The 57,531-nt window shown below is 48.8% G+C and carries 55 protein-coding genes, 3 tRNA genes and 1 pseudogene (1 of these 59 only partly in view); 22 read left to right on the forward strand and 37 right to left on the reverse strand.

The features are described from left to right. The 6 genes and pseudogenes from LIZ87_RS15540 to LIZ87_RS15565 form a co-directional block, all read right to left on the reverse strand. Nucleotides 1–378: pseudogene (locus tag LIZ87_RS15540) on the reverse strand (hypothetical protein); the annotation flags it as partial. Next, the gene (locus LIZ87_RS15545) at nt 365–550 is read right to left on the reverse strand and encodes a hypothetical protein (protein ID WP_227148298.1); all 186 of its coding nucleotides are present in this window, start codon (nt 548–550) and stop codon (nt 365–367) included. The pseudogene LIZ87_RS15540 and the gene LIZ87_RS15545, both read right to left, overlap by 14 nt. A gap of 14 nt (nt 551–564) precedes the next feature. Beyond that, on the reverse strand, nt 565–753 hold the full coding sequence (locus LIZ87_RS15550; protein WP_227148300.1) for a hypothetical protein: 189 nt from the start codon (nt 751–753) through the stop codon (nt 565–567). Nucleotides 754–772: 19 nt separating this feature from the next. After that, entirely contained in the window at nt 773–952 is a 180-nt protein-coding gene (locus LIZ87_RS15555) for a hypothetical protein (protein ID WP_178313253.1), read from the reverse strand. Between the two features lie 49 nt (nt 953–1,001). Beyond that, nucleotides 1,002–1,592, reverse strand: coding sequence for an antA/AntB antirepressor family protein (locus LIZ87_RS15560; RefSeq protein WP_227148302.1), 591 nt, complete (start codon nt 1,590–1,592; stop codon nt 1,002–1,004). Further along, the gene (locus LIZ87_RS15565) at nt 1,585–1,839 is read right to left on the reverse strand and encodes a DUF739 family protein (RefSeq protein ID WP_227148304.1); all 255 of its coding nucleotides are present in this window, start codon (nt 1,837–1,839) and stop codon (nt 1,585–1,587) included. Before LIZ87_RS15565 ends, LIZ87_RS15560 begins: the two co-directional genes overlap by 8 nt. 164 nt (nt 1,840–2,003) lie before the next feature. Here LIZ87_RS15565 and LIZ87_RS15570 point away from each other — a divergent pair, with 164 nt between their 5' ends. From LIZ87_RS15570 to LIZ87_RS15595, 6 genes are all read left to right on the forward strand, one after another. Further along, a complete protein-coding gene (locus LIZ87_RS15570; protein WP_227148306.1) occupies nt 2,004–2,870 on the forward strand; it encodes a hypothetical protein in 867 nt (288 codons plus the stop codon). 14 nt (nt 2,871–2,884) lie between these two features. Continuing rightward, a complete protein-coding gene (locus LIZ87_RS15575) occupies nt 2,885–3,340 on the forward strand; it encodes an ImmA/IrrE family metallo-endopeptidase (protein ID WP_227148308.1) in 456 nt (151 codons plus the stop codon). 58 nt (nt 3,341–3,398) lie between these two features. Next, nucleotides 3,399–3,980 (forward strand): DUF4352 domain-containing protein, encoded by a 582-nt coding sequence (locus LIZ87_RS15580; RefSeq protein ID WP_227148310.1) that lies wholly within the window; start codon nt 3,399–3,401, stop codon nt 3,978–3,980. A 167-nt stretch (nt 3,981–4,147) separates the two neighbouring features. Next, a complete protein-coding gene (locus LIZ87_RS15585) occupies nt 4,148–5,275 on the forward strand; it encodes a tyrosine-type recombinase/integrase (protein WP_227148312.1) in 1,128 nt (375 codons plus the stop codon). A 50-nt stretch (nt 5,276–5,325) separates the two neighbouring features. Next, nucleotides 5,326–6,732 (forward strand): sensor histidine kinase, encoded by a 1,407-nt coding sequence (locus LIZ87_RS15590; RefSeq protein ID WP_178313244.1) that lies wholly within the window; start codon nt 5,326–5,328, stop codon nt 6,730–6,732. Nucleotides 6,733–6,793: 61 nt separating this feature from the next. Further along, nucleotides 6,794–7,855, forward strand: coding sequence for a hypothetical protein (locus tag LIZ87_RS15595; protein ID WP_227148314.1), 1,062 nt, complete (start codon nt 6,794–6,796; stop codon nt 7,853–7,855). 84 nt (nt 7,856–7,939) lie between these two features. Here LIZ87_RS15595 and LIZ87_RS15600 read toward each other — a convergent pair whose 3' ends face one another. The 15 genes from LIZ87_RS15600 to LIZ87_RS15670 form a co-directional block, all read right to left on the reverse strand. Beyond that, a complete protein-coding gene (locus LIZ87_RS15600) occupies nt 7,940–8,884 on the reverse strand; it encodes an ROK family glucokinase (protein ID WP_178313242.1) in 945 nt (314 codons plus the stop codon). A gap of 55 nt (nt 8,885–8,939) precedes the next feature. Next, nucleotides 8,940–10,229 (reverse strand): DUF5711 family protein, encoded by a 1,290-nt coding sequence (locus LIZ87_RS15605; RefSeq protein WP_178313241.1) that lies wholly within the window; start codon nt 10,227–10,229, stop codon nt 8,940–8,942. A gap of 137 nt (nt 10,230–10,366) precedes the next feature. Further along, nucleotides 10,367–11,695, reverse strand: coding sequence for a LysM peptidoglycan-binding domain-containing protein (locus LIZ87_RS15610; protein ID WP_227148315.1), 1,329 nt, complete (start codon nt 11,693–11,695; stop codon nt 10,367–10,369). A gap of 276 nt (nt 11,696–11,971) precedes the next feature. Beyond that, complete coding sequence (gene yyaC, locus LIZ87_RS15615; protein WP_178313254.1) at nt 11,972–12,571, reverse strand: spore protease YyaC; 600 nt, start codon at nt 12,569–12,571, stop codon at nt 11,972–11,974. A gap of 171 nt (nt 12,572–12,742) precedes the next feature. Then, nucleotides 12,743–13,018, reverse strand: coding sequence for an HPr family phosphocarrier protein (locus tag LIZ87_RS15620; RefSeq protein WP_178313239.1), 276 nt, complete (start codon nt 13,016–13,018; stop codon nt 12,743–12,745). 24 nt (nt 13,019–13,042) lie between these two features. After that, entirely contained in the window at nt 13,043–14,494 is a 1,452-nt protein-coding gene (locus LIZ87_RS15625; RefSeq protein WP_178313238.1) for a four-carbon acid sugar kinase family protein, read from the reverse strand. Further along, a complete protein-coding gene (locus LIZ87_RS15630) occupies nt 14,454–16,307 on the reverse strand; it encodes a sigma-54-dependent transcriptional regulator (protein WP_178313237.1) in 1,854 nt (617 codons plus the stop codon). The genes LIZ87_RS15625 and LIZ87_RS15630 overlap by 41 nt, the downstream gene beginning before the upstream one ends. 45 nt (nt 16,308–16,352) lie before the next feature. Beyond that, a complete protein-coding gene (locus tag LIZ87_RS15635) occupies nt 16,353–16,832 on the reverse strand; it encodes a PTS sugar transporter subunit IIA (protein WP_178313236.1) in 480 nt (159 codons plus the stop codon). A gap of 8 nt (nt 16,833–16,840) precedes the next feature. Next, nucleotides 16,841–17,515 (reverse strand): class II aldolase/adducin family protein, encoded by a 675-nt coding sequence (locus tag LIZ87_RS15640; protein WP_227148316.1) that lies wholly within the window; start codon nt 17,513–17,515, stop codon nt 16,841–16,843. 7 nt (nt 17,516–17,522) lie between these two features. Further along, the gene (locus LIZ87_RS15645; protein WP_227148317.1) at nt 17,523–18,878 is read right to left on the reverse strand and encodes a PTS galactitol transporter subunit IIC; all 1,356 of its coding nucleotides are present in this window, start codon (nt 18,876–18,878) and stop codon (nt 17,523–17,525) included. A gap of 17 nt (nt 18,879–18,895) precedes the next feature. Further along, nucleotides 18,896–19,177, reverse strand: coding sequence for a PTS sugar transporter subunit IIB (locus LIZ87_RS15650; protein ID WP_227148318.1), 282 nt, complete (start codon nt 19,175–19,177; stop codon nt 18,896–18,898). 171 nt (nt 19,178–19,348) lie between these two features. Beyond that, a complete protein-coding gene (locus tag LIZ87_RS15655) occupies nt 19,349–20,272 on the reverse strand; it encodes a sugar phosphate nucleotidyltransferase (protein WP_227148319.1) in 924 nt (307 codons plus the stop codon). A 119-nt stretch (nt 20,273–20,391) separates the two neighbouring features. Beyond that, complete coding sequence (locus tag LIZ87_RS15660) at nt 20,392–21,669, reverse strand: M20 family metallopeptidase (protein WP_330664643.1); 1,278 nt, start codon at nt 21,667–21,669, stop codon at nt 20,392–20,394. Between the two features lie 64 nt (nt 21,670–21,733). Next, nucleotides 21,734–22,777, reverse strand: a complete 1,044-nt coding sequence (locus tag LIZ87_RS15665; RefSeq protein WP_178317114.1) for a ribonucleotide-diphosphate reductase subunit beta — start codon at nt 22,775–22,777, stop codon at nt 21,734–21,736. A 97-nt stretch (nt 22,778–22,874) separates the two neighbouring features. Continuing rightward, nucleotides 22,875–25,130, reverse strand: a complete 2,256-nt coding sequence (locus tag LIZ87_RS15670; protein WP_178317113.1) for a ribonucleoside-diphosphate reductase subunit alpha — start codon at nt 25,128–25,130, stop codon at nt 22,875–22,877. A gap of 394 nt (nt 25,131–25,524) precedes the next feature. Between LIZ87_RS15670 and LIZ87_RS15675 the strand changes: the two genes are divergently transcribed. The 5 genes from LIZ87_RS15675 to LIZ87_RS15695 all read left to right on the forward strand — a co-directional run bounded on the left by LIZ87_RS15675 (nt 25,525) and on the right by LIZ87_RS15695 (nt 28,321). Next, entirely contained in the window at nt 25,525–26,388 is an 864-nt protein-coding gene (locus tag LIZ87_RS15675; protein WP_178315820.1) for a YitT family protein, read from the forward strand. A gap of 195 nt (nt 26,389–26,583) precedes the next feature. Beyond that, nucleotides 26,584–27,969, forward strand: a complete 1,386-nt coding sequence (gene rpoN / locus LIZ87_RS15680; RefSeq protein WP_227148320.1) for an RNA polymerase factor sigma-54 — start codon at nt 26,584–26,586, stop codon at nt 27,967–27,969. 104 nt (nt 27,970–28,073) lie between these two features. Beyond that, nucleotides 28,074–28,146 (forward strand) — tRNA-Phe (locus LIZ87_RS15685). Nucleotides 28,147–28,169: 23 nt separating this feature from the next. Beyond that, nucleotides 28,170–28,240 (forward strand) — tRNA-Gly (locus LIZ87_RS15690). A 9-nt stretch (nt 28,241–28,249) separates the two neighbouring features. Beyond that, nucleotides 28,250–28,321: transfer RNA gene (locus LIZ87_RS15695), tRNA-Gly, on the forward strand. 82 nt (nt 28,322–28,403) lie between these two features. Here the strand turns inward: LIZ87_RS15695 and LIZ87_RS15700 are convergent. The 7 genes from LIZ87_RS15700 to LIZ87_RS15730 form a co-directional block, all read right to left on the reverse strand. Further along, entirely contained in the window at nt 28,404–28,793 is a 390-nt protein-coding gene (locus tag LIZ87_RS15700) for a site-specific integrase (protein WP_178315816.1), read from the reverse strand. Nucleotides 28,794–28,956: 163 nt separating this feature from the next. Beyond that, the gene (locus LIZ87_RS15705) at nt 28,957–29,328 is read right to left on the reverse strand and encodes a prenylated flavin chaperone LpdD (RefSeq protein WP_227148322.1); all 372 of its coding nucleotides are present in this window, start codon (nt 29,326–29,328) and stop codon (nt 28,957–28,959) included. Between the two features lie 2 nt (nt 29,329–29,330). Then, nucleotides 29,331–29,903, reverse strand: coding sequence for a UbiX family flavin prenyltransferase (locus LIZ87_RS15710; RefSeq protein ID WP_227148324.1), 573 nt, complete (start codon nt 29,901–29,903; stop codon nt 29,331–29,333). After that, entirely contained in the window at nt 29,900–31,378 is a 1,479-nt protein-coding gene (locus tag LIZ87_RS15715) for a UbiD family decarboxylase (RefSeq protein WP_227148326.1), read from the reverse strand. The genes LIZ87_RS15710 and LIZ87_RS15715 overlap by 4 nt, the downstream gene beginning before the upstream one ends. Before the next feature lie 100 nt (nt 31,379–31,478). Next, on the reverse strand, nt 31,479–32,936 hold the full coding sequence (locus tag LIZ87_RS15720; RefSeq protein ID WP_227148328.1) for an FAD-dependent oxidoreductase: 1,458 nt from the start codon (nt 32,934–32,936) through the stop codon (nt 31,479–31,481). Between the two features lie 37 nt (nt 32,937–32,973). After that, nucleotides 32,974–34,866 carry a TRAP transporter permease gene (locus tag LIZ87_RS15725; protein ID WP_227148330.1) on the reverse strand — a complete coding sequence of 631 codons (1,893 nt, stop codon included), beginning with the start codon at nt 34,864–34,866 and terminating at the stop codon, nt 32,974–32,976. A 26-nt stretch (nt 34,867–34,892) separates the two neighbouring features. Then, on the reverse strand, nt 34,893–36,005 hold the full coding sequence (locus LIZ87_RS15730) for a TAXI family TRAP transporter solute-binding subunit (protein WP_227148332.1): 1,113 nt from the start codon (nt 36,003–36,005) through the stop codon (nt 34,893–34,895). Nucleotides 36,006–36,399: 394 nt separating this feature from the next. Between LIZ87_RS15730 and LIZ87_RS15735 the strand changes: the two genes are divergently transcribed. Both LIZ87_RS15735 and LIZ87_RS15740 read left to right on the forward strand, forming a co-directional pair. Next, nucleotides 36,400–38,124: a UGSC family (seleno)protein gene (locus LIZ87_RS15735; RefSeq protein ID WP_227148334.1), complete on the forward strand. Its 1,725-nt coding sequence runs from the start codon at nt 36,400–36,402 to the stop codon at nt 38,122–38,124. 5 nt (nt 38,125–38,129) lie between these two features. Next, the gene (locus LIZ87_RS15740) at nt 38,130–39,596 is read left to right on the forward strand and encodes an FAD-dependent oxidoreductase (RefSeq protein WP_227148336.1); all 1,467 of its coding nucleotides are present in this window, start codon (nt 38,130–38,132) and stop codon (nt 39,594–39,596) included. A gap of 63 nt (nt 39,597–39,659) precedes the next feature. On the opposite strand, the gene LIZ87_RS15745 is transcribed toward LIZ87_RS15740, so the two are convergent. Then, nucleotides 39,660–40,550, reverse strand: a complete 891-nt coding sequence (locus tag LIZ87_RS15745; protein WP_227148338.1) for a LysR family transcriptional regulator — start codon at nt 40,548–40,550, stop codon at nt 39,660–39,662. A gap of 302 nt (nt 40,551–40,852) precedes the next feature. Between LIZ87_RS15745 and LIZ87_RS15750 the strand changes: the two genes are divergently transcribed. Continuing rightward, nucleotides 40,853–41,722: a LysR family transcriptional regulator gene (locus LIZ87_RS15750; RefSeq protein WP_227148360.1), complete on the forward strand. Its 870-nt coding sequence runs from the start codon at nt 40,853–40,855 to the stop codon at nt 41,720–41,722. 7 nt (nt 41,723–41,729) lie between these two features. Here the strand turns inward: LIZ87_RS15750 and LIZ87_RS15755 are convergent, their stop codons facing one another. The 4 genes from LIZ87_RS15755 to LIZ87_RS15770 all read right to left on the reverse strand — a co-directional run bounded on the left by LIZ87_RS15755 (nt 41,730) and on the right by LIZ87_RS15770 (nt 46,600). Continuing rightward, nucleotides 41,730–42,452, reverse strand: a complete 723-nt coding sequence (locus LIZ87_RS15755; RefSeq protein WP_178316411.1) for an N-acetylmuramoyl-L-alanine amidase — start codon at nt 42,450–42,452, stop codon at nt 41,730–41,732. 81 nt (nt 42,453–42,533) lie between these two features. After that, nucleotides 42,534–44,003 (reverse strand): metallophosphoesterase, encoded by a 1,470-nt coding sequence (locus LIZ87_RS15760; protein WP_227148340.1) that lies wholly within the window; start codon nt 44,001–44,003, stop codon nt 42,534–42,536. 23 nt (nt 44,004–44,026) lie between these two features. Continuing rightward, a complete protein-coding gene (locus LIZ87_RS15765; protein ID WP_227148342.1) occupies nt 44,027–45,712 on the reverse strand; it encodes a glycosyl hydrolase family 18 protein in 1,686 nt (561 codons plus the stop codon). Nucleotides 45,713–45,856: 144 nt separating this feature from the next. Further along, nucleotides 45,857–46,600 carry an adaptor protein MecA gene (locus LIZ87_RS15770; RefSeq protein ID WP_227148344.1) on the reverse strand — a complete coding sequence of 248 codons (744 nt, stop codon included), beginning with the start codon at nt 46,598–46,600 and terminating at the stop codon, nt 45,857–45,859. Nucleotides 46,601–46,943: 343 nt separating this feature from the next. Between LIZ87_RS15770 and LIZ87_RS15775 the strand changes: the two genes are divergently transcribed. The 3 genes from LIZ87_RS15775 (at nt 46,944) to LIZ87_RS15785 (ending at nt 49,267) form a co-directional block, all read left to right on the forward strand. After that, on the forward strand, nt 46,944–48,326 hold the full coding sequence (locus tag LIZ87_RS15775) for a serine/threonine protein kinase (RefSeq protein WP_227148362.1): 1,383 nt from the start codon (nt 46,944–46,946) through the stop codon (nt 48,324–48,326). 2 nt (nt 48,327–48,328) lie between these two features. Beyond that, nucleotides 48,329–48,907 carry a hypothetical protein gene (locus LIZ87_RS15780; RefSeq protein ID WP_227148346.1) on the forward strand — a complete coding sequence of 193 codons (579 nt, stop codon included), beginning with the start codon at nt 48,329–48,331 and terminating at the stop codon, nt 48,905–48,907. An 87-nt stretch (nt 48,908–48,994) separates the two neighbouring features. Beyond that, nucleotides 48,995–49,267, forward strand: coding sequence for a hypothetical protein (locus LIZ87_RS15785; RefSeq protein WP_178316407.1), 273 nt, complete (start codon nt 48,995–48,997; stop codon nt 49,265–49,267). Nucleotides 49,268–49,467: 200 nt separating this feature from the next. On the opposite strand, the gene LIZ87_RS15790 is transcribed toward LIZ87_RS15785, so the two are convergent. Further along, the gene (locus LIZ87_RS15790; protein WP_178316406.1) at nt 49,468–49,668 is read right to left on the reverse strand and encodes a DUF1858 domain-containing protein; all 201 of its coding nucleotides are present in this window, start codon (nt 49,666–49,668) and stop codon (nt 49,468–49,470) included. A 432-nt stretch (nt 49,669–50,100) separates the two neighbouring features. On the opposite strand from LIZ87_RS15790, the gene pflB reads away from it, so the two are divergent. The 5 genes from pflB to LIZ87_RS15815 all read left to right on the forward strand — a co-directional run bounded on the left by pflB (nt 50,101) and on the right by LIZ87_RS15815 (nt 54,586). Beyond that, nucleotides 50,101–52,209 carry a formate C-acetyltransferase gene (gene pflB / locus LIZ87_RS15795; protein ID WP_178316405.1) on the forward strand — a complete coding sequence of 703 codons (2,109 nt, stop codon included), beginning with the start codon at nt 50,101–50,103 and terminating at the stop codon, nt 52,207–52,209. A 75-nt stretch (nt 52,210–52,284) separates the two neighbouring features. Then, nucleotides 52,285–52,530, forward strand: coding sequence for an autonomous glycyl radical cofactor GrcA3 (gene grcA3, locus LIZ87_RS15800; protein ID WP_178316404.1), 246 nt, complete (start codon nt 52,285–52,287; stop codon nt 52,528–52,530). 96 nt (nt 52,531–52,626) lie between these two features. Next, nucleotides 52,627–53,379, forward strand: a complete 753-nt coding sequence (gene pflA / locus LIZ87_RS15805; RefSeq protein ID WP_178316403.1) for a pyruvate formate-lyase-activating protein — start codon at nt 52,627–52,629, stop codon at nt 53,377–53,379. Between the two features lie 106 nt (nt 53,380–53,485). Beyond that, nucleotides 53,486–53,653, forward strand: a complete 168-nt coding sequence (locus LIZ87_RS15810) for a DUF362 domain-containing protein (RefSeq protein WP_178316402.1) — start codon at nt 53,486–53,488, stop codon at nt 53,651–53,653. 216 nt (nt 53,654–53,869) lie between these two features. After that, the gene (locus LIZ87_RS15815; RefSeq protein WP_178316401.1) at nt 53,870–54,586 is read left to right on the forward strand and encodes a gamma-glutamyl-gamma-aminobutyrate hydrolase family protein; all 717 of its coding nucleotides are present in this window, start codon (nt 53,870–53,872) and stop codon (nt 54,584–54,586) included. Nucleotides 54,587–54,655: 69 nt separating this feature from the next. Here the strand turns inward: LIZ87_RS15815 and LIZ87_RS15820 are convergent, their stop codons facing one another. The 3 genes in view from LIZ87_RS15820 to LIZ87_RS15830 are tightly spaced (at most 27 nt apart) and all read right to left on the reverse strand, a layout consistent with a single transcriptional unit that may run on beyond the window. Continuing rightward, a complete protein-coding gene (locus LIZ87_RS15820) occupies nt 54,656–55,804 on the reverse strand; it encodes a M24 family metallopeptidase (RefSeq protein WP_178316400.1) in 1,149 nt (382 codons plus the stop codon). A 17-nt stretch (nt 55,805–55,821) separates the two neighbouring features. Continuing rightward, nucleotides 55,822–57,012, reverse strand: coding sequence for a M20 metallopeptidase family protein (locus tag LIZ87_RS15825; RefSeq protein ID WP_178316399.1), 1,191 nt, complete (start codon nt 57,010–57,012; stop codon nt 55,822–55,824). 27 nt (nt 57,013–57,039) lie between these two features. Then, nucleotides 57,040–57,531: the 3' portion of a YfcC family protein gene (locus tag LIZ87_RS15830; protein WP_178316398.1), read on the reverse strand. The gene runs 951 nt beyond the window's last position; 492 of the gene's 1,443 nt are visible here — the last part of the coding sequence; its start codon lies off the right edge, out of view — the gene reads right to left on this strand; the stop codon is at nt 57,040–57,042.

The following is a 57,531-nucleotide window of genomic DNA, read 5'->3' on the forward strand; positions in this document are numbered from 1 at the left end:
ACAGACCCTGGCGTCCCCGCAGACCCTGGCGTTCCCGTAGACCCTGGCGTTCCCGCAGACCTCAGCGTCCCCACAGACCCTGGCGTTCCCGTAGACCTCAGCGTCCCCACAGACCCAGGCGTCCCCACAGACCCAGGCGTCCCCACAGACCCTGGCGTCCCCGCAGACCCTGGCGTTCCCGTAGACCCTGGCGTTCCCGTAGACCCTGGCGTCCCCGTAGACCCAGGCGTTCCCGCCATGGTCAAGATTCTCTTCTTTTTCTACGTATCCGCCTAGCTCACCAGCTTTAACATTGCCGAAAGAGATAAGAGCCTTAATGCGGAATAATGTTTTTCCGAAAAACGTAATAGTCTCTGCTGTTAATTCAAATTTCGTCACCTTGATTTCCTCCTGTTTTTTGTGATACAATATCCATGGTGTTATTTTTCATCTGACCGATCGGAGTTCGTACCTCCCTCGGTCTTTTTCTTGCTTTTCCATTTCCCCATCCATAGGGATTGATCCCTAATACGGATGCAGCCCGGTTCGTTCCATTCTTTCGTCTGCTCATGGGCCTCACCTCCTCTACCTCATAATGTACCCGCTCCAGGTCAGTACCAAAAGCAGCGTGGATGCCGCAGACATTGCCATGCATACCAGGGCAAGGCTCCAGGACATCCTGCAGGACAGCCGGGCCTCCTTTAAGCGACCTTTGAGCTGCCGGTTTTTCTCTTCCAGCTCTTCGTAGCTGGGATCGGTTATTACTTCTATCATTGGGGTGTGCCTCCTTTTCTTACCCTTTGTCTGTTTCTGCTAATTTCAATAAATACGCATCCCACTTGTCCTGGTCTACCTGCCACTCCCGCCCTACCCTATAAGCCGGAGATCCTTTACGCCGGAACAATTTAATGATCGTGTCATAGCTCTTATTGTGCCGCGCCATGCATTTCTTGATAGTCAGAAGTTCTGCCACGCTCTCTCACCTCCCTTCATCCTCCATAACTTCCCATTAACACCTCGCATTATCCCTTCATAAAGTCTGATAACTGTAACTGGATATATTCAGGAACCTTCACGAAATCTGCCGGAAGTTGTATGCCAAACTGCTCACATTCCATCTTGAATGCCTCTGCAATCTTATAGGCTGGTGATCCCTGTTTGTACATGATCCGCTCTGTCACTCGCCCCAGCTCCGCAACGCTGGAAGCGATCTGAGGATTAAGAGGGCAAGGAAGCTTTTCAATCAACTTCTTTGTCCCGTTCTCTACCCCAACAAAGTAGTTCCTGGCTGCTTCTCCCTTCTGGTTCTTTTGCATCATGGAAAGCTTTTTTGCAAAGCTGGCGGTAAGCTTGGCGTCCTGCCTTTCCTTTTCGCCAGTCAGCGACTCGTACTTGAGTACGAATGGGAAATAATCCACATTTTCTTCCGCAAACTCATTTTCAAGAATGTTCTTACGGTACCACTTGGAATAATTGCTAGGATTCAACTCCAGAAAATCATAGAGTTTTGTTGCTGTGGTTCTCCCCTCGTTATCAATACCCAGTGCAATCTCAATAGGGGTTAATTTTGATGTGTCTGTTTTGCCAAACACTTCGTTGAAAATATCATTCATTTTGTGTGTCCTCCTTATTTAGTTCAATATTTTGAACTTTTGATTTAAAAAAAAATGATGGAATATCTTTGTCAGATAGTTTAAGCAAAGCAACCGCTTTGCAAATATCAGGCTGCTTCCATGCTCTAAGACCATTCATTTTTAGAGAGAGCGTTCTTTCTGACCACCCCATTGCAACCGCAAAGCAGGCTTGTGTACCAAAAATTTCCACAATTCTTCCTCGCAGTCTACTATAATCAAATGCCATGTAGATTACCTCCTTTCTAGTTAAATATTTTGAACTATACATATAATAGCACCTCTATTTTGAGCTGTCAATACAAAAGTTTGATATTTTTAACTTTTTCAGTTTTTTATATTGAACTTTTGTTTAATTTATGCTATAGTAGAAAACAGAAAGGCGGATTATTTATGAAAAAGGAAAACACTGCTATTCGATTAAAAAAAATAATGGACGAAAGAGGCATCCGACAAGTTGACATACTGAACTTAGCTGCTCCGTATTGCGAGAAATACAATGTTAAAATGAATAAGTCAGATCTTAGCCAGTATTGTTCTGGAAAAACGGAACCCAATCAGGATAAATTATTTGTTTTGGGAGCTGCACTTAATGTAAATGAGGCATGGCTTATGGGCTATGATGTCCCCATGGAACGGAACGATTACGAGGACCCAAATATTTTAATTCGTGATGCAGAGTTGGAAGAAATAGATAAAATTTTAAAATCAGCCGGGTATTCTCTTTGCTGCGAAAACTATGATGATGATTTCTTTATAATTAAAAATGCTTACGGACAGACTGTAGCCAGTTTTTATAATTATGAATTGTTAGCTCGTTATAGGTCCCTAAAGAAAAAGCATAAATTAACTGCAAAACTATTAATTTCATCTGAGTCAGCATTTTTCAAGTACCTTGAAAGTTTAGGATATTATATTGGAAAAGACGACCCCGAACATAAGCCTTTCATTCACTACGGTAATGGTGCCATACAGATTGGTTCAGATGAGCTTAACAACATCAGAACTCGTATAGACACATACACAAAAGCAACTCTTGATTCCTTCATTCTAAGGCTTAATGAGGATGGCATAAGACGGGAACGCCTTGAAAAAGAAAAAGTCATAAAACAGTTGCAGGCGTCTCAGTTTGAAAAAGATTGGAACAAAGCCCACCTTATTACCCAAGCTGCTCACGAACGTACTGACATAGAAGTCACTGATGAAATGAGAAAACATGATGACGATCTTATGGATAATGATGACTTCTGGAATAAATAGGAGGCTAGTTTTATTTGAGCTACGAGGATTTACTGAATGAAGCTGACCAAAGCGGCCTCACTGTAAAGGAGGCTTCTTTACAATCCAATGACGGCCGCATAAAGGGGAAACGCATCGCAATACGGCGGGATATCCCCACGGTGAAAAAGGCCGATGTCCTAGCCGAAGAGCTGGGACACTACCGCACAACTGCCGGAGACATCCTGGATCAAAGTTCCGCAAACAATCGCAAGCAGGAACGAACCGCCCGGCTGTGGGCCTATAACAAGCGGATCGGACTTTCCGGCATTATTCAAGGTTTCCGCCAGCACTGCCACAGCCGTTATGAATTGGCTGAGTGTCTTGGGGTATCGGAAGAATTTCTTCAAGAAGCCATTGAGTGCTATAGAGAAAAATATGGCTGCATGGTTGAGCTAGATGGGTATATCATCCTTTTTGAGCCATCGCTGGCTGTCATGGAAAAATTGTAATTAAGGTTAAAATAGCCTATGGCTTTTTAATAATACTAAAAGGAAAGAGGAAAAAAGTATGAGAAAAAAATCGCTAATTATAACAGCTATGATGCTTAGTTGTGCATTAACTGCTTGTGGAGGCTCTGCGCAGGCCAGTGCTCCCGCCGCGGAAGCGACCACAACAACAGCCGAAACAACTATCGAAGAAACTACAGAACCAGAAACAGAAGCCGGAAGTACGGCTATCTCCGTAGGAGAAACTGGACAATTAAAAGACTGGAATATCACAGTTACAAGCATGGAAATGCTCGATTCTGTAGACAACGGATTTGGGAGCTTCAATCCAGATGAGGGGAATAAGTATATGCTTGTTACAGCAACTGTAGAAAACGCCGGAAAAACATCTGATACGTTCCTTCCATCTTTCGGAATGGGCGATGACGTTTCCGTAAAAGTGATTTATGGTGATGGTTATGAATTTAGCATTACTCAACTTTTGGGCTATGACAGAGATCTGATAAATTCCACTATCAATCCCTTATCCTCCAAAGAAGGCGACATGGCTTTTGAGCTTCCTAGCAGTGTTGTTGACTCAACTGAGCCATTGATTATTGAATTTAGGTCTGGAAACGATACTTTAGGATTCACGTTAAGATAACTAAAGCTTTCAACTCTATAAAAGCAAAAAGCCCCTGTGCGCCAACACAAGAGCTTTTCCACATACACCAGCCAGAAGCTGATATACATGCCTAAGAAACAAGCATATTGTATCACAATTCTGGCTTATTTACCATACTCAATTTTATAAGTCAGGAGGAATGCTACATGCCTAAGAAACGGAAAGATGGCCGATATGCGAAGCAGATCAAGGTTGGAATCAAAGATGGAAAGCCGATCCGAAAAACCATCTACGGAGACACTCTGAAGGAACTGGACAAAAACTACCGGGATTTTATGCAGCTTATGGAGAAAGGGATTATTCTGGAGCATCAGGATATCATCTACCGTGAGCTTCACCGGCTATGGATTGATAATGTCAAGAAGGGAACGCTCAAACCTCAAACCATGATGAAGTATTATGAGCGTGAAGCTTTTATTAATTCCTATCTGGGTGATATGAAGCCACGGGACATTAAGAAATCCCATATTGAAAAAATAAGGAGTGACTTAATCGCTGCCAGCCAGCCCACAAAATTCAATTATGCTTTGTCGGATATCCGCGCTGTAATGCGGTACGCTATGGATGACGGTATTATTCTCCGCGATGTAACGGCATCCGTAAAAAGGCTTAAGTATGAACCGCCAAAAAAACGCCCTCTCACATTGGAGGAACGCCGGCTTCTGGAGCAGGCAGACTTGAATCCTGCGGAGCGATGCTTCACAAGCTTATTGCTTTATACTGGGATACGCCGCAATGAGTGCCTGGCTCTTACTACGGATGATATTAACTTCAAAAAAAGGACGATCCGGATCTGCAAAACTGTAGTCCCTACCAACAGGGTTGCCGATATTGTCCAGGAAATGACTAAGACCAGTGCTGGCCATCGGATCGTGCCGATCGCTGCTCCCTTGATGCCTGTTTTGCAGGAATATTGCCGCGATAAGGATGGACCCATCCTGCTCACTCCTGCCGGCTGCTATTACCGCACAAGAACATTTCAGAAATTCTGGAAGGGAATCCTGGATAAAATGGAAGCAGCAAATGATGGGCAGCCCGTGGCCTCTGATATCAAGCCGCATATGTTCCGTCATACTTATGCCAGTGATCTTTACAAAGCAGGCGTAGATATTAAACAGGCTCAATACCTTCTGGGGCACACCGATATTGCAACCACTTTGGATACCTACACGCACTTTGGTTATCTGGATATCAAGATCGAGAAAATGGAGGACTACTATGAAACAGTCAAAAAACAGTCAAGCGAAAAAATTATCCCCTTCAAATCCGCATAAATACAAGGTTTTTGACATTGGCTACAAATTCGAGGTAAAGAGGTGATCCCATGACCCGTTCCCTATATACCAAATTCATCCTGGGATACCTGATCTTCGGCCTGCTGGGCTTTATCATCATTGCCACATTTTCCAGCAAAATGACAAGGGATTACCTGATAAAGGACAGGGCTGAGGCCCTTTATGATGAGGCCAATATCCTTGCCTCCTCCTGCAGCACCATGTACCAGGGGAAACGCCAGGACTCCAAGGAGGTTTCCTCACAGCTCTATGCTCTGGGCCAGTATCTGAGGACGGAGATCTGGGTGGTGGACCGCCAGGGCACCATCACTGTGGATAGCAAGGGCGGAGCCCGTGTCCAGACCGTGGTGGAGCAGTTTGATCCCACGGCCGTGGGGAACCGTTCCTATACCATCGGCAATTATTACGGGCTTTTTCAGGAGGATGTACTCAGCGTATCTGCCCCTATCACCGGCAATTACAACACCTATGGATACATCCTGATCCACCTCCCCTTAAGCCAGATCGCCCACTCCCAGGACAATATCCTGGATATTTTGTACATTACCTCCGCCATCATTTTCCTGCTGTCCCTCATTATCCTGCTCATCTTTACGCAGACCGTATATTTTCCCCTGCGCAAGATCACGGTGGGAGCCAATGAATACGCTGCAGGCAATCTGGACTACCGGATCGATGTGCCCACCCACGATGAGATGGGATATCTCTCCGACACCCTGAACTATATGTCGGATGAGCTGAATAAAATGGAGGAATATCAAAAGAACTTTATCGCAAATGTATCCCATGACTTCCGTTCCCCCCTGACTTCCATCAAGGGCTATCTGGAGGCCATACTGGATGGCACGATTCCTCCGGAAATGTATGAAAAATACTTATCAAGAGTCATTTCCGAGACAGAGCGTCTTCACAAGCTGACAGAGAGCATGCTGACCCTAAACTCCCTGGATGCCAGAGGCTATCTCTCCAGAACAAATTTTGACATTAACCGCGTGATCAAGGATACGGCTGCCTCCTTTGAGGGAACCTGCAATGCGAAAAATATCCGCTTTGACCTGACCTTTTCCGACAATATCCAGATGGTCTACGCTGATATGGGCAAGATCCAGCAGGTCATGTACAACCTGATCGATAATGCCATCAAGTTCAGCCACCCGGATTCCACCATCTATATCCAGGCATCGGGAAGGTATGAAAAAATATTTGTATCCGTAAAGGACACCGGGATCGGCATTCCAAAGGACAGCATCAAGAAAATATGGGAGCGTTTCTATAAGACGGATCTGTCCAGAGGAAAGGACAAAAAGGGTACAGGACTGGGCCTTTCCATTGTAAAGGAGATCATCCAGTCCCATGGAGAAAATATCGATGTCGTGAGCACCCAGGATGTGGGAACAGAATTTATCTTCTCTCTCCCCCGTTCTACTTCCCTTTAATTGTCAAAGATGATATACTATAAAAGACCCACGTAACTTTTCACAGAAAGGACTGATTGATATGATGCGTTTTAAAAAAGCAACTGCTCTTTTTCTTGCAGCCGCCCTGCTGTCCACTGCTATGGCGCCTTTTGCTATGGCTGCCAGCAGAAAGAAGGTTGGAAAGATCTATTTGACCGTTGACACGGATATCCGCGTAGGCAACAGCGGCGGCGTGGTAGATGTAACTGCCACGGGGGATAATGCTGACCTGTACTACATAGATGCTGTGGAAGTCACCAACGAAGAGGTGGACAACTGGCGCAGTTCCTCTGCCCCTGAGGTAGAGATCATTCTGGGTGTCAATGATGAGGAGGAATACTATTTCTCCAACACCTCCTCCTCCAGCTTCAAGCTCACCCTGGACAGCTCCATCAAATCGCGCTTTGACAAGCTGGAATTTGTAAGCGCCAAACGCGATGATGACAATGCCACCTTGATCTTAAAGATCCGCCTGATATTTGACAAGGATAAATACAATGACAGCGCCATTGCCCCCTCCGGACTGGAGTGGAGCAGCAGCCTTCCGGGAACAGGCACCTGGGGAGATGTCCCATCTGCCAAATATTTCCAGATTCAGCTGTTTAAGGGCGGAGAGGCTCTCAGCGATATCCTGTCCTCCTACAATACCTCCTATGACTTTACAAGCCTGATCACAGAGGCCGGCTCCTATACCTTTAAGGTCCGCTCTGTCAAATCCGGCAACAATGTAAAAAGCAACTGGGCCACATCCGGTCGTCTCACGGTAAAGGCGGAGAACATCACTGCCGGAGGCCTTATCCTCTCCTCCAATGAGGGTGCCTCCTCCGATTCCCCAAACGAGGACGGCAGCTGGCAGAAGGCCGCTGACAATGTGAGATGGTGGTGGCGCAATCCTGACGGCAGCTATCCCGTTTCTTCCTGGAAAGCCATAGGCGGCCAGTGGTACTATTTTGACGCGGAGGGCTATATGGCAACAGGCTGGATCGAATTAAACGGCCTTCACTACTATCTGGATCCCGCAACCGGCGCCATGTACGCCAACACCCGCACACCTGATAATTACTGGGTAAATGAAAGCGGCGCCTGGGTTCCTGGCATGTAATACACAGTATAACGGACTTTAAAAATGGGAAGGGATCCTGTAAAAAGGATGCCTTCCCATTTTTTTCATGTCCCTTATAAATGCCTACAGCACCAGCCGCGCCGCTCCGTAGATCCCCGCATCATTGCCCAGAGTGGCAAGAACCAGCTTTGCCTTGTTCTGTGAGATCGGGGTAAAATACTCGTAATGCTTCTGAATGATATCGATCAGGAACTGGCCTGCCTTTGACACGCCGCCTCCGATCACAAAAACCTCAGGATCTACGATCATGGAAGCTGAAGCCAAGGCCAGCCCCAGGTAACGTCCCACTGTCTCCATTACCTCAAGAGCCAGTGCGTCCCCTTCCTTTGCCGCATCCAGTACATCTTTTGCCGTGATGTCATCTCCGAAGCTTCTCATAAGGGACGGCTCAGAGGCTGCCGCCATCCTTCTGCGTGCCTCCCTGGCAATGCCGGTGGCAGAGCCTACCTGTTCCACACAGCCAACGCCGCCGCAGTTGCAGTGCTCCCATTCCTCATCCCGTACATGGACATGACCGATCTCTCCGCCCAGACCATGCTTTCCTGCAATGATCTTCTGGTCAATGATAACGCCTCCGCCTACGCCTGTGCCCAGGGTGATCATGATAAGGTCGCTGTAGCCTCGGCCTCCGCCCTGCCACATTTCTCCCAGAGCAGCTACATTCGCGTCATTTCCGCTTTTTACCGGCATGCCGTCAAGCAGAGCACTTAGCTCCTCCTGGGGATTGACATCGCGCCATCCCAGATTTACACAGACCTCCACGTATCCATTGGGAAGGACAGGTCCGGGAACTCCCATACCTGCGCCTGTAAAATCCGTTTTCAGGTCAAGACCCAGCTCCATCGCCTTCTCGCGGATGGAAGCCGCCACATCAGGAAGGATGTGGATCCCTCCCTCCTCCTGGCGGGTCTTTACCTCCCATTTTTCCAGAAGCTCTCCTGTTGTCTCAAAAAGCCCTATTTTTACCGTTGTTCCTCCAATGTCAACTCCGATGCATTTCATCCCCATTGTATATACTCCCTTTCTTTATTTAATCAGGCCTGCCCTCTGTACCGGCCGCCTGTCACTGAAGCTTGATCTCTGTCAGCATCTGTGGCCCCATGACAAGCAGCGTAGACGGAAAACGGCCGGCAGATACCTTTGATACGGTGAACTCAAAGGTTCCGTTAAATTTCTCCGTTCCCGCCATGTTATAAACTCTGCATGAGCTGTCATTGTACAGCAGCACAAGCTCTTTATCAATGTCAAAGCCTGTATATTGATAATTGAATGTTGTATCAAACACAGGAGTGCCGTCTGTCTTATAAATACGCAGGCAGAAGGGATTTTCCCCCTCCATATTGTCTGTGATCACGCCCACATAGTCATGAGAATAGGCAACGCTGCGCACATCCTCCTCAAACAGCACCTGACTTACGGATTCCGGCGATGTCTCCACCCTGGTGGAGAAGAACTGAAGCCCCTTGTCCGTAAATATCACAGCGTGGCTGTCATCTAAAAAGCGGACCTTTCCCGCCATGGCATCTGCCAGGTCCTGGGGCTGGAAGCCTCCAACCACACGCCTGGGATCATTTTTGCCCAGACCGAAATTGTAAAATACCACCTTATTTTTGATCATCCCCTGGTCCAGGTACATAAATGAGGTGATCATCTGGGTACCGCTGGGAGAGAGGCTCATGTCCAGAGGATACCCGTCTCCGGAAAGTATGGATTTAATGTAGATATCCAGAGAGCTTCCGTCCTTTTTATACAGGTAAATGTAGCTGGCCCTGGAATCCTCCTGGAGAGCTGCTGTCACTCCTTTTGCAGACACTGCCACCTGCAGGATCGGGAGCAGTGTTGTCGCCTGCCCCTGGAGGCCGCCGGTATCGCATATGTATATGCTGTTGCCCTGCTGGTCCCCAATGGCGGCAAACTCGCCGTTGATGGAGACCACCGGGGATTTCATCTCATAGCTTAAAACCCAGATGGCCTTTCCCTGGGCATCCAGATAGGAAGCTCCGTCCTTTGTATATTTTAATACTCCGTCTCCAAAATCCAGATATCCGCAGAAGCTTCCCTCTCCCTTGGCGGCTGCTTCCTGGGCCTCACTTGTCAGGTTCTTCTCCCAGATCGTCTGATAATCCGCAAATGAGTGATACCTGTCATACCGAAGCAGCACCAATACCGCTGCCGCTGCCAGGATGACCAATACCAGAAAGATCGTCAAACGCCGCCGCACCACCCTCCTGTGGGCCCTGTAGACAACCTCCCGGCTGTCTTCTTCCTCCTGGGGCGGACGGTGTTCCGGGACGATCTGGCGCTTCAGCTGCTTCTTTTTATTTTCACGGCTCATAGAACTGATACTGCCCATCTTTCGTTCTCCCAAAAATCCTGTATCGCATATATGGGTATAGTATACAACATTTTCAGGTAAAACGCATTATTTTTTTCTTGCTTCAAGTACGCGCCGGAACAAGCAGGCGGCGGGAATGGTTTTTCAAATATGCGCTAGGGAACAAGAAGCTTCTGGCCTGCATATATGCTGTTCTGATCTGCCAGGGCATTTACGCGGCAGATCTCATCGATGTGGCCCAGATTCTGGTACAGCTTAAAGCAGATGCCATACAGGGTCTCCCCCTCCTCAACCGTATAGACCTGGTAATTGACAGCAGATACTGCCTGGGTCTGCGGCTTTGACGGAGAGGTCTCCGGCGTGCCTGAGACCTCAGGATTCTTCGCGGCTTCCCCAGTATAGGTGCTGCCGCTTTCCGGGCCTTCGCCCTCCCCTGTGCTTTCTCCTGCTTTTGTTTCTGCTCCGCCGCCGGCCGTATTCCCTTCATCCCCTTCTCCATCTCCCGGCATTGTCTCCGGTGCAACCAGAGAAGGCGTTTCACGGTCAGCCTCCTTCCCCGGCGCTGTGGTAGGATACACCTTTCCAGCCGCCTCCTCGATCACATAATCCGGCTCGTCCAGACCGCCTTCTGCTGACTTGAATCCCTTGGGAGCCCCGTCCGCCTCCTGGTTTCCGGCTTTCAAAAGCCCGTCCCTCACACTTCCTTCCGGCAGAACGGATGCGATCACACTCTCCATCTCGTGCATCTTGCGGTAATTATTGAACATGGCAACTCCCCCTGCCAGGACCGTGACTGCCAAAACACTGCACACACCGGAAAGAACGCCCACCGTGCTCCTCTGGCGGCCGGCCTCGTGACGGTGCTCGTCCATTTTCTGGCGAAAATCCTGGATAGCCTTGTCATTTACCCCGGTCTCAGCTCTGGGTGCGTCTTTCCTTGAGATCATATAATCCTGCATCATCTGGTTGCGCTCATAATACACGCTGTAGCCTCTCAGCTTGTAAAAGCCGTCTGATGATGTTATGTAGATCGCTTCCTCCCCCTCCAGGCCGGAGTTCAGATACATAAGCTGGTTCTTTCCGGTAAAATACTGGCTGTGCTGCCGCCAATAATTGAGGGGACTTAAGCTGCATCCGGGACTTCCGCACAAAAACCATCCCTGTACTGTTCGTTTTGGAAACATCTGCTCCACATCCTGGTAGGCCTTCTTCCAGGCGTCCTCTGAAAAGACCACCTTTTCTCCCTCCTGTGCCACAGACTCCATTTCCAGTGCTCCATCTACAAACACAAAGGGCATGTCCTCATGGGTCTCTCTGCTTCCCAAAAGCAGTCCAACACGCAAATCAGACCCCCGGACCGGCTGGAGGCGTTTCAGATATGTATTTACATAATCTTCCAGATATAATTTTAAAACCTTGTCCCGTTCTCCGATCTGCCGTATGTTTTTTGGCAGCTTAGGGAAGGGCTCATATAATTCTCCCATAGAATCACCCCGCTGTTTTTACTTTACAAACCCGCCGCCGGACAGGCGGCATGTGATCAGGTATGCCCAATGCGTCCGCCAGACTTTCATGGTGCGGTGGCGCGTCCGCCTGCCGGGCGCATATAGGTTTACTTTACAAATCCGCCGCCGGATAAGCGGCATAAATTCAGGTATGCCAATGTGCATGCTGCCTGATGGTTCGTAATCCATACTGCGCCTGAATGCCAAATAGCCCAGGCGCAGTATCAGCATAGCAGATCCTGCAGGCGAAAGCTGTCATATTATGGCAGCATTTTCCCAAAATCGTTCGACAAGAAAAATGCTCTCGCAGATACAGTCCGCCATCTTCATCACCATGGAAAGGCGGACGCTCTGGAGCATCACCGGGTCATAGCCTCCGCAGCCCCCCACGATCCCTGTGATGGAAATGTCCCCGATGGCCTCCAGCTCCTTTGCCACTCCAAGCCCAGGCTGCAGGGCTCCCCGGCCCAGGGTGGCAAAGCCCACATGGTCGGGACTTCCCACAGAGGCGTCAATAGCCACCACCACATAGTCCGGATAATGCATGCGGATATACCTGGTGTAAAGCTCCAGGTTCATGGCATGGACCGGACGGTCTAAGGTCCCGATGACGGCCGCCCGCTTCAGCCTGTTAAGGCGCAGCTTATGTCCCACCAGCGGCCCAAAGCTGTCGCCCGTAGACCGGTCTGTTCCAATGCAGAGGAACATCACTCCCTCCTTTCCCTGGCGGGTCATCTCCTCTGTGATCAGCTGGTTAAGATGAAGGGCGAAGCGCTCCGCCTCAAAATCCCCTGAGGTATCGTAGTAGGAGATATCCTCTCTTTTCTGTATATTGAAGGTCTTCCATAATTTCATTGATCTCATAACAAAGTTGTCCACCTAAAGCCTGTGTTTTTCTCCCGCCTTTCAGAGAGCAGGACGCTCCCAGCGGAAGCTGTTTTTATAGTATAGGCTCCGAAAAATGAAATTATGCATAAAAAAGGAGCACACGGATTGACAGCATCCGCGTGCTCTCTCTGGTCCTGCCTACATTTCTTCCCCAAATCCCATATTCACAAACGAAATCATAGCTTCCACTGCCTCTTTTTCATCCTCCCCTTCCGCCTGAATCTCCATCATCTCCCCCTGGGCCAATCCCAGGCTCAGGACCTTTATGATGGATTTCCCGTCCACCCAATTGCCTGCCTCCTTCCGGCAGATCTTAAGGGCAGAATGAAATTTTCCAGCCCGCTTCACAAACTCAGAAGCCGGACGGGCATGAAGCCCCGTCTTATTTTTTATAACTGCATTGCTGCTGTACATAATAGCATTTCCTCCTGTATTCTATTATTTATGTATTCTTCGGCCTATTCCCATCAGGTATTCTATCACATCTGCCAATGCCGTGTCCGGTCCCACATTTCCCGGAAAAATAACATAGGGAAGTCCCGGAAACCTGCTCTCCCCCCCAGCCTTCATAATGGGGATGCCCGGAGCGGCCTGCCCTGCTGCCAGGCCCCTTTTCATCTTCAACGCTTTTTTCATCACATCGCCGGATGTAATTCCTCCCTTTGCAATCACGAAATCAGGGCGGACCTTCAGCATACCTATTACAGATGTCAGCGCAGCCGATATCTCCGTTGCCATTTTTAACTGCATGTCCGGTGTTCCGCCCGGTATGTCGAGACGCTCCCTCCGCGTATAAACTGCCGCCATCCGTCCATCGGCAATGCATTCTGACGCCTGCCTGCACACCCGCTTTGCTTCATCCTCCAGACCGCCGTCTTCTAAAATCCGATGCTGGTTAAACTCAAAAAAATCAATGGGCAGCCCTCTTTTTTTCAGATACTCAAGCTGACGCGTGGTCTTGTTCACATGAGATCCAACAATCAGGATTCCTCCCCGCCCTCTCAGCTCCTCTTTCAGCCAGCTCTCCATGGAGAAGGACGGCCGGAGACCGAAGCACAGCACCTTTAACAGGGAAGCGGCCGTGCGGAACAGAAATTCCTTTCCCTGCAATATGGCGTCTATCAGAGCAACTGCAAAAACAGATACGTCTGTATACTCTGCTGCATTTACGATAATGCGCTGAAACCTCCGGGCTTCCAGCAGCTGTCCTGTCACCTTGTCAAGTTCCATATTCCGCAGGTCTTCCAGGGAAATGGAGATCACATCCTCTGCCTTGCAGCTTCCCCCTGTCTTTTCCTGGCACCATTCCTTTAGATCGGAGGAATGAAAACCAAAACTTTTATCTCCTGCAAATTCTGTCTCTCCCACCGGAATTAGGTTTTCCTCTTCTCTTACGTAATGGATATCTCCTATGGTATAACGGCCGCCCTCCTCAAAAAATGGCATGATGATCTCCCCGTCAAAGCGGAGGCTACTGTTTTTTTCTATGGAATATCTGAGGCATTGGGTTTCCAACGGATAATGTCCCCTTAATGTAGAATCACTGCGGCTGATCACCAGGAAATCCTTCCCTGTCGCCCGGGCAGTTGCTGCAATATCGGCGCCAATCGCCAGATGAGCCTTACTCGTCTCTGCTTCTGTCATGCTTCTTGAATTTGTCGATAAAAAGAACATGGGGGACTCATCCTCAAAGCCCTGACAGATAGCAGCCTTATCCCAGGTTGTATATACAGGCACATTGCTCACTGTCTGTATCCCTGTAGGATCATCATCCAATACAACAATCTTTCTCCCCAGACTGCACAGGCGCTCCTTCAGAAGCTCTTCCATCTCTTTCCTGTCCTCTGCCCTATAGCCAGGTGTCAATACCTGAACGGGACATTTTTCCATCTTCCTCTCCTCCCTTGCACATTTCTAATTTTACCATGAGATCCGCCAGAAAACACAGCTCATCATCGGTGATCTCAATATGATATATTTCATTAAATACAGAGGCATTTTCCCTCAGACGGACAATCAGGTCCCCATATTCCTCCATCAGCTGCTCCTTGTAATCGTGACGTATATACTGTCTCGTCAGAAGCCGTTCCAGCATGTATCCAATATGGGCGGCACATTTTATGACAGCATTCTTTTGTATGCCCTCCAAGCTGCTGCAGCTGCGCTCCATAAAGGTCCGGATGTGTTTTATTGCCTGTTTGGGATTGACCGCCAGAGTCGTCTCCTCTAATAATTTATAGGCCTGTTCAAATTCATCCCCCTTCTTTTCTCCATAAGAGGAAAGAAATGTTTTTAATGCATTGTCCTTCCGGTTTGAGAGCACCTCCGCCATATCAAAATAAGGAAGCTCCCAATCGAGCGTCATATTTCCAATTCCTGCAATGATCGTATATTGGGAAACCAGCTTTTCATACGCCGGCGACTTTCTCACCACATCCTGATACGGAAGAACTGCCGCTTCCATATCGACATCATATTCTGCCAGAAGCTTTTTCACTGCCTCCAGAAAAATCCTACCCGATCCTGCTCCGCTGGAACATATTACCAAAATGATCTGCTTTTTCCCCGGTGCTTCCTCCCTTTTACCGCTGCCCGCCTGCTCTCCCGCATACGTCTGTATGTGCTGCGGCAGACAGGCGGCCTGAATATCCAGAGAAGTTTCCTCCCTTTCCTTCTGAAGAAATGCCTTTGAACAGATCTGGCAGATATCCGATTTCAGCTGGCCGACATTTCCGGGACAAGGATATCGCAGCAGCTTCCTCATAACCTCATCACTGACTGTGATGGAAAGCCCTGTTTTTTTCGACTCCCCGTCAAATAAATAGCGGATCAGCTCCATCCTCTCCTCCTCCCCTCTCTGTCCGATCGAGGGAAGGCTGATCATAACAGAAATCCTGCGCAGGAATGTGGCAAGAAGCGTTTTGGACGGCTCCTCCGTCGTTGCCGCAATAATGAGCACATTACTTTTTCTCGGCTTTTCCGATTCTCCAAGCCTGAAAAACTCCCCCTTATCGATCAGGGTAAACAGCATTTCCTGTCCATTGGGAGGAAGCCTGTGAACCTCGTCCAAAAATAAAATCCCGCCGTTGGCCGCTTCCACAAGCCCCGGCTTTGTATCTCCTGCTCCCGTGAAAGCTCCCTTCACATGGCCGAACAAATGAGCATACAAAAGCTGGGAATTATTGTAATAATCTGCGCAATTAAACGCAATAAATGGAAATTCCTCCTCCCTTTTAGAGCGCATCCATTTGGCATACTGATACATTGTATGGGCGAACAGACTTTTTCCCACCCCGCTTTTTCCGAAAATCAGTGTATGGAGACCGTTTGGGGGATAAATCATTGCAGCCTTTGCCTGGATAATACAGGAGCTTAAGCTCCCCTGCCAGCCGATCAGCCTGCCAAAGGGATCTTCCCCCTGAAGGCTCTTCTCTGCCGTCTCATCCGGCTGCCCTGCCGTCTCTTTCTCTAAAAGCAGTCCTTTCTGAAATGTTATGAACCGGACCGGACGTCCCGGAAGCTTTATCAGCTTTTTCTCCGCTGTCAGACGGTTGAGCATGGTGCTGGCATTATTCCTCACAATATGGAAATATTCCTCAATCTCGGTAGCGGTTACGCCCAGTTCTTCCTGCCTCTCCCCGTTAGCTGACTGTCTCAGCTCCTTTTTCAGAATATACTGATAGATTTCATCGATCTGCTTCAATGTTATCCCCCTGTCCCCTATGAATCCACCGTTCTTTAATGGTAATTATACTTTGCTTTTTAAAAATTTGTCAAAAAAGTCGCACATTTCACTCTTTTCCCCACAGGCTTTTAAGCGTTTCAAACTATCCTCATCTGTAAAAAACGCCATCAGGCTCCTCAATACCTCCACCTCTTTTTCCGTGTGATGCACGGCAATCACAAATACCATGTCCACCATCACGTCTCTCTCCCCGTTTCCCATTTCCTTAAAGGCCACCGGCTGATCCAGGTTCATAAACAAAATCCCCGGCTTCTTCACATGGACCACATCCGTATGCGGAAGGGCTACCCTCACCCCGTTTGTGGGAAGCCCTGTAGGATATTTATATTCCCTCTGGATCAGGGCGTCCTTAAAGCTGTCCTTTACATAGCCCTTCTCAAAGAGATAATCTCCTGCCTTTTCAAGAATTTCCTGCCAGCTTTGCGCTTTTATGTCCGGCAGGATCAGCTCCGAAGAAAACATTTCTTCTAATATCATATCCATGGCTTTGCTCAATACTCCTTTTTCCCTAAAGCAATCATCATCTCATCATACTCCTCCAATGACATATGCTTTACATTTTCTAAACCAACCAGAACCGCCATGCGGTAATAGGTCCTTGCCACATCCTCAACATACAAGGCCTTGATATAGGCATCATGCATATCCCTTCTGGAAGCTGCCAGCATTCCATGCTGTCCCATGATCACTGCCACTCCATGGGTTCCCAGGGTTTCCACCACATTGTCTGCCAGCTGCTGTGATCCCGGTGTCGCATAGGGAGCCAGCGGGCAACGGCAGTCGAAGCGGTTTGCCTCAGGAAGCACCGGCTCCACCGGAAGATTGAGGGCCGCAAATACGCTGCAATAGGGAGCGTGCGTATGGGCAACCGCTACCAGATCCTTTCTGGCCTTATAAATAGCCAAATGAAGATTCTTTTCCGAGGAAGGGACAAAGCCTTCCGGCGCCTCAACCACATTGCCCTCCATATCAATTAAAACGATGTCCTCCGGTTTCAAGGTGCTGCGCACCTTTCCCTTTGGGGTGATCGCCACAAGCCTTCTCTCCTCATCGATCATACTGAAATTACCGCTGGTAGGATAACACAGTCCGCTTTTTTCTGCCTGCAGTGCCTGCTCTAATACCTGACTTTTGATCTCTTCTAACATCACATTCTCCTTATCCATCTAGTTATTATTTCTGCAGCCGCGCCTCTGCCTCATTCTCCCTGCGCATCATTTCCTTAAAGTAGAAATATCCCAGCACGATCAGCACTGCAAAAAGTCCAATGCCTACTGGATGCTTTTGGATCGCTTCGCACACGATCCAGCGGATTACCGATAAATTCATGCCGTACTGAGTCATCATCTGCCCCTCTGCCAGGCCCTCTACACCGCCGATGGAATTAGCCAGCTCCGTAAAAATGGGGGCAAAATAAGAAGATATCCACAAAAACAGAGGCACTGCCGCAATGTTCGTAATTAACATCTTCACGATATCTCCTCTGTAGATAATAAAGGAGGGCACAAAGCAGCTCGTAGCCGTCAGGGAAGCCAGAGGAAGTACAATATTTCCCGGAAGTATCAATGACATACCTACGATCACAGGGATCGTGAGAATAGCCACTACCCACAGCTCCGGATTTCCGGCAATCAGAGGCCAATCCAGGCCCACAACGATTTCCCTTCCTGGAAAATGCTTCCTGATAAACTTATTTGTAGCGTCACTGATCGGCGTCAGGGCCGTCAAAAACAGCTTTGTCACCATTGGGAACAGGGTAAGGGCCGTCGCGGCCTGGATTCCCACCAAAAGCGCCGCAGCAATCGAGTACCCTCCGAAAATGCCGATCCCGGTGCCGATAATCAATCCAATTACATTTGTCTCGCCAAAAAATCCGATCTTAGCTCTTAATGCAGCTGCATCAACCTTTTTTGTTGTGGGAATCAGCTTGTTCAGCAAAAGGCTGAAGGGATAGATGATAACATTGCTTAACAGCATGGGATGGGAAATCGTGACCCCCGGAACACCCGTTATCTCCTGGATCTGACGTTTGATCACATCTCCATTTTTAAGCTCCAGTACCACCTGAACGGAAGCAACAGCAAAGCCTAACACAGGGTTATTGCTTATAACTGTTACAATATAAGCGGTAAAAATCTTATTAACAACCTGCCACATATCCAGATTTAATGTGTTGGTCCAGTTCATCAAAAGCATTACAAAGTTAATGCCAATCTGGATCGGAAACATCAAAAATGCATATTTCCACTGCCATGTAAAGCCCAGCATGGCCGCCCAGCCCATATCAAGGGCCGGAAGCTGAAAACCGCTGTTTTTGACAAAGGCCTGGGCTGCAGTTCCCACGTTGGAGGTCAGGAAATTCATCACCATGGAAATTCCCGTAAATGCCACGCCGATGGTAATGCCCGCAGAAGCCGCACGTCCCGGTTTCATTCTCACGATCATACCTATCACAAAAAATATAATCGGTAAAAATACAGTAGCCCCCATATCCAGGATAGGCTGGATAATCTCAGATATCATTTGCATTTCGTTCCTACCTCCCTTTACAGCAGCTCAATAATCTGTTCCAGTATTTCCTCCGCTCCCACACCGGTCAGAAACGGTATCCCGCTGAAGGTAGGGATATCATATCCTGATGCGACTATAGGTGTAAGAGTGATGTAAATATCGTAGCTGTTGATCAGCGCATCCAGATTTTTAATATCCGCCGAATCTACTCTCGCCTTAGAGCCGTACCCTCTGTCTGCCAGCATGCCGCTGAGCTTATTTGCCACCATGCCGGAGGTTGCTATCCCGCTGGCACACGCCACTATAATTGATTTCATTGTAATTCCCCTTTCATTTTTTCTTAAATAAGCTTCTCCCTGCGCAGTCGGTTTTCTTATTTTTATACTCTATTAAAGAGCAAATTTCATGCCAATTTTGTGCATAAAAAAATGTGCGCAGACCGGCAAAATCTACGCACACTCTTTTATGCACAAACTATCAATGATATATCAGCCGAACAGCTTTTCCTTATACACCCCTGCATCCACCAGACCGCGGATGGCATCCACCACAGCCTGCTTATCCTCCTTATATGTAACGCCAAACCATTTATCCGGTGTGTCGAGGACGCGCACTTTTGCCTTTCCCGACTGTACCAGATTATCGATGATCTGCGGCAGAAGGTACTCTGCCTTGATATCCCCCGGCTTGATGCCGTCCAGGAACTTCGGAAAGCCTGCCTCCAGCTCATCTAAGAAGCTGGCAGGCAGCCCCCACATGTTCATGGATACATGCTGGTTCGGGTCTACGGCCACAGGATTGCCCTTGTCATCCGCTGCCTTTAAGCCCTCCTTTGTCATACGGATATCATAGGTCTCTGTCACGGTCTTTAAAATGCCGCCTTCCTCTACCTGACACACACCGCGGGTAACAGCCCCGTTCTCGCTCAAGGTATTGGCAAGCACAAAGCCGCCCATGCAGATATCATAAATATCAGAGGACTCATCCATCTCATTTACCATGTAATCATGGATACGGCAAAAGCCCTCCTTTCCGTAATAATCATCTGCATTGATCACAAGGAAGGGGCAGTCCACCATTCCCTTGATGGTCAGCACGGCCTGGCCTGTTCCCCAGGGCTTCGTGCGTCCTGGTGTCACCTCATAGCCCTCCGGAAGATTGCCGATCTCCTGATAGGCATATTCCACAGGGATCAGCTTCTCGATCCGGTTGCCGATGATCTCCTTAAAATCCTTTTCCAGGTCCTTTCTGATAATGAATATGACCTTGTCAAATCCGGCCTCCATTGCATCGTGAATGGAGTAGTCCATAATGATCTCACCGCCAGGGCCCACAGGCGCCAGCTGCTTGATTCCTCCGCCAAAACGGCTGCCGATTCCGGCTGCCATGATCACTAATGCTGTTTTTTTCATCTTTGTTCTCCTTTTGTTGTATCAACTGGCTTCATCATACCATACATAGTGGGAAAAGGCAAAGTAAATTCTGTCCATTATGCGACAATTTGTACGAAGGAATACGTTTTTTCACAACCTTATTCCCAAAGACACCGATGGGCCAGAGTGCCCAGCACCCTTCTCACACGGCACACATCCTCATATGGCACATATTCATTGGGCTTATGCGCCAGCTCAAGACTTCCGGGACCATAGGACATGCAGTTTCTGTTCCCCAGCTTTCCGGCGATCACAGCAGTATCCGTATAGCCGTTAAATGGGCTCACCCCGGTATCCTCTCCCGTCACCTCATCGCAGACAGCCTTCAGGCATTGAAGAAGCGGGGACCGGCTGTCCTTTTCCACATAGGGACGGTCTCCTGTCACAATATAGCTTCCTGTGATCCCCGGCACCTCTGCCTGTGCCTTCCTTACGGCCTCCTCCACAATAGCTCTCGCGGCCTTTGAATCCGTAGGCGGCACAAGGCGCATATCGATCCAAACCGTACAGGAATCCGGCACCACATAGGGGCGGCAGCCTCCTGTTATCTGGCCAAAGGTCACGGTAGATATCCCCATGTCCTCGTGGGACGGACACTCCTTTACCGCTCTTCTTATGGAACTCACCGCCTCCGCCATGGCCGCAATGGCATCTGCTCCCTTCCATGGGTTGCTGGCATGGGCGGTCACTCCCTTTATTGTCAGTTCAAACCAGGTGCGTCCCTTGTGGGCTGCCTGTATCCGCCCGTCTGTGGGCTCTGTGTCCAGGATCCAGTCCTCCCTTCCCACCCATCCCTGGGCAATGGCATCCTCCACGCCCCTCATAAAATCCTCTTCATCCACGGTCCCGATAAAGGAAAAGGATCTTTTTGGAAGCCTCTCCCGCCTTCCGGCCTCCCTTACCATCTCTGCAAATGCTTCCAGAGCACAGGCCAGTCCCGATTTCATGTCACAGGCTCCGCGGCCGTACATGCGGCCATCCTTTACCACTGCTCCCAGAGGAGGCGTATCCTCGTTCCATCCGTCTCCCAGCATCACCGTGTCCATATGACAGATGTAGATAAGGCCTGGCTGCCTGCCTGTGCTGTCACATTTTCCGGCCCTGCCGGTTTCATCCTCTCCCGGTATCCGGGCCATAACATTAAACCGTCCCGGCAGGACCTCCCTGCGCGTCAGCAGGATGTCCCCTGCTACGCTGCCCCCATCTTCCTTGATACATTGCTCCAGCCAGTGATAGATCCAGTCACCGATCTTTCCCTCATATTCTCCCGGATCGGAGCTGTCAATAGAAACCAGCTTTTCTGCCAGCCGGAATGCCTCTTTTCCAGGCTCATAGAACATATCCATAACCTCCCGCATGTTCTCAATTTTTCCCATTTTTGTTCCATATCTCCTCTATTGATTATCATAGCAGTCCCGCTGCACCGGCCTGCCAACATACTTACAGATCGTCCAAAATGGCCGCGCTCTTTGCGTAAGCCGTACTCTTTGCCTCAAAAAAATCCGTTTTTACCATATTGGCGTTGGAATACTGGTTCACCCATGCCATGGACTCCGGCTCCTCCGTAAAGCCCTCATAGATAGCCTCAAAGCCCAGTCCCATCCACCGCAGGTTTCCCAGGTACTTGATATAGGCTGTTACCATATCCTTTGTAAGACCCTGGACATTGTCTCCGATCACATAATGTCCCCAGGCGATCTCCTGCCTCACGCCCTCCATGAGCATGGCCTTCAGCATTTCTACATTTTCCTCTGTAAAGAGCTGCGGCTCCTCCCTTTTCAGCTCCGCTATCATGCTGCGGAACAGCCACAGGTGGGTGTTCTCATCACGGTTGATATAACGTATCTCCTGAACGCTGCCAGGCATTTTTCCATTCCTTCCCAGGTTATAGAAGAACATGAAGCCGCTGTAGAAATAGATGCCCTCCAGAATATAATTTGCCATCATGACGCGCAGCAGGGTCACATCATCCTTTTTCACCTGAAACTCATTGTAAAGGTCGCCGATAAAGGTGTTGCGGCGCAGAAGATGCTCATCCTCCTTCCACTGGTACAGGATATTGTCGCGCTCCACAGGGCTGCATATGGAATCCAGCATATAGCTGTAGCTCTGACTGTGTACTGCCTCCTGGAAGCCCTGGATCGTAAGGCACAGGTTGACCTCATTGGCCGTTATGTACTGGCCGATACAGGGCAGGTTGGCTGTCTGGATGGAATCTAAGAATACCAGAAAGCTTAAGATCTTGTCATAGGCCTCCCTCTCCGGCTGCGGCAGCAGCGGATAATCCTTCACATCCGTATTCAGGTTGATCTCCTCAGGGATCCAGAAGTTGTTCATGGCCTGGCGGTACCAGCTGCTGACCCAGGGATATTTCATGTTGTTGAAATCATTCAGATTGGTCGTATTGCCGCCGATCATGCGGCGGTGGTTCTTATCCGTATCCCCCATGGGGTTAAATAGTGGTTTTGCATGTAATATACTCATCTTACTTTATAAAATCCTTCCTCAAATTCTGTTCCTCTGCGCTTCTTTCGCAGCCCCATAACAGCTTGGCCCCAGCGCTTACTCCGCCTCTCTCCCTTCAGCTGGAGCAGCTCTCGCACTCCTCTACCTCCAGGGATTTGCTCCGCACATAATAGAGTGTCTTAACTCCGCACTCCCAGGCCTTGATATAAAGCCCCAGAAGCTGGCGCATCGTGTATTCGTTCGTAATATACAGGTTCACGCTCTGGGCCTGGTCAATGTGGCGCTGGCGGACTCCGGCTGCCCTGACAGTATAATCCTGATCAATGGTATAGCCGCTCTTATAAAGCCAGAAGGTCTTTGCCGTCAGCTCCGGTGCTACTCTCGGCAGGATGGCGTGCTTCTTCTCCTCCAGATAAAAGCGCTTCATCACAGGATCCAGACCCGCTGTGGTGCCCGACAGGATGCTTGTGCTGCTGGTGGGGGCCACTGCGATCAGGTAGGCATTTCTCATACCCTGACGTGCCACTGTCCGGGCCAGCTCCTTCCACTCCGGAGTGTCATATCCGCGCTCCGCAAAATACTCCCCGGTCTGCCATTTGCTGCCCTCAAAAAAGGCGTAGCTGCCCTTCTCTGCCGCCAAATTGCTGCTGGCCTTGACAGCGGCAAAATTGATGGATTCAAACACCTTGTCCGCAAAATCAAGGTGCGCCTCGCTCTCCCATTTGATCCCATGCTTTGCCAGCATATGATGGTAGCCGCTGACTCCCAGGCCAATGCTTCTGTACCTGTGGTTGGTGATCTTCGCATAGGGCAGGGGATAGAAATTTAAGTCGATCACATTGTCCAGGGCACGGACCGCAGAGGCTGTGACATCCTCGATCTCCTGCCTGTCCGTCACATCAATATTTCCCAGGCACAGACTTGCCAGATTACACACAACAAACTCTCCGGGCCGTGTGGTGTTTACCACCACCGTATCCCCATCCTCTGTCCGGACCTCAGTGCTTACGGTTTCCACAGGCGCCATATTCTGGGCGATCTCCGTGCACAGATTGGAGCAGTATATCATTCCTTTATGGCTGTTGGGATTCGCCCTGTTGACCGTATCCCTGTTAAAGGCGAAGGGTGTGCCTGTCTCCACCGCAGACTTCAGTATCAGCCTCACAATATCCTTTAACAGCACCAGGCGCTTCCCGATCCTGTCATCCTCCAGGCATTCCCTGTACCGCCTTTCCCACTCTTCTCCATAGAAATCCTCCAGGCACCAGCCCTTTGCCTCCATGATCTCATGAGGGCACATAAGAGCCCAGTCCTGGTTTAGGTCCTCCTTCGCCATCCGCCAGAACAGATCCGGATAGCACACTGCCGGGAAAATGTCGTGGGCCTTCATCCTGTCATCCCCATTGTTCGTCCGAAGCTGGAGAAATTCCGGCAGATCACGGTGCCAGGCATCCAGATAAACGGCTGCGGCCCCCTGGCGCATTCCCAGCTGGTCCACTGCCACTGCAGTGTCATTTACCAGCCTGATCCACCGGATCACACCTCCTGCTGCTCCCTCAAAGCCCCTTATACTGCTTCCCGTAGCTCTCACCTTACCAAAATAAAGCCCCATGCCGCCGCCAAACTTGCTGACCTTTGCAAAGCTGTCAATGCTCCTGTAGATTCCCTCCAGGCTGTCAGGCACCGTATCGATAAAGCAGCTGGAAAGCTGGTGGTAGGGCTTTCTGGCATTGGACAGGGTCGGTGTAGCCATTGTCACCTGCATTTTGCTCAGCATGTCGTAAAAACGGCCAACCCACTTCATCCGCCCTTTCCTATCTTCCCTCATAGCCAAATGGAGGGCGATCCCTAAGAACATCTCCTGGGGCGTTTCTAAGCCCTTATGGCTGTGATCGCAGATGATATACCGTTTTAATAACAGATCCAGACCAGCATAGGTGAACAGCCGGCAGCGGCTTTCATCTATAAAACCTGCCGCCTCCTCGATCTCCTCTCTGGTGTAATGCTCCAGGATATAGGAGCCGTAGAGGCCCTTCTCCGTGAGATACTGAAGCTTCTCATAAAATCCCAAGATCCCCAGGTCATGAAGGCGCGCTTTGAGCTCTGTCTGAAATTCCAGGTACAGCAGCCTGGCAGCGATCATCTCCCATTTGGGCGCCTCCTTTGAGGTAAGCTCCGCAGCTGCCCTGATCAGGGCCCTCAGGATATCCTCCCTGTCCATTCCCGGCTTTTCAAAGGCCCGGAAACGCTCCTGCAGCGCAGAAAGGCTGTAGGCCTCCTCCTTAAAATCATTCTCTATCTGAAGCAGACATACGGCGAGTCCCGGAATCCCAAGGCTGTCTGCCCATTCCTTTCTTTCATCCCTATCCATGTGTTGTATCGATTTCTCCTCTGATGCGTATTTTTTGTAATAGCTCAGACGGCGGGGAAATCTATGAAAAAATAGCCGTCAAGCTTGCTTGTAAGGCCATTTTTTCATAGATTTCCACATCGGATGGACATCCGATGCTTCTTGTCCGGCCTAGCCGGGCAAGAAGATCCCCCGCCTGTTACTATTTTTTTCTATATGATTATAAAACATATATTTTGTGGGAACAAGGTATATTTTTCTGCCACAGCTTTTTCCTTGTAGCAGTTTCAGTAAAAAAGGTGATTGCACTTGTGGCTGATTTTGCTTATGATGAGAATATACAAAATTAACAATTCTATAACAGTGACAAAGGGGTCACAAAGGGGGTAAACCTTCCTGGCGGAAGGCAGGGATTATGAGAGAAATCAAGAACCCGTTTTGGCGGATTGCCGCCGAATACGGCATCATAACAATTAGCATCTGGATCATGGTAATCGGGATTTACTTTTTTAAATTTCCCAATCATTTTGCATTTGGAGGGATCACAGGTTTTTCCACTGTTGTCAGTGAGATCACCCATTGGTCTGCCAGTGATTTTACCTCCATTGTGAATACGTTACTGCTTGTTCTGGGATTTCTGTTCCTGGGCAGGGACTTCGGGCTTCGGACAGTGTATGCCACTATGGTGATGTCCATCAGCCTCTCTCTTCTGGAGCGTCTCTGTCCCTTAAGCCGGCCGCTGACAACTGAGCCTTTATTGGAGCTTATGTTTGCCATTTTCCTCCCTGCTGTCGGAACAGCGATCCTGTTCAATATCGGCGCATCCAGCGGCGGAACGGATATCATCGCCATGATCCTGAAGAAGCACACCAGCCTGAATATCGGAACCGTGCTGATGCTGGTGGATGTGGCCGCAGTGGCCTCCTCCTTCTTTATTTTTGGACCTGAGACAGGACTTTTCTCCACCATCGGTCTTGCCGCAAAATCTCTGGTGATCGACAATGTGATCGAGAGCATTAATCTGTGCAAATGCTTTAATATCATCTGCGATGACCCGGATCCGATCTGCGATTACATTATCAATACACTGCACCGCAGCGCCACGATCTACCGCGCCCAGGGTGCATTCAGCCACCATGACAAGACCGTCATCATGACTACCATGAAGCGGAGCCAGGCACTGAAGCTGCGCAATTACATACGCGGTGTGGAGCCAACTGCATTTATGCTGATCTCCAACTCCAGTGAGATCATCGGAAAGGGCTTCCTGACAAATTAAAACCAATCTGATCTTACTTGCGTCCGGCCGTATTATCACAGCAGATATCACGGCCGGATATTTTTATGAAAAGGGCGTCTGCGAAAGGTTTTGGGGTGCTTGGACCCGGTTTACAGCTATTGTCTCATGCCGTCTCCTGTGCTATAATTGTATCAGTGCAGATACAAAGGATACCAAAGAAAGAGGGAACTCATTATGGATTTAAAATTGCAGATGAAACAGTCACAGGTACTGTCACAGCGCATGATACAGTCTGCCGAAATATTGCAAATGACCTCTCAGGAGCTTAATACATATATCAGTGAATTGGCCCTGGAAAATCCGGTGATCGACATGGTAGAGCCCGCCTCCGGCAGTGAACAGCAGGAATCCATCGAACAGCAGCAGTGGCTCAATTCCTTCAGGGAGGAGACCTATTACCTCTACCAGCGCCAGAACAATGACGATGATTATGACTTTAAAAACAGCTGGAATATTGACACGGACACCGGTGAAACTCTCCAGGACTATCTGTGGTCCCAGCTCATCACAGAGGCCTTTTCCGAGCAGGAGGCCGGAATACTCAAATATATGCTGGAATGTCTTGACAGCAAGGGCTATCTCAGCGAATCCACTGCGGATATCGCTGCCTCCACAGGCGCCGAGGAAAGCCTTATCCTGGACCTGCTTGAGGATCTGCAGAATCTGGATCCGGCAGGTGTCTGTGCCCGCAATCTGGAGGAGTGCTTAAAGCTGCAGCTTGCCCGCCGCGAAATGCTGACGCCAAAGCTGGAGGCGATCATTGACAGCTGCCTTGAACTGGTAGCCAAAAATCAGATACCGGCCATTGCAAGGAAGCTGCGCTTATCCCCTGCGGAGGCCGCAGGCTACTGCCAGATCATCAAATCCCTAAATCCCAAACCCGGCGTATCCTTCAGCAGCAGGGACCAGCTCCGCTACATCATTCCCGATGTCACCATTGTGAAATTTAAGGAGCATTTCGATATCCTGTTAAATGAATCCATGTATCCTGGTATTGAGGTGAACAGCTATTACCGCCAGATGAATCAGAATCCCGATTCCCCGGAATTAAAGGACTATCTTGACACAAAGATACGCCAGGCAGAATGGATCAAGCAGTGCATCTCCCAGAGGAGCAAGACAATGATGGAGGTATCAAAGGCCATTTTGGAGCGGCAGGAGGCCTTCTTTGCCTATGGTCCCAGCCATCTGGTTCCCCTCCGCCTGGTTGATATTGCCGACATGCTGGGCGTCCACGAGTCCACCGTCAGCCGTGCTGTCAGCAAGAAATATTTACAGTGCTCCTGGGGCGTATATCCCATGAACTTTTTCTTTTCCAGAGAGGTTGCCTCCAGAAAGAGCTCCTCCGGCTCCTCCGACACCCGGTCCATGACATCTGCCCATGTAAAGGAGGCTCTAAAGGCTATTATTAAGGAGGAGGACAAAAAAAAGCCCTTCAGCGACCGCATGCTCAGCGAAAAGCTGGCGGAAAAGGGCATATCCATTTCCCGCCGCACAGTTGCAAAATACAGGGAGGAGGAGGGCATCTCCGATGCCAGCGGCCGGAAGGAATACGTATAATTGAAAAAACAAAAAATTTTCGAAAAACATATTGACATTTTCCTGAAAACCAGGTAAAATATGACCGTTGTCGTTGATGAGGAAGTTTCTTCTTCAAGACAGATGCCCAGATAGCTCAGTTGGTAGAGCAGAGGACTGAAAATCCTCGTGTCGTTGGTTCGATTCCGACTTTGGGCACTGCCGGAAATACCCGGTGAAACGCAGGTGTAGTTCAATGGTAGAACACTAGCCTTCCAAGCTAGATACGTGGGTTCGATTCCCATCACCTGCTTTGTAATATGCGCGAGTGGCTCAGGGGTGGAGCACCACCTTGCCAAGGTGGGGGCCGCGGGTTCGAATCCCGTCTCGCGCTCTCGTTGAATAGTGGAGAACCTTGATTTTATCAGGGTTCTCCGCTTTTTCATTTTGTACTTTTGTACTACAGTGTACTACAACTAAATTGCTTGTGCTTTCAGCTTATAAGTTTGTTCATCAGAATTTGAATTAAACAAGTAAGTCAATGTAGTAGACAAATGTTTATGTCCTAAATCCTGACGAATTGCATCAAGAGGTACTCCAGCAGCATCCAATCTACTAGCATAGGTCTTACGGAGTTTATGACTGCTCTTTGTAGGTGCTCCGATTCTCTCTGCATATTTCTCAAGTACATAATTGACTTGCCTTTCCCTGAGTCGTTCTCCATCTCTAGTAAAGATGTAACCCTTTCGATCTGGCAGTTTCCTCAACACTTCCTCTTTAATCTGTCTCAGAAGATGATCCTGTGGAATCATAGAATCTATATCCAGAATTACCATCTGGATTTGTTCGTTCTGTTTTCCCATCATAAAAATGACCTCCCACAATTGATATAATAATTATACCATACAGGAGGTCATTTTTCTTTAGTTTGTCAACAGGTCCTTTTCTTCACACACTCCCTTTTTTGCAGCCTGTTCACTGCGCGTCTTCATTTTGGAATGAAAACTTGCCAAATGCAGACGGTATTTCCTACCTGTTATTCATATACATAATGATATCTTTACACAAATTCCTTGATAATTCCAGTACCAGCTCTTTCTTCTCCACAGAAAACTCGTTAAAATGTATCCCGCACACAGCTACAACATTTCTCTGAACTTCCGCGCTTATCTGTTTTGCGAAGTATTCTGCAACCATGCCGTCTCTGTGTCCCGGAATATTAAACACGGAAGCCGTAGATTTACCTGATACCGTACATTCCATTCCCTGGTGCGGAATCCCTATGGCTGCTGCACCAATATGAGGCCTGTCGCCTCCGGTGACTGCGATCAGCCAGTCTTCACCTAACAGCTGCACTACCGCCTCCAGCTCCACATTATCCCTTCTTGCTAAAAAGATCATTCCTACTCACATCCGTTTCCATTCCACCGATGGTAACACTCATTCTTTATTCCCAGCATATCCAGCATTTTTCCGACTACCTGCTGTTCCATATCCTCAATGGTATGTGGACTGTGGTAGTATGTCATCACCGGCGGGAGGATCACAGCTCCCATCTCCGTCAATGTAAGCATATTCCGCAGGTGAATAGCACTTATAGGAGTCTCCCTGACTACAAGGATCAACTTTCTCCGTTCCTTCAGCATCACATCTGCCGCCCGGAGAAGAAGATTGTCCGAATAGCCGCAGGCGATCCCCGCCAGAGTTTTCATGCTGCATGGCACAACGATCATTCCATCGGATCGGAAGCTTCCGCTGGCTATGGATGCACCAATGCGGTCCCGCTCATGGTATACATCCGCCAGCGCCCGAATCTCCTCTAATGACAGCCTGGTTTCCTCCCTGGCTGTCAGCTCTGCACCTCTTGTCATCACAAGATGAGTCTCTGCCTCATTTACTGTCCGAAGTACAGTGAGAAGGCGGATAGCCAGCGGGATTCCTGATGCCCCGCTAATCCCAACCACTATCTTTTTCATTCTTTTCTCTCCTGGACCCATTTATTGGGATCCACTTCCATAAAGGGCGCTCTCTTAAAGCGGTCTTTTAGTGCAAAGGGGACAGTACAGTCAAAGATGGTTTTACAGGATATGCCCTTTTCCCAAATACTTTCCGAATAATCCGGACTACTGGACGGATCCAGAGGATGACACCGTACTCCAGGAATGGTTATAATGTCCTTATCTCCCTGAAATCTGGTATTCATAGCCCACAAAACATCATTTGTATCAAAAATATCCACATCCTCATCAACCAGGATAATATGCTTCAGCTCCGGAAAGGCGGAAAACGCCAGCAGCGCCGCCTGCCTCTGCCTTCCTTCATCCGTATGATCCCTCTTTCTAAACTGTAGAACCGCCATGTACTTTCCCCCACCTGAACGATGAGCATAAATACCTGTAAGGCGTCCCGGCATTGCCTTTTCAATCATTCCATATATGCTGGCCTCTGTTGGAAGCCCAGCCATATTAACATGCTCCTCTGATGGCCCTATACATGTCTGCATGATCGGATGTTTTCGCATCGTCACAGCTTTTACCTCTATCTGCCGGCACTCACTGCTGGCCGGTCCGTTATATCCCGGAAACTCCGGCATGGCATATCCGGTATGGCTGTACTGGTCTTCCGAGATCATTACTCCTGGTGTGATCACTCCTTCGATCACATACTCTGCATTGGCAATGGCATTTTCCTTAATGGACACGCAGGGAACTAGTTTCACAGCTTCCCCTCTTAAGGCCCCGGCAATGGATAGCTCATTAAAGCCAAGGGGAGTCGTAGGCGGTTCAAAGCAAGACAGGATCTCGATTGCCGGATCCACACCGATTGAAATAGAGATCGGCAAGGGCTGGTTCAATTCAGAAGCCCTGTCTGCCATGGCCCCAATATGTCTTGATCCCGGCATCAAAAAGATGGACATTTTATCTTTTCCCTGTAAACAGATCCGATGGATTGTCACATCGCTGACGCCTGTATCCGGATGGGTCGCATAACACATTCCCATTGTAATAAATGGTCCTGCGTCAATAGGTGTATTCGTGGGAGCAGGAACCAGCTTACGCAGGTCAAATCCTGGTTCCTCCACCCGGTATACCATCTCCTGGCACTCTGCCGGCCCCTGTACCACTACGGGGGGGATCGGATTGTTTACACACTCATAGATCCTTTTAGGCAACTCTAACTCCGTACAGTCAAAAAAGGCTGCAACCCTTTTCCTGCTGGCTAAAAGGCCGATCAGAACCCTCGCTCCCGGCATACCTTCGATCCGATGAAACATCATCGCAGGCCCATCAACTGTTGTAGGCCTTTTTACTGTTCCTCCCGCTCCCACATAACGGTATACACCTGCCAGCTCTGCCTCTGCCCTGACAGGGACAGCTGTTTCTATCAGCTGTCCCGGCATGCCTTCCAGCAGCTTTAAGGCGGATCTTAAATCTCTTACTCCATTTCCCATTCTCTTCTCCTTACTTAAAATGAAGATATCTGTATATTCAAAAGCGGCAGCCTAAGTGAATTCTTCCCTTATAACTGCCGCTTTTTTTAACTCTTACTTGTTACTTTACCGGACACTCAAACAGAACTGCTCCCTGATCCAGCAAAAGCTTCTGAAGTTCTTTTACATCTTTTTCCAATTCTCTCGGTGTAATACCCTTTTTTATGCAGAGTCCGGCTGCAGTACCTGCTGCCTGTCCTGTCACCATGGTCTGATGCAGGTATCTCAGATATGCCGGGCGGTCTGTGGAGACACACTTTCCTGCAGCAAGGAGATTATCCACCGTTTTTGGAACCAGGCAGCGGTAAGGAATATCATAAGAACCTCCATCCTTTGGCCATGACATCCTCGGATCATCCTGGTTTACATTTAAGGTATTCACATTGGAAACATGATATCCTCCTGCCTTAAATGAGCTCTTCCCAATGGTATCCTCAAACTGCCTGCATTCTGCAACATCTTCTCTGGTAAGAATATAATCGCCTACGATCCTGGGGCCTTCTCTTAAACGAAGCTCCGTGCATACCTTTGTGATATAAGCATGCTCAAATCCGGGCACATAGTTCTTAAAGAAACGCCACGCGATCAGATTTTGCTTGCGGCATTCGATCATGCATCGCGTCAAATCCCAGGCATCTGTAGGAAGAGAGTGATCCCACTGGGAGGAATGCTGGAAATGGGCCTGAATATGACCGTCCTCTCTCGGTACGATGAAGAAGCCAACACCAGAATATGGATGCCAGTCCCCATTCTTCATAGCCATATCGCGAAGCTCGTAGAATCCCATTACTTCTCCCAGCTCCCTGATATCATGACACTTGCTATACACCTGCATAACCGCTTCATGAGTATTATCCGTATATGGATTCATCAGTTGTTTGTACTGGAACTGATCCGGATGTTCCCGCACATAGGTAAGAAGCCTGTCCCAATCCACACCATCTGCCGTAAATGCAAGGGTGTGCGGCTGTATCTCATCGCGGCTTACACAGTCCATCTCACAGCCTGCGTGGGCTGCCACATATCCTTCTCCTGTACAATCAATGATAATAGAACCTTTCAGTTCATTTCTTCCATTGGCATTTTCCACCACGATTCCTGTTGCAGTATTTCCATCCTTTGTCACGCCTACTACCAATGTATCCAGAAGGAGCTCTACGCCCTCCTCCTCCATCATCTCAAACATCAGGATCGTCCACCACTCCGGATCAATATAGGAAAATGTAAATCCCGCTTTTTCGCGGTATGGATATCTGAGATGGGGCAGTGCATGCCCTGCCTTCAGAAGCCTCTGATAGGTCTCTTCCACAATACCGCCCACATCTCTCTTTCCCTGTGGATTAAACAGCCTGGCATAGGCAAATCCTGGCGGTCCGGACAGGTTCATCTGTCCTCCTAAGGTACCGGTCCTTTCTACTAATAATGTCTTAGCACCTGTTCTGGCGGAAGCAATAGCTGCCGCGACTCCCGATGTACCTCCTCCGCAGACAATTACATCATACTGTGTATCATATGCCATAACGAAATTCCTCCTGTCATTTTTTTTAATAATCCTTTCATTTACCCTCTTTAACGATCTCTTTATTTCCGAAATTTTTAGCAAAAGATGCCTTTATATCTGGAAGCAGCAGTACGATCAGCAGCGCTGCTCCCACCAGATTGATGATAATATTTGTAGGCCAGAGAATGACTGCCGCAAACACTACCATTAAAATCCGTCTTAACATGGATACGGGATACTGCCAGTAACCGGACAACGCAATACAGATTGCAAAAATAGCTGCAAGGCAAAGCACAAAGGATATGATAATGTTTGGAACTGTTCCAATCATGATCAGCTCCGGGGTGAAGCAGAATGCAAACGGAACAATATAGGCTGCGATCGCCAGCCTAAAAGCTGTTGTTCCGACTTTCGTCGGATTCGCTCCTGCCAGGGGCGCTGCTGCGAAGCAGGACACCGCCACAGGTGGAGTGATATTGGAAATTACAGAGAAATAAAATACAAATAAATGGGCTGCCATAGCAGGTATACCAAACTGGATCAGAGATGGAGCAACCAGGATAGCAACCAGTGAGTACGCTGCTACCGACGGCATTCCCATTCCCAGGATCAGGGATGCAACTGCCGCGCAGACAAGCAGGAGCAGTACATGGTTCGCACCCAGCTGTGTAAGAGCAAGGCTCAAGCTGAATGCCAGCCCAGTTGCGTTAATACAGCCCACAACGATTCCTGCCATAGCCATTACGATACCGATACCTACCATCATATCGCCTGTTTCCCGGAGTGTTTCTAATAACTGCTTAAAATACGTTTTCCTGTTTTCCTCTTTTGCCAGTACAAATGGCAGGGCTACCGCGCTTGCAATAATGGCAGATAAGGCTGCAGGAAGCCCCAGATTAAACATGCATACTAACAGCACTGCAATAGGCGGAATAATAAACCAGCCATTTTCCCAAGCATACCGAGGAGTCGGAAGCTGATCCTTTGGAATCAGTTTTAATTTCAGTTTTCCGGCATCCATATGTACCTGCACAAACGTGGCAAAATAGAATAACACTGCCGGGATAAGCGCTGCCAATGCTACCTGTGAATAGGCAACACCAAGGGTTTCTGCGATAATAAACGCCGCAACGCCCATAACAGGCGGCATGATCTGACCGCCGGAGGAGGCCACCGCCTCTACGGCTCCTGCTGTTTCAGGAGGATAGCCTGCCTCTTTCATCATCGGGATCGTAACACTTCCTGTAAGCAGTACATTTGACATAGGCGCACCGGTAATGGTTCCTACCAGGCTGGAAGCGACTACTGCGGTCTTTGCACTTCCCCCTTGCGCTTTTCCGCAAAAGAGCAGGGCAAAATTAATGAATGCTTTTCCGCCTCCATAATTCAAAAGGACCTGCCCGAACACAATGAACGCAATGCCTACCGTACAGCCAAAGCTGAGCATATAAAGCAAGCTGTTTGGATCAATATAAATGTAACTGATCAATTTTCCTAACGTAAAGCTGCGGCAATGCAAGATTCCCGGAAGATAAGAGCCGAATTTTGCATAAAGTAGAAAAACGGAGCAGACGATCACAAGAGAATATCCCATGGATCTTCGCAGGCCTTCCAAAATCAGAAGGATGGCAATTCCTCCCCATATGGTTCTCCACATTGTAACTGTTCCCATGTTCATAGCGATCCACGGGTATTTCACCGTCAGATACAAGCCGGCCGGAATACATAAAACCGCTAAAATCAGATCGACCGCATTAAAATCTGCGTTCTTTCTCCATGGCGTGCTCAAAAATGTGCCTGACAGAATCATTGTCAGATAAATACCGAGATACTGCTCTGTATAGATAGAAATCTTTAAATATGCCGGCACATCAATTATGATCATGATCCCGGTCACCGCATATATGGGAAATAAAATCTTGCGTAATCTTTCAAACACTTCGTTCACGTCTGTACCTCCTTTCGCCAGGATTCCTACTTACCTAATAGAGCCTTCTGGCAGGCCTCTGCCTCTTCTGTCCATAAGCCAGCTTCCTTGTAGAATTTCACCGCACCGTCATGATATGGTACCCTAAAATCCTTCTGCACATAATTTTCCGGAATCCACTCTGCTCCCCATGCATGGACATCTGCCAGAGTTTCATAGTTTTCATAGATGGCCTTCATGATCGTATAGACATCATCCTCACTGATTTTTGCGGAAACGCCCATCTGAATAGGATAGGTTGTCAGAACCGTATCTTCTTTCAGAGTTCCCTTTACCTTACAAACCTTTGGCACCGCGCCGGGAACAAATTTATCAAGAGCCGCCTGGACTTCTTCCGGAACTCCATTCTCCAGATCTGCCGGGGTCAGATCGCCGATCGCCAATGTCTTGATGCCCACAGTCTCGTCCAGCTGAACAGATGAAGGAGTTGTCGTTGAGCCTGAAAAAATACAATCCACACGGTGCTCCTGAAGAGCTCTCTGTGCAGACGAGAGATCCGCAAGTGGCACTGCCACACAGTCATCAATGGTCATTCCTACTGTTGCCAGCGCTGCATCGATCAGATTTACAGTTAGCTTATTGCCTCCATACTCATATCCCACTTTCTTTCCCTTCAGATCTTCGATCTTATTGATCCCGGAATCTTCAAGAACCGTTAGTGTACAATGCTCTGACCAGTTTCCGCTGATCAGAAGCCTTGTATCTGATACTGACTCCGAATAATTTACCGTTCCTGTATAGGCCCAGTACATATCCATGGCTGAGATAACCTCTAACCCAACAGTTCCATCTGCAAACTCCGGCATCCAGGCATCCGGTCCTGCATAAGGCAGAATGGTTGCCTGAATAGGCGTGTTTTCAGTAATGATCTTCGCAATTCCAGTTCCCATAGCATAATAAGAAGTTCCTACTGCCTGGGTTGCAATATTGATGTCGCTAATTCCTGCAGCCGCTTCTGCCGCTTTTGTGCTCCCCGCCGCACTCTCTGCATTCTCTGCCTTTGATTCCGGTGCCGGTGCACTGCTCTTGCAGCCGCTTACCCCCATCAGAACACCAAGCATAATCGCTATAGCCGCCAGGTTCCTTTTACTCTTATACATAAATCTCCTCCTTTTACTTTTTTACCCCTTCCATTGTCCCAATACAGGAATCTTTTAAATCTGTTTACTGAAAACTTCTTCTCACATTCTTCTCGCTACACTTGTACTATACTAAGAATTGCCAATAAACTCTAATTCCTTTTTATATTTTATTCATGAAAAAATGGAATGACTATTCTATCTATTATATCAGGATTTTTGTGATTTTATTCAATTTTATGGTTTATATTTGCTTCGTTTTTGGTTATTTTCTCTCCCTCCTTCTGCTTTATTTATTATTCCAATTATTCATGAATTAATAACAATTATGAATTGTAAAGACGCGTCTGCCAGGCTATCATGAACTTACATTCAATAGCCCGCTACAAAAAAATTCAGCAAGGAGGAACATATCATGAGTAACCCGAATAATTTAGAAAGGCTTTTGGATCCACGCGGATATCAGGAACGTCCCATGCTAGAGCTTGCGAAACGTCCAAGTTTAGAGGATTTAAAAAAAGGAAAGATCCTCTTCTATAACAATACAAAACTTGGTTTTTGTAACTACTACACCGTATTCGACCGAATAAAGGAACATCTTCGCGAAATCGGATGCTGTGAAGATAATTGGGTAGAGTACACAGAAACTGTCCGCGGAAAGAATGCCGATGACCTTATGGAATATGCAAAAATGCTTGCCAAGGAAGAGCCCGTTGCAGCTATTGTTGCATTTGGAGATATGGGTACCTCTTCCTCAACTACCGTTCTGACCATTGCTCTGGAAAAAATCGGAATCCCGGCAGTATATATGACAGCGCCTCCAGGAACCGCTATTACAGAGGGCGTAGGCGTATACCGTGCCGGTGAGCTCTGCATGTGCTCCGTTGATATCATGCAGGCATCCACTGTGGAAGAGGTTGCAACTGAGGTAGATAAAAAGTGGGACTACATTCTAGGCGCGCTTACCAGCAATGGCGATGAGCTGAAAAAATTGGCCCATATTGATTTTAAGATCGATAAAGTTGCTCCTGCAAAGGACGGCCTCCTGCCCTTTATCCCTGAATTTGATCATGAAAAATCCACCGAACCGGGCGCTTATATGGAAGAGGTTATGGAATATTTCAACGCCGAGCATATCTGCGATGGTCTTCCCATTATTCCTCCTACCAGACGCCGTTATGAGGCAATGCTTGAATACTGTCCATGGCCAGAGGATATGAAATTAGTGGATCCTTCCGGTCCCTCTGGAAGAGAGATCACGGTGAGAGACGTTGCTATTGCTGCTGTTATGGCCGGGTGCAAGCCTCACGCTATGCCTATTCTGGTTGCCGCTTTTAAAGCCCTTAACAGCCCGTTATACAATTTCAACCAGTCCGTCACCACTTCCCATCCCGGCGGAAATCTTTGTATCGTCTCCGGCCCTATTGCCCAGGAGATCGGTATTTCCGGAAAACAGGGATGCCAAGGACCTGGCTGGCCTGAAAATGCAACCATTGGCCGCGCCATCAACCTGGTGATCATGAATGTATTAAGAAGCGTTCCCGGAGTATGTGACCTTGACTGTATCGCGTCTCAGGCAGAGTTTACCTTCTGTTTCGCAGAGGAGCCTTCCCTTGCACAGTGGAACATGATCAACGAAGACCGCTATGATTCAGAAACAACCACGGTTTACCTTCTGAAGGCAGAACCTATACATGACGTCATTGATTTTCTGAGCCTTAACGGCCACGACCTGCTGGATACACTGACTGACTGCTGCTCCACCCTTGGCTCCAACAATGCTTATATGCCCGGTCCCCTTGTTATGTGCCTTACCCCGGACCATGCCATGATGCTTAAGAAAGACGGCTACACAAAAGAAATGATCCAGGAACATATTCACCAGTATGTATACCATGACAATGCTATGGTAAACGGCCGCGGCTTAATGCCCGTACGTCCAAAGGAATGGGCAAACCGCCATCCTCTGCCTGTAACGCGTTCTCCTAAGGATGTTGAGGTTGTTACCATCGGAGGAAGGGGCGGACACGACGGCATCATCCTTCCGTGGGCTCTGCACAGCGAAGGCTGCGTTGAACCTTTGACACTTCCGGACGGATCTATTGCAAAGAGCATTAAAGATTTCAAGAAAGGAGAATAGACGATATGGGCAGTTATAGTACTCTGTACGATGTCATTGTCTGCGGAGGCGGAACCTCCGGAGTTGCGGCAGCCATCGCTTCTGCGCGAACAGGAGCGAAAACACTGTTAGTAGAACGGACCGGAACCTTAGGCGGACAGATGAGCCTGTCCGGCCCTCCTGGCTTTGCCTATGCGCGGTTGTTCAATCCACAGGGAAAACGTGATATTGGCGGTATTGTGGAAGAGACTTATCAGAGACTGTTCAAATCCGGCCACGCTCTTCCTCACCTGCGCTATAAGGTACGTGAAAAAGCTGGCTATACCTTTTCCTATGTAGATCCGGAGTGGTGGACCATTCTGATGTTTGAAATGATGGAAGAAGAAGGGGTAGATCTTCTTCTCGACACACTTGTAACAGGCGTGACAAAAGACAATGATACCGCAACCGGCATCGTAGTGGAAAATGCCAACGGAAGAAATGAGATCAGGGGAACCATTGTGATCGACTGTACCGGAGAAGGATATGTGGCAGCCCATGCAGGTTGTGAGATGGCCTGTGTAAGCCGTGAAATGATCCAACCGCACACACTGGCATTTACCGTAGACGGAGTAGACTGGGATAAGCTTCTCACCTACATCCGCGAACACCCGGATCAGTTCTCCTACCGCCAGCTTATTTTCCCATATCCGGATGCCAATACAAAAGAAGATGTAGAAAATATGTATGCAAAGTGCCATGACATCAAGGAGCTGGGCGAGCTGATGGGCTTCTATGAGCTCCGTGACGTAGCTCTGAAAAATGGGGACTGGCATCCATATTCAGGAGCAGGCTTTTTCCTGACGCCAAAAGAGGGAGGTCATATCCAGGCACACTTCCAGCATTCTTCTCAGGTCGACCATGCCCTTCCGACAGATGCCTGGGATCTGACGCGCTGTATGATCGAATGCCGCAAACAGAATCTGATCGCATGGCGTTTCTTTAAGAACTACGTGCCCGGATTCGAGCATGCTTACATCACCAAGGTTTGTACTGAGCTCCGTCTGAGGGAAGGTCCAAGAATCGTTGGCGATTATATTCTTACACGGGATGATGTGGAGGCCTGCAGACAGTTTGAAGACACCATAGGCAAGACTTCATTCAAGGCTGGCGCTTATCATGTTTCTTCTATGGATACATTAAATGCCTGTGTTACCTATAAAACAGACATCGCATTCCCAAAGGACGGCGGTTCCTATGATATTCCATACCGCTGCCTGGTTCCGAAAAAGATCGATAATTTCCTGGCTGCCGGAAAATGTGTTTCCACGGACCGTCCGGCCTACCTCCGTTATCTGCACCAAACCATGGTAACTGGTCAGGCAGCCGGCACTGCGGCAGGACTCTGTGTCAAGAAGGGAGTCTCTCCACGAGAATTAGAAAAAGACGTAAGCGAACTTCAGAAACTTTTACTGGATCAAGGCGCCATTTTATTTGAATGCCCTGAGAAATAACCATTTTAGCCTATTGGCTGCCGCAGGAATTTTGCGGCAGCCAGTTCGTTTTGCATGTTCCTTTTACTTAGAAAAGTAGACTCTTAGGAATTTTGATAGCATCATTCCTTTTTTGCTGGGCTTCTTCTTATTCAGAACAACACACAGGCTCAGTTTCATTCCATTCTCAACAGATGCTGTCTCTATCTCTGTTTCAAATAAATTGTCTGCGATTTTTTTCATGGATAAGGAAACCCACTGCTTAGCGATAATATAACGGTTCATAGCCTCCGAGGAGATCCCGGTCAAATGGACAACTGCCTGAGGATGGACGGTCTTGATCTCATTTGTAAAATATTTTGCAAAATCCGCGTCCTTATTATTTTGTATAAATATCTGGTCCCTCAGATCTTCCAGCCTGATTTTATCGCTTCTCATGATCGGATTATCTGCTGATCCCACCACTACCTCATCATCCTCCAGCAGAGGGATGATCATTAGATCCTCCGGCTCTTTTTCAAGAGGAAGCTTTAACAGCACGATTCCGAGATCCAACGTATAATCTGACAGCCCTTTGAACACCTCACGGGTAGTAGTTTCTATTACATCTGTCTGGTATGTGGAATGCTTCCTTTCAAAACGCAGGATCGCATCCATCACTTTATATGTATGAAGCACCGGAATACCTCCCAGCGTGATCTGGTGTTCCTTCTGGCTGCTTACATTTTCACAGATGTCCAGTATCCTGTTATAATTTTTTGTGATCTCAAGGGCATAGGGAAGAAGCTGCTCTCCGCTTCCGGAAAGTCTGGTTGTCCTTGAATTTCTGAGAAACAGCTTTACCTGTAATTCTTTCTCCAATGTCATAATTGATTTTGACAAGGATGACTGCGATATATATAGTTCCTCTGCCGCCGCAATAAATCCCCCATATTGCTGAATGGCTACAAAATATGTCAGTTGCTGCAAAGTCATAATGATTCCTTTCTCTTCTCATTCCTAAAAACTTTCACCGTTATCCTATTTCCTATTGTACCATGTCCTCCGGCCACAGTACCCTCCAGGGGATGCGCACGGTTTAGCCCGTGTTTTTCCTCCCGTTGGTCGGAACCAAACCAGCGCGGTATAATCTCTGACGAGATTATACCATAAAACAACCTTTCATATTTATGAATATTTGACATATTTTTATTATTGCAGTAGGATGGAATCAAGACCATATGACCCTGCATCTATTTTATAAAGGAGTTTTCATGACAATCCTTCAGCTTAAATGCATGCTCACCGTTGCCCAATTCATGAAAATTACTGAGGCCTCACGGCAGCTCGGCATTACACAATCCTTTGTTTCAAAACAGATACGCGCTCTGGAAAAGGAGCTGGGAGTTTCTTTATTTCACCGGACTACCCATTCTCTCTCCATTACACCGGAGTGTGTGGAAATTCTTCCTTACGCAGAAAAAATAATCAACGAATATGCCAAACTTGAGACAGCCAGCATCAACTGCCAAAAATCTCCTGAGCAAAAGCTTTTAACGATCTGTTCCATTCCTGTCCTTCCTCATTATGGTATCATCGACAAGATCGTCCAGTTTGGAGATAACAATCCCGATACTTTGATCCATATTTCAGAAGGCTCTGTTTCTGAAGCGCTGATCTCCGTGGATCATCAGGATGCAGATATCGGCATCATCCGAACGCAGAATCTAAAAGATAATGTATATGATATCTACCCTTTTTTGGAGGACAATTATGTAATCCTGGTGAATGAAAATCACCCACTGGCTTATTTAAAGGAAGCAACCATGGACCTTTTTATTCACGACAAATTCTTGCTGATGAATGACACATACTATATTCCCTTTTACAAAGATATCTTGCAGGAAATCAGTCCTTATCTGAACATTACATATACACGAATGCGGGTTACTACCATAAAAACATATATCCAGAAGAATCGGTATGTTACCATTCTGCCAAGCCGGATAGCCTGCTATCCCGATCTTGACGGCATGCGTGCGATCCCTATTAAAAATTGTCCATATTTTCATATGGTAATGGTAACAAAAAAGGGGACAGAAGTTCCATACAAATGCAGAGAATTTATAGACTATATTCTTGCAGAGTACAAAAACTACTCCCCTTAAGGTGGGTTCAGCTTCCGCTTTCTTCCGTATTCAAATACTCCATAATCCCCATATGTATCGTCCAGGCCAAACGATCCTGGTATGCCGGATCCTCCAGTCTGGCGGCTTCCTCCCCGTTGCTTAAAAAGCCGCACTCCACGATCACAATGGGGGTTTTTACATGGAGGAGGAGGTAGTAGCTGCCGTTGGCCTTTGCCAGGCGCTTGTTGTCCTCGCCCAGGACATAGTCAAACCGCTCCTGCAAAAGCTCTGCCAGATATTTTCCCTTCTCCGATGTCTTGTAGTAGAAAACCTGGCCGCCTGATACGTATTCCTCATGGTAGCTGTTCTGGTGGATGCTGACTGCCAGATCCGGCTTTGCCTCCTCTATGATCTCGCACCGCTTCCTCATATCCGCCATTTTCTTATGGCTGTCCCCGGAGGAGTACAGGCCTGCGTCGCTGTCCCTTGTCAGAATGACCTCCACATCTGAGGCCTCCAGATAGGCCTTCAGCTTACGCACGATCTCCAGATTGATATCCTTTTCCAGCTGGCCGCCGATCCCTACCTTTCCAGGGTCATTGCCTCCATGTCCGGCGTCCAGAACGATCCTGTACTTTGTCCTTTTTTCACTGGCCTGGCGGACATTCTGGCTTTGGACCACAGCCAGTGTCCCGGCCTGCCAGGAGATCAGAGCCACGATGCAGAGCAGAAGAATCCCCATCGCAGTCTGCCATGCTGATTGCCTCATTCCGGGTACTCCCTTACAGCCTTTGCTTTCAGTATATTCATCCTCCGGCTGAAAATACCCATTTTCTCCTGTCCTGGATCTCTATTCCCGGATCAGATGGTTATAATCCATAACCGCATCTTCCACTATATACTCCAGATATTGGTAAAGAATAATAGGATAGCAATATTCCTTCCACATGCCATACCCCGGCTCTTTTACCGCTTCCTCCACCACTTCATAGGCCTTGCCTGCGTAGCAGGCAGCATTGATATCCGCATAAACCTTTGACATCTGCTGCTTCTCCTCCTCTGTCAGCTTTACGAAAACGCTGCCGGTCTCCTCCTCCACAGAGTTTTTCATAGCGTCATATGCCTGGTTGTAAAAAATGCGGTTTAAAGTAGGCGGGCTGTAGGTATTGAAATTCAGCAGGTTTTCATCCTTACTGTGATGCTTTCTGGCCCATTTTTCCATATCCACCTGTCTGGTGTCATAATAAAAGGACTCATCCTCCATATATTCCAGCACACCGTACTGGCAGGGCGGTGTGGTGAGAGAGCTGGTGACGATCTCATATATGCCGATGTCCTTATTGCGCATAAAATGCTGCACATGGAGATGCCCGCTTAGAAACAACGGAATATTTTCCGCCTCCAGCATCTGTATCAGCTCCTCGCTGTGCTCAATGGTGCAGTCATCCACATAAACCTTGCTTTGCTCCAGCAGATTATGATGGGCCACCGGCAGCAGGATCACGCCGTCCTCCCTGGCCTTCTCAAGCTGCTCCCCAATCCACTCGTATGTCTCTGTCTGGATCATGCCGCCCACCTTATTTCCATACTTGTACTGACAGGTATCAAGCATGAGCAGGCGCATGGAGGGCCCCAGATCATAGGTATAACTGAGGGAATAGGTATCTCTGCTATCCGCCTCATTATAGCCAAATTCCGCGTATATCCGCTCAAAATCCCGTGCTGTAGTCAGCTCTGCCGGATAACGTTCTCCGCCTGAATACACAGAGGCGCTGGGATTATTGATGTCGTGGTTTCCAGGGATCACCACCACCGGAATACCTGCTTCCTCCACCTTCTCAAGCTTTTCTGCCAGTTCCTCATGACTCTTCTTCTCCCCCTGAAGGGTCAGATCTCCGCTGAGGATCAGCACATCCGGCGTCTGCAGCTTAATCTGCTCCAGGGCCGCATCTGTGATCTCCCACACATAGTTTGTGAGCTTTCCATCCCCATGATCCACCATGCTCTGGAAGCCCTCCCCCATATCGGTAAGGGAAGAGGACAGATAATGAATATCTGTCATCAGTATGATGCGTTTTCCGCCTTTCAGCCTCTCGGCCGCAACCTCTTTTTCATTGTCCGGAAATGGTTCGATCTCCTGGGGCTGCGGTGAGGTTGGCTTCACAGTCTCCTGTTCTGCCAGCTTCGTTCCCGCCTGGCTTCCCTGACTGCCGGCCTCCGGCCTCCTCTGTCCTTCTGTTCCCGTCTGTATACCGCAGCCTGCCGCACCCAGGCAGAGCGTGGCTGCCAGGATTCCTGCTGTCCATTTTATGCCTTTCATATTAAACACCTCAGATCTGTCTGTCACTTTATTTCAGAGATCACGTCCCATATCTTTGCAGGCTCAAAGCCTAGCTTCCAGCAGGCCACTCCTGCCAGATCATACTGCTTGATCAGATCAGCCTTTAAGCCCAGGGAACGCTCCTCCTCCATCCATATATACTGGCTTCCGCTGTCATTTACAGTTTCACCATAGTACTGGCCCAGTTCTCCCTTCCATTCCAGGGAAATGCCATTTTCCTCCACCCAGTTTTCCGCATCCGCAATGCCGTAGGCCTTTGAGGTGGTGGTCCCCCCATTTACTGTCCAAACTCTTGTGTAGAAGGGTACGCCGTTTATGACCTTCTCCTTTGGCACATCCTTCAGTGTATTTGCGATTCCGTCCTTCACATAGGAAATGGATGCAACGGAGCCTGCCTCTCCTCCCGCATAATGCTCGTCATAGCCCATAATGATCACATAGTCGGCCACGATCCCCTGCTCTCTCCTGTTATAGAAGGCAGTGTAGGCAGAAGGAACGTAATTGTCAACAGAAAGCACCAGTCCCTTTTTGCGGCAAGAAACAGACATTTCGCGGATAAACTGTACATAATGAGGCCCGGCCTCTGCCTTCAGGCTCTCGAAATCCAGATTGAAGCCGTCAAAGCCATAGGTATCTGCTTCTTCCATGAGGTTTTCGATCAGCTTTTTTCTCACAGAGGTAGATGACATAAGCTCCTTTGTATCCAGATTCTTTACGCTCTCCTCTGTGCTCACATTTTCCACCATGGCCCATACCTGAAGTCCCATCCCGTGGGCCTTGTCCACATAGTCCTTATCTGCCAGGGATACATAAGTACCGTCATTTGACACCACATTGAACCAGGTGGGAACGATCACATTCATTCCTACTGCATTCCCCGCATAGCTTTCCAGCGTGCTGTTGGCCTCCCTCCTTGTCACCTGATGAAAGCCCAGGCGTACCTTTCCCTCCATGGAAATACTGGTATAAACAGGGGCTTCAAAGCTGCTCACCGGCGTTTCCGTTTCCCGGCCCTCCAGCTTACGGTTCTCAATGTAGCCCATATAGCCGTCAGCGGTCCTGACCTTGGACCAATTCTCCATGGGATCCAGCACAGTCACCCTGTCCCCCTTCTCTGCCCCTGTGATGATCTGGCTCTTGACTCCGCCCTTTTCCCTGATCTGGCCCGCCCGCTTGATCACCGCGGTCTCATAAGGCTCCCATTTGGTGTCGATAAACACTCTCTTTATCTGGCTTGTGTCAAAGGACTCTGCCCGGATATCTGTGTAATTTTGTATGAGCCCCAGGGACAGATACATGCCGTCCTCCTTCACCTTAAAAAGGGAGGCACCATCCCCGCCAGCCGAGGACTCATCTGCATATAAAATGGACTCAGGGAGTGCATAGACCAACAGCTTTTCCCCTTCATCCCAGTAAAAACGCTGGTTCAGATAATCATTCACCCAATCAATAGGCAGATAGACCTGCCCATCCTCATAGAGCCCCTTTTCCTCCTGCAGCTCATGGTCCAGTATCAGGGCTACCTGGCTGCCCTTTATGCCAAAGATCCGGCTTTTATCTGCCATCTCATTATTCGGCTTGTATTTCACTGCATAGAGCCACCCCAGCACTCCTCCTGCTGCCATAAGAACCAGCAACAGCACAAGCACTGCAACCATGCATCCATGTCCCTTTCTCCTTCTGCTCATGCTATCCTCCAATTTATGTATAATTATTTTCATTTTATCATAAAACCCATTAATTGGGGGAATGAATTCTTTACAATTTACGTACAGCAAAAGCAGGAGCCCGGAAATCCTCTTCCCACGGCTCCTGCCCTGCTGCAATCCCTATTAAAATTTCAACAGATTCTGTAATGCCCTCTCCCGGATCATCACATCATAATGCTCTTTAAAATATGCCTCATTTGCATGCTCACCCGAAAGCTTCACAGCATACTCAGACAAAATATTGCAGGCTCTGGAAAAATCCAGATCGCTTGTGTCCCGGCGCTTGAGCACCAGATAATACTGGCGTGTGCCGGGCTTCTTATACAGGGTATTATCCCCATCCCACACGCCCTCCACTGCCCTGGCAGCCTCTCCTGCCCTGTCCAGATGGTCGAAGCGGAATATACGGCAGCTGTTTGCAGCAGCCTGCGGTTTCGGGGCCGTCTCCGGCACCTCTGCATCACTTGCCTGTCCGTCGCTCTTTATACCATTTGCATCCAGGTAATTCAAAGCATCCTGGGCTCCCTCTAAAAATTCATTGGCCAGCTGGGAAAGCAGGGAGCTCTGGTTTTCCTCTGTAAAGGGGGAGAATTTCGCAAAGCGGGTATCCAGCTCCTCCGGATCCTCGATCTTAGTGATCACCAGCATGATACTCTCGCTTGACAGCGGTATGGCCTCCACCATAAGAGGGATATCCTCGGCTTCAAAGCCAACCTCATTGGAGGCACGCTGTATCATCTCGCGAAACAGCTTTCTTGCCTTTTCCGTTCCATAGGCCAACTCTACCAGGTTAATATTGCGTGCGCTCAAATCAAAGCTTGTGAGGGTGCAGCGTATCTGATTATCACTTATCCGTTCTATCTTCATAGGATTCACTTCCTGTTCTGTATCAAAATGTGAGGTGCAGCCTTTCTACCTTTCATTTGCCAAGCATACCGGAAAGCCGCCATCGGCAGGTTCTCCGGCCGGCATCAAAAGATAGACTTCTACAATTTAAATATACTACATAACAGACCAAAATATCAATTGAAAGAAGAAAATTTTAAGAAAAATTTATGGAAAGGCCGCCATAAAAATTCGCGTAAAAATCTGGATGTTTTAACGACCATAGACATTTCCTGTTTTTGGGATTACAATTCTAGTCAGAGATGGTGATAAAGGATAGGAAGGAGGGAGAATAGAGGACAAGCTTTTATTCGGGAAATACCGGCTGCTCTCAAAAGCAGGCTCCGGCAGAACGGGAACCGTATGGCTGGCCGTCCACACAGGGCTGGAGGAATACAGGGCCATCAAATGCGTTCCCAAGGCGCAGGCAGACTATGAGACCTTCCGCAGGGAAGCTCTGATACTCAAGGAGCTGCGCCATCCAGGCATACCCTTTGTATATGACCTGGAGGAAGATAAGGATTATTTTTATTTAATCGAGGAATATCTGGAAGGATATTCTCTGTATGCTCTGATCACACGTCAGGGCACTCTCAAGGAAGCAGAGGCAGTCCAATATGGAATGCAGATCTGCTCTCTCGTGGAATACATGCACTCCGCATGTAAAACTCCCATATTACACTTAGATTTACAACCAAATAATCTGATAATACATAACGGCATTGTACGGCTGATCGATTTTGACCACGCAGCCGGCTGCGAAACTGTGGATATTGGTGGAAAACGTTATGGAACAGTGGGCTGTGCAGCTCCTGAACAATATGACTCTGACCGCGTATTAGATGTCAGGACTGACATTTATGCCATTGGTGCAGTCCTCCGGTTTATGCTGCAGGGAACCCAGACACCGGGAGCAGGCAGCTGCCCTTCCATATCAGAACCACTGGACCGGATTATCAGAAAATGTATGGAGCAGGACATGGAGGACCGTTTTGCATCTGCACGTGACGCAGCGGATGCACTGAGACGCCTTCCTGTCAGCAAAGAGGCCGCAGGCACCGCCATAGAGGCATCGCCATCTCTAAATGTAATTCTGGCAGGCAGCAGATCCGGAGCCGGAACTACCCATCTTGCCTTTGGCCTGTGCCGCTTTTTGACAAAAAAACATTATAAAACGCTCTATGAAGAGCACAACAGATCCATGGCTGTACGGACCATGTCTTCCCTTTACAGGGCACGCCCGGACTCTTACGGGATATACCACATAGAAGGCTGTTATATGAAGCCCTGGTACGGCCCGGCGGCAAAGCTTCCCAAACCGGAAGGCTTTTCCATTGTACTAAAGGATTTCGGTACACATTGGCGGGAGGCCGGCCAGTCCCTTCACACATCAAAAGGACTCCTGATGGCCGTGGTCTCAGAAAGCTCATGGGAAAGAGGGCAGACTGCCCGTATGCTGGAGGAGATCGGGCTGGGGAGAGCGGGGGACAGATCCCCTATATACGTAGTTTTGCGTCACGCAGATGAAAAATATAAGAAAAGAAAAGCTCTCCTGGGAGCTCTGGAAAAGCACCGGGAGATCATGCTTTTCCGTTCTCCCGAATACCCGGATCCCTTTAAAAAAAGCCTGCCGTCAGAGTCCTTTTTTAAGGCACTCTGGAACGCAGCAGGACAAAACAGCCTAAGGGAGGAAAAAGGAGGATTGTAGCTATGCGCGATTGCAGGGTGATCGGAGTGACCGGAGCGGGGAGAGGAACAGGTGCTACCCACCTGTCCATACTGTGTGCCAACTATTTAGCCAGCTGCATGCAGCGCAAAGTATCAGTCATCCAGTGGAACAGCCATGGGGATTTCCAGAAGGTGGAACATATGCTGGCAGGAAACAGCAGGCAGGACTCTGCCCTTGTGAAATACCCGCTTTTTGAAGCAGACTATTATAAGACAGGGGATCCCCGTCTGCTGGCTCAGTGTATGGAGGACGCCTATGATGACATCATTATCGACTTTGGTGAAATGAGAGACGCCATCCGTGGCGAGTGGCTCAGATGCAGCATACAGGTAATAACTGCATCCCTGTCAGAATGGAAGCTGGAGGCATTTTTGGAATTTCTCTCCGGAGAGAAGAAACTGGGCAAAGGGTGGATCTACGCAGCTGCCTTTGGCAGTGAGGACACAAGAAAAGAGATTGAAAAACAGTTTCGGATCTCTCTGAACCGGATTCCACTTTCAGTAGATGCCTTTTCAGTGGACCGCGGGATCATGGATTGGTTCAAGGGGATTTTGAATTGAAAAAGCAAAAGGCGGACGCGCTTACGGTATCATATGTCACATATTACCTCTACAGTCAAAAGCGTTCCGCCTGTTTTGGGAGGCTTTATGGCAAAAGCAAAAGAGAAATCCAACGAGAAAAGGGAGCAGAGACTTTACCTGAACGATTTAAAAAGATATAAAAGAAATGGTGTCCGTATCAAGGTCGATGGCAAAGAATGCCCTGAAGCGGAATGGTACCGCATATTCGAGATGGGGGAAGACGGCTTCTTTTACATGGGCGACTATGTTGGATCCGAAGATGGACATTTGGAGGAAATACGCTTCGATAAAGTGTATTATAGTGATCCACCTCCTAAAAAAGAAGAGGACGATACGTAAGAAGCGCTTTTTTGCTGCCCTCCAGGGATCAGGGTGTCCGGAGAAAAACGTACTATCTCAGCCTGTGCAGCCAAAGAGGCAGCCTTTTCCCTGCAGGACACAGCAGAACAGAGCGCATACATTCCTGTATATGTCTAATGCCGCAGCCAGATAACCAGATCTGTGCTGCGGCATTTTTCTGTGCCATCTTTTTCCTGTGATTATTTTGCTGCCAGAACTTCGTTAATCTGGGAAACAAGTGTATCACAATCAATGCCGTGAACCATGCAGGCCTCCTCCAGAGACTCGCCCTGGGATGCAGGACAGCCTAAGCAGTGCATGCCGGCTCTCATCAGCATGGAAGGAATCAGCTCATCCATCTGGATCAGCTCTCCGATGAGCATATTCTTGTTGATCGTCATGGCCGTATACCTCCTTCATATTTCCGCTGTAAGTATTCCCAATTGAAACGGACTACCGCGCTTCTACCATCATAATACCTTTTTTTACTTTTGGCAAGCCCTCCCTGCCTGAGTTTCCGCATTTTGCCGTGACTGCGTTACAGTTCAGGCCTCATGATATTGACAATTTTTTATCATTAACTCTGGTTATAGGTGCTTGTTAAAAAATATTATCAGTTTTTCCTATTGACGTGTATACAATGTGCATATATAATACGTGTTGCAAAAGCAACAGCGCAGCCCTCTCATTTGTAGTACACTATGGACGTACAAAATGACAGTATGGCTGCGTTACAATCGGTAAATACTATTTATGATCAAATTGGCTGGTGCTTTCAGACACCAGGGCCAAACGGCCAGCCCAATTCACACATTTCACAGGAGGACAAGTCAATGAGAACAGAATGGAACACATTTAATCCCGGTGTGTGGCAGCGTGAGATCAATGTCCGCGACTTCATCCAGAAGAACTACACCCCCTATGACGGAAATGACGAATTCCTTGAGGGACCAACGCAGAATACCCAGGACCTCTGGGCCCAGGTCATGGACCTTTCCGAGCAGGAACGTGCAAAGGGCGGCGTGCTGGATATGGATACAAAGATCATTTCCACCATCACCTCTCATGGTCCGGGCTATTTGAATAAAGAAAAGGAGACCATCGTTGGTTTTCAGACAGACAAGCCTTTTAAGCGCTCCCTGCAGCCATACGGCGGCATCCGCATGGCAGTAAAGGCCTGCCAGGACAACGGCTACGAGGTTGATCCTGAAATCGTTGAATTTTTTACAAAACATAGAAAGACACATAATGCAGGCGTATTCGACGCCTACACCCCTGAGATGAGAGCCTGCCGCTCCAGCCACATTATCACCGGACTTCCTGATGCCTATGGCCGCGGCCGTATCATCGGCGACTACCGCAGGGTGGCGCTGTACGGTGTCGATGCCCTGATCGCAGAGAAGAAGGAGGAAAAGGACTCCACACGTACCATCATGTACTCTGACGTTATCAGAGAGCGCGAGGAGCTTTCCGAGCAGATCCGTGCCCTGGAGGACTTAAAGGTTCTGGGTCAGATCTATGGCTATGACATTTCGAAGCCTGCTTCCGATGTAAAGGAGGCCATCCAATGGACCTACTTCGGCTATCTGGCAGCAGTTAAGGAGCAGAACGGCGCCGCGATGTCTCTGGGACGTACCTCCACCTTCCTTGACATTTACGCAGAGCGCGACCTGAAGGCCGGAAAATATACGGAAGCCCAGATCCAGGAGTTTGTCGACCACTTCATCATGAAGCTGCGCCTGATCAAATTTGCCAGAACACCGGAATATAACGAGCTTTTCTCCGGAGACCCTACCTGGGTAACAGAGTCCATCGGCGGCATCGGCATTGACGGACGCCACATGGTAACAAAGATGTCCTTCCGTTACCTTCACACCTTACAGAACCTGGGAACTGCTCCGGAGCCAAATATGACCGTTCTCTGGTCCACAAGGCTTCCTGAGAATTTCAAGAGGTTCTGTGCAAAGACCTCCATCGAGTCCTCCTCCATCCAGTATGAGAACGATGACCTGATGCGTGTGACCCACGGTGATGACTATGCCATTGCCTGCTGTGTATCCAGCATGCGCGTTGGCAAGGAAATGCAGTTCTTCGGCGCAAGAGCAAACCTGGCCAAGTGCCTGCTTTATGCCATCAACGGAGGCGTAGATGAGATCAGCGGCAAGCAGGTGGGACCAAAGTACCGCCCTGTTACCTCCGAGTATCTTGACTACGATGACGTCATGGACAAATACAAGGATATGATGAAATGGCTGGCAAAGGTTTATGTCAATGCCCTGAACATTATCCACTACAACCATGACCGCTACTGCTATGAACGCCTTCAGATGGCTCTTCATGACAAGAAGGTCACAAGATGGTTCGCCACCGGCATCGCAGGCCTGTCTGTTGTGGCAGACTCCCTTTCTGCTATTAAATATGCAAAGGTGAAGACTGTGCGCAATGAAAAGGGTATCGTAGTAGATTATATCGTGGAGGGAGATTTCCCAAAATATGGAAACAACGATGACCGCGTAGACCAGATTGCCGCTGACCTGGTGCATACCTTTATGAGCTATGTCAAGGGCAACCACACCTACAGAGGCGGCATTCCTACCACCTCCATCCTGACGATCACCTCCAATGTGGTATACGGCAAGAACACCGGCTCCACACCGGACGGACGTAAGGGCGGACAGCCTTTCGCACCTGGTGCTAACCCCATGCATCACAGAGACAGCCACGGTGCAGTTGCCTCCCTGGCATCAGTAGCAAAGCTCCCATTCCGCGATGCACAGGACGGTATCTCCAACACCTTCTCCATTATCCCAGGCGCTCTGGGCAAGGACGACCAGGTATTCATGGGAGATCTGGAGATCGAGCTGAATGGCTGCGGCGGAGCATGCGACGGCCCAACCTTATTCCAGGGCCTTGATGCAGAGGCAGATATTGAGGAGTCCTGATATCTCTGCCAGTATAGAAAGAACTGTTAACAAGACACACTACACTACATTTATAAAGAAAGCGAGGACATTACAATGGTAAAAGCAAGCGAAGCGCAGATCGACAACCTGGTAGGCCTTTTAGACGGTTATGCTCAGGAAGGCGGACATCATCTTAATGTAAATGTATTCAGCAAGGAAACCCTGCTGGATGCCCAGGCACATCCTGAAAAATATCCTCAGCTTACCGTGCGTGTTTCCGGCTATGCCGTGAACTTCAATAAGCTGACAAAGGAACAGCAGGATGAGGTTATTTCCAGAACCTTCCACGACAGCATTTGATCGGATTTCAACAGGACAGGGCAGCCGTATACATGCGGCTGCCTTACCGTTCTCACTGTATATGCAGAATATACCGTACAGCAAAGGAGCAGTATTATGATCGGACGTGTTCATTCCATAGAGAGCTTTGGTACAGTGGACGGCCCCGGCATCCGTATGGTGATCTTTTTAAGCGGCTGTCCTATGCGCTGCCTGTACTGCCATAATCCCGATACCTGGGATCCCCGCGGGGGAACTCCTACTACGGTTGGGGAGCTTTTAGACCAGTTCGAGCATGCGCGGCATTTCTATAAAAGGGGCGGCATCACGGTCAGCGGAGGAGAGCCTCTGGTGCAGATCGGTTTTGTGACAGAGCTTTTTGAGGAGGCGAAAAAACGGGGGATCCATACCTGCCTTGATACCTCCGGCATTACCTTCCGCCCCGATTCTCCCGGCATCCTTGCTTCCTTTGACCGGCTTATGGCTGTCACTGACCTGGTAATGCTTGACATCAAGCACATTGACCCGGCAGAGCATGAAAAGCTGTGCAGCCAGCCCCAGGCTCCTGTAATGGCCTTTGCCGCCTATCTGGAAGCCAAAAAGATACCTGTATGGATACGCCATGTGGTCGTCCCCGGCATTACGGACAAAGAGGAATATTTATACCGCCTGGGCCGCTACCTGGGAACATTAAAAAACATCAAGGCCCTTGACGTCCTCCCCTATCACGATATGGGAAAGGCAAAATATGAGAAACTGGGCATTCCCTATGCCCTGGAGGATGTGAAACCCCTTCCCCAGTCCGAGGCAGCCAAAGCTCGCGCAGTCATCCTTGGCGGGATGAGAGACAGCCGGAATATTGCTCTTTAATTTGTACAATTTTAGGGACTGGAGGCAGCATTTTCCTCTTGAATAATTAGGCGAGATCGTTTAAAATGAAATAACAATGTATACAAATAAAAGGAGGTACTTTACTATGGCATATGTAATTGGTGATTCTTGCGTAAGCTGCGGAAGCTGTGCAGCAGAATGTCCAGTTAGCGCAATCTCTGAGGGAGATGGCAAGTACGTTATCGACGCTGATACCTGCATCGACTGCGGTACATGCGCAGCTACCTGCCCAACAGGCGCTATCGAGGGCTAATTAAGAAGTACATAAAGGGGACTGGTGAACGGCAGATCTACTGCTCACCAGTCCCCTTTTTCTATTTGTGTACTCTCGGGATCTCCCTTGCACCCGCTTTTGCAGCTGACAAAAAATCATCTCACAAAATCGGGCACAAAGAGATTCCGAGAGTACACCTATTTTTAAATGCTGCTGCATATTCTGGCAATATAACATTTTTTAGAGGGATCCTGAATGAACAAGCCCGTCATAGGCATTACGCCCTCCCACAACACAGAAAATGATGATATCAGCCTGCGCCCCACCTATCTGCGGGCCATTGCCGCTGCAGGCGGCCTGCCTGTTGTACTCCCTTTGGAGGCCGGATCTGAGGACTTAAGGCAGCTTACCGCCCTCTGTGATGGCTTTTTATTCTCCGGCGGCCCGGATCCCCATGCCTTTTTGTTTGGCGAAGAAACACAGGTCCACTGCGGGAATGTATCTCCGGCCAGAGACAGGATGGAGATGGAGCTTCTCACCCAGGTCATGGAGGCGGGGAAACCTATTTTAGGCATCTGCAGGGGTATCCAGCTCATCAACGTTGCCCTGGGCGGGGATATTTACCAGGATATCCCCAGCCAGACAGAAAGCCTTTTTCCCATTGCCCACAGCCAGCCCTTTTCCTATGCTTATCCCTCCCATCATGTAAGTGTGGCAGAAGGAAGCCTGCTGTCCGGGATTACCGGGGACGCATCCTTCATCGAAGTCAACAGCATGCACCACCAGGCCGTCCGTACCACCGCTCCGGGCCTCATCCCATGTGGTTTTGCGCCTGACGGCCTTATCGAAGCCCTGGAAAAGCCTGACTATCCTTTTTTACTGGGCGTGCAATGGCATCCGGAGTACCTGTGGAAAACCCACGGGGAAGCTGCTGAGATCTTCCGGCAGTTTGTTAAGGCCTGCAGAAAGTGAAATCGTGCTAAACATGGGTCACCGGCGCATAGCAGCGGCAAATACTCTTGCAGACATGCCTGCTTGGCTTTAACTAAAGGTCAGCTCTTCCAGTGTCCGCTTAAAATCCGTTGTATTTTCATAGCCGTTCTCCGTGATGATCAGCGTATCCGAATGGCGGAAGCCTCCCACCTCCGGTATATAGATCCCCGGCTCTACCGTGAACACCATATCCTTCTCCAATACCAGGTCTGAGTCAAAAATCAAAAATGGCTCTTCATGGCGTCCCAGACCCTGTCCATGGCCTGTTCTGTGAATGGCATATTCGCCATAGCCGTATTTATTCAGAACGCTGCGGGCTAAGGAATCCATCTCCCTGCATGTAACACCGGGACGTATAGCCTCCAGAACCGCCATCTGTGCTTCTACCATGGCTGAAAAGGCACGCTTTGCCTCTTCCTTTGGCTTTCCCACAAAAAAGGTCCTTTCCAGCTCCCCGTGATAGCCGTTGATTGCCGGCTTGCGTATATGGATTACCATATCGCCATCCTGGAACTTGCGCAGGCCTGAAAATACATGGGGCATGTTGGTCCGCTTGATCCCTGATGGTGTGAAGCAGGTCGGTGAGGAAAAGACATAGGGATAGTTGTCCCCTGATATCAGGTTATAAAGAGCTGTTGAGCCAAACTGTTCCAGCTCCAGTTCTGTTATCCCCGGCCTTGCATGCTCCAGCGAGATTCCCATGGCATATTTGCACAGGCGCCCTGCCTCCCGGATGCAGTCCTTTTCATATTCATCTTTAATGGCGCGAAGCCTCTTCACATAGCCTGAAATGTCCTTCAGGCGGCAGCCCCAGTCCCTGATCATATCTGCCTGTATCAAGCTTAAGGCTCCTGCCTCAATGCCCACCATGGTATTGGCTTTCTTAGTCAGCAGCGTTTTTAAGATCTGAAAGGCCCCAGGGCATTCCTCCGCTTTTGGCGGATGCTCATAATACACATGGATCTTGTCCGCCACTGTGGAATCCAGGTTCGCGTGATCCTCCTCCAGCGCCGGTACGATCAGATGTGTCTCTGTCTCTGACACAACAAGGCGTATGGGCCTGGTATAGGTGATAGCCTGAAATCCGCTGAAATACTCCATGTTCTCCGGGCTGGACAGAAGGCAGATATCCACCCCCTGATCCGCCATATAACGCCGAAGCTTCTCTACGCGTTCTCCTGCAGGAAATGAAAGCATACCCTTCCTCCTCTCTCTTATACATCAAAGCCCAGATAATCTGCCGCCAAACCGATAATTGTCAGCATTCCGGTAGGTATGCATTTGGGGTCGCTGTAGAAGGTCGGAGAATGGGCTGATCCATAAGGCCCTCCTGGTGTGCGTGATCCCAGCCGCACAAATACACCCGGCTTTTTCTCCTTGATGTAGGCAAAATCCTCCGCCCCCATGGCTGCATGGGGAAGCATCTGTACCTTTTCCTTTCCCAGCATTTTTTTACCGGCACGAATAGCCCGGTCCACCCATTCATCCTCACATACAAATGGCGGTACTCCACGGATAAATTCTACCTCCGCTGTGGTGCGGTAGGCCTGGGCGATGGAGGAAGCCACCCGCTTTAGGCTCTCCTCCACTCTCATTCTGTCCGTTTCATTTAAGGTACGGCAGGTTCCGGTAAGCTCCACTGTCTCAGGCACAATATTGTGGGCCTTTCCTCCATGGATCGTGCAAACGGAAACCACCACGGAATCTGCCGGATTCGTCTCCCGCGAAACCAATGTCTGCAGCCCTGTTACAATAGCGCTGGCAGCAACGATCGGGTCTCGCACGGTATGGCAGTGGGCGCCGTGACCGCTTCTTCCCTTTACTGTAATGTGGAATTCGTCTGCACTGGCCAAAATGGAGCCATATCTCACGCCGATGGTGCCAGCCTCGATTTCTGCTGAACAATGAAGGGCTGCCACTGCATCAATTTTATCAAAATCAATCTCCGGATCCTGCAAAAACAGCTTTGCGCCTTGAAGGATTTCCTCCCCAGGCTGGATAAAGAAATAAATAGAGCCTGAAAACTGGTCCTTTAAACGGCTTAAAATACTGGCTGCACCTACATTGATGCTCCCATGGACATCATGGCCGCAGGCGTGCATAACCCCCGGCACCTGGCTGCAGGGACACATAGAAGGGTCCTCCTCTATGGGCAGGGCATCAATATCTCCGCGGAATACAATGGTAGGCCCCTGTCCCGGCTTCGTGCCCTTTATCTCAAAAAATAGTCCCGTCTCTCCTACCCGCTTTATACGGTCATAATCCACATGTTCTTTGATATACTTTTCCAGCAGGGCGCAGGTCTCATATTCCTTCATGCTCAGCTCAGGATGCTCATGAATATGGTTGCGCAGAGCATTAATCTCCGGTGTAATCTCTTCTACTGCTTTTCTGACATCAATCATCTCTTGTCTCCTTTGCTTCAAAGGCTATCAGAATCCCATCCAGCCTACAGACTGTAAAGCCATGGTGACAACAACTGCCACTGCCAATTCAATAATGATAAATTTGATCGCCCATTTAAAATACTTCGGGAAGCTGACGCCTGCAATTGCCAAGCATCCCATCAAAGGACCATTTAACGGTGTGGCAAGGTTGCTTAAGCCATCTCCAAACTGGAAGGCCTGTACCGCTACCTGACGGGTGATTCCCACCAGGTCCGCCATCGGAACCATAAGAGGCATTACCACCGCTGCCTGGCCGGAACCGGAGGGGATCAGAATATTGATCAGCGCATTGATGACAACCATAAAGCCTGCGCCTAATACAGAACCCATCTGTGCCAGAGGCTGGCTTAAGGCGTTGACGATCGTATCCATAACCTGGCCCTGGGATAGGATCAGTGCCACTGCACTGGCAATACCTACTACAAAGGATGCAGAAACCATAGGACCGCAACCCTTAATAAACTTCTTTGCAATCTC

Origin of the sequence: Lacrimispora sp. 210928-DFI.3.58, assembly GCF_020554865.1 — a bacterium.
In the GTDB taxonomy this organism is placed as follows: domain Bacteria; phylum Bacillota; class Clostridia; order Lachnospirales; family Lachnospiraceae; genus Enterocloster.

What these genes read in the sequence shown, in the direction of transcription:
- LIZ87_RS15625 (WP_178313238.1), bottom strand. Translation starts at nt 14,494, where the DNA reads ATGGAAAAATGTCCCGTTCAGGTATTGACACCTGGCTATAGGGCAGAG.
- LIZ87_RS15660 (WP_330664643.1), bottom strand. Translation starts at nt 21,669, where the DNA reads ATGGGAAAAATTGAGAACATGCGGGAGGTTATGGATATGTTCTATGAG.
- LIZ87_RS15645 (WP_227148317.1), bottom strand. Translation starts at nt 18,878, where the DNA reads ATGCAAATGATATCTGAGATTATCCAGCCTATCCTGGATATGGGGGCT.
- LIZ87_RS15790 (WP_178316406.1), bottom strand. Translation starts at nt 49,668, where the DNA reads ATGACGATCAACAAGAATATGCTCATCGGAGAGCTGATCCAGATGGAT.
- yyaC (WP_178313254.1), bottom strand. Translation starts at nt 12,571, where the DNA reads ATGAAATTATGGAAGACCTTCAATATACAGAAAAGAGAGGATATCTCC.
- grcA3 (WP_178316404.1), top strand. Translation starts at nt 52,285, where the DNA reads ATGGTAAAAGCAAGCGAAGCGCAGATCGACAACCTGGTAGGCCTTTTA.
- LIZ87_RS15550 (WP_227148300.1), bottom strand. Translation starts at nt 753, where the DNA reads ATGATAGAAGTAATAACCGATCCCAGCTACGAAGAGCTGGAAGAGAAA.
- LIZ87_RS15605 (WP_178313241.1), bottom strand. Translation starts at nt 10,229, where the DNA reads ATGGGCAGTATCAGTTCTATGAGCCGTGAAAATAAAAAGAAGCAGCTG.
- LIZ87_RS15765 (WP_227148342.1), bottom strand. Translation starts at nt 45,712, where the DNA reads ATGAGCAGAAGGAGAAAGGGACATGGATGCATGGTTGCAGTGCTTGTG.
- LIZ87_RS15580 (WP_227148310.1), top strand. Translation starts at nt 3,399, where the DNA reads ATGAGAAAAAAATCGCTAATTATAACAGCTATGATGCTTAGTTGTGCA.
- LIZ87_RS15565 (WP_227148304.1), bottom strand. Translation starts at nt 1,839, where the DNA reads ATGGCATTTGATTATAGTAGACTGCGAGGAAGAATTGTGGAAATTTTT.
- LIZ87_RS15780 (WP_227148346.1), top strand. Translation starts at nt 48,329, where the DNA reads ATGCGCGATTGCAGGGTGATCGGAGTGACCGGAGCGGGGAGAGGAACA.
- LIZ87_RS15810 (WP_178316402.1), top strand. Translation starts at nt 53,486, where the DNA reads ATGGCATATGTAATTGGTGATTCTTGCGTAAGCTGCGGAAGCTGTGCA.
- LIZ87_RS15620 (WP_178313239.1), bottom strand. Translation starts at nt 13,018, where the DNA reads ATGTACAGCAGCAATGCAGTTATAAAAAATAAGACGGGGCTTCATGCC.
- LIZ87_RS15640 (WP_227148316.1), bottom strand. Translation starts at nt 17,515, where the DNA reads ATGGATAAGGAGAATGTGATGTTAGAAGAGATCAAAAGTCAGGTATTA.
- LIZ87_RS15770 (WP_227148344.1), bottom strand. Translation starts at nt 46,600, where the DNA reads ATGAAGATAGAACGGATAAGTGATAATCAGATACGCTGCACCCTCACA.
- LIZ87_RS15700 (WP_178315816.1), bottom strand. Translation starts at nt 28,793, where the DNA reads ATGATGGGAAAACAGAACGAACAAATCCAGATGGTAATTCTGGATATA.
- rpoN (WP_227148320.1), top strand. Translation starts at nt 26,584, where the DNA reads ATGGATTTAAAATTGCAGATGAAACAGTCACAGGTACTGTCACAGCGC.
- LIZ87_RS15545 (WP_227148298.1), bottom strand. Translation starts at nt 550, where the DNA reads ATGAGCAGACGAAAGAATGGAACGAACCGGGCTGCATCCGTATTAGGG.
- LIZ87_RS15590 (WP_178313244.1), top strand. Translation starts at nt 5,326, where the DNA reads ATGACCCGTTCCCTATATACCAAATTCATCCTGGGATACCTGATCTTC.
- LIZ87_RS15750 (WP_227148360.1), top strand. Translation starts at nt 40,853, where the DNA reads ATGCTCACCGTTGCCCAATTCATGAAAATTACTGAGGCCTCACGGCAG.
- LIZ87_RS15715 (WP_227148326.1), bottom strand. Translation starts at nt 31,378, where the DNA reads ATGGGAAATGGAGTAAGAGATTTAAGATCCGCCTTAAAGCTGCTGGAA.
- LIZ87_RS15610 (WP_227148315.1), bottom strand. Translation starts at nt 11,695, where the DNA reads ATGGGAGAATTATATGAGCCCTTCCCTAAGCTGCCAAAAAACATACGG.
- LIZ87_RS15670 (WP_178317113.1), bottom strand. Translation starts at nt 25,130, where the DNA reads ATGGATAGGGATGAAAGAAAGGAATGGGCAGACAGCCTTGGGATTCCG.
- LIZ87_RS15740 (WP_227148336.1), top strand. Translation starts at nt 38,130, where the DNA reads ATGGGCAGTTATAGTACTCTGTACGATGTCATTGTCTGCGGAGGCGGA.
- LIZ87_RS15635 (WP_178313236.1), bottom strand. Translation starts at nt 16,832, where the DNA reads ATGGATATGATATTAGAAGAAATGTTTTCTTCGGAGCTGATCCTGCCG.
- LIZ87_RS15745 (WP_227148338.1), bottom strand. Translation starts at nt 40,550, where the DNA reads ATGACTTTGCAGCAACTGACATATTTTGTAGCCATTCAGCAATATGGG.
- LIZ87_RS15730 (WP_227148332.1), bottom strand. Translation starts at nt 36,005, where the DNA reads ATGTATAAGAGTAAAAGGAACCTGGCGGCTATAGCGATTATGCTTGGT.
- LIZ87_RS15825 (WP_178316399.1), bottom strand. Translation starts at nt 57,012, where the DNA reads ATGATTGATGTCAGAAAAGCAGTAGAAGAGATTACACCGGAGATTAAT.
- LIZ87_RS15665 (WP_178317114.1), bottom strand. Translation starts at nt 22,777, where the DNA reads ATGAGTATATTACATGCAAAACCACTATTTAACCCCATGGGGGATACG.
- pflB (WP_178316405.1), top strand. Translation starts at nt 50,101, where the DNA reads ATGAGAACAGAATGGAACACATTTAATCCCGGTGTGTGGCAGCGTGAG.
- LIZ87_RS15760 (WP_227148340.1), bottom strand. Translation starts at nt 44,003, where the DNA reads ATGAAAGGCATAAAATGGACAGCAGGAATCCTGGCAGCCACGCTCTGC.
- LIZ87_RS15675 (WP_178315820.1), top strand. Translation starts at nt 25,525, where the DNA reads ATGAGAGAAATCAAGAACCCGTTTTGGCGGATTGCCGCCGAATACGGC.
- LIZ87_RS15785 (WP_178316407.1), top strand. Translation starts at nt 48,995, where the DNA reads ATGGCAAAAGCAAAAGAGAAATCCAACGAGAAAAGGGAGCAGAGACTT.
- LIZ87_RS15735 (WP_227148334.1), top strand. Translation starts at nt 36,400, where the DNA reads ATGAGTAACCCGAATAATTTAGAAAGGCTTTTGGATCCACGCGGATAT.
- LIZ87_RS15755 (WP_178316411.1), bottom strand. Translation starts at nt 42,452, where the DNA reads ATGAGGCAATCAGCATGGCAGACTGCGATGGGGATTCTTCTGCTCTGC.
- LIZ87_RS15560 (WP_227148302.1), bottom strand. Translation starts at nt 1,592, where the DNA reads ATGAATGATATTTTCAACGAAGTGTTTGGCAAAACAGACACATCAAAA.
- LIZ87_RS15820 (WP_178316400.1), bottom strand. Translation starts at nt 55,804, where the DNA reads ATGCTTTCATTTCCTGCAGGAGAACGCGTAGAGAAGCTTCGGCGTTAT.
- LIZ87_RS15720 (WP_227148328.1), bottom strand. Translation starts at nt 32,936, where the DNA reads ATGGCATATGATACACAGTATGATGTAATTGTCTGCGGAGGAGGTACA.
- LIZ87_RS15570 (WP_227148306.1), top strand. Translation starts at nt 2,004, where the DNA reads ATGAAAAAGGAAAACACTGCTATTCGATTAAAAAAAATAATGGACGAA.
- LIZ87_RS15650 (WP_227148318.1), bottom strand. Translation starts at nt 19,177, where the DNA reads ATGAAATCAATTATAGTGGCGTGTGCCAGCGGGATAGCAACCTCCGGC.
- pflA (WP_178316403.1), top strand. Translation starts at nt 52,627, where the DNA reads ATGATCGGACGTGTTCATTCCATAGAGAGCTTTGGTACAGTGGACGGC.
- LIZ87_RS15585 (WP_227148312.1), top strand. Translation starts at nt 4,148, where the DNA reads ATGCCTAAGAAACGGAAAGATGGCCGATATGCGAAGCAGATCAAGGTT.
- LIZ87_RS15705 (WP_227148322.1), bottom strand. Translation starts at nt 29,328, where the DNA reads ATGATCTTTTTAGCAAGAAGGGATAATGTGGAGCTGGAGGCGGTAGTG.
- LIZ87_RS15600 (WP_178313242.1), bottom strand. Translation starts at nt 8,884, where the DNA reads ATGGGGATGAAATGCATCGGAGTTGACATTGGAGGAACAACGGTAAAA.
- LIZ87_RS15595 (WP_227148314.1), top strand. Translation starts at nt 6,794, where the DNA reads ATGATGCGTTTTAAAAAAGCAACTGCTCTTTTTCTTGCAGCCGCCCTG.
- LIZ87_RS15655 (WP_227148319.1), bottom strand. Translation starts at nt 20,272, where the DNA reads ATGAAAAAAACAGCATTAGTGATCATGGCAGCCGGAATCGGCAGCCGT.
- LIZ87_RS15710 (WP_227148324.1), bottom strand. Translation starts at nt 29,903, where the DNA reads ATGAAAAAGATAGTGGTTGGGATTAGCGGGGCATCAGGAATCCCGCTG.
- LIZ87_RS15815 (WP_178316401.1), top strand. Translation starts at nt 53,870, where the DNA reads ATGAACAAGCCCGTCATAGGCATTACGCCCTCCCACAACACAGAAAAT.